Origin of the sequence: Acinetobacter sp. AM, from assembly GCF_003105055.1 — a bacterium.
Lineage (GTDB): Bacteria > Pseudomonadota > Gammaproteobacteria > Pseudomonadales > Moraxellaceae > Acinetobacter > Acinetobacter tibetensis.
Genome location: NZ_QETG01000003.1, coordinates 1 through 57,671 on the forward strand (window position 1 = coordinate 1; position 57,671 = coordinate 57,671).

51 protein-coding genes and 5 tRNA genes (1 of these 56 running past the window's edge) are annotated in these 57,671 nt (G+C 42.8%); 24 read left to right on the forward strand and 32 right to left on the reverse strand.

Going from position 1 to position 57,671, the window contains the following annotated elements:
- Positions 1–155: 155 nt before the first annotated feature.
- From DCO44_RS02355 to DCO44_RS02390, 8 genes are all read right to left on the reverse strand, one after another.
- Positions 156–959: a putative RNA methyltransferase gene (locus DCO44_RS02355; protein WP_116759019.1), complete on the reverse strand. Its 804-nt coding sequence runs from the start codon at positions 957–959 to the stop codon at positions 156–158.
- 73 nt (positions 960–1,032) lie between these two features.
- Complete coding sequence (mraY, locus tag DCO44_RS02360) at positions 1,033–2,151, reverse strand: phospho-N-acetylmuramoyl-pentapeptide-transferase (RefSeq protein WP_116759020.1); 1,119 nt, start codon at positions 2,149–2,151, stop codon at positions 1,033–1,035.
- Between the two features lies 1 nt (position 2,152).
- Positions 2,153–3,562 (reverse strand): UDP-N-acetylmuramoyl-tripeptide--D-alanyl-D-alanine ligase, encoded by a 1,410-nt coding sequence (locus DCO44_RS02365; RefSeq protein WP_116759021.1) that lies wholly within the window; start codon positions 3,560–3,562, stop codon positions 2,153–2,155.
- A 12-nt stretch (positions 3,563–3,574) separates the two neighbouring features.
- Positions 3,575–5,071, reverse strand: a complete 1,497-nt coding sequence (locus tag DCO44_RS02370; protein WP_116759022.1) for a UDP-N-acetylmuramoyl-L-alanyl-D-glutamate--2,6-diaminopimelate ligase — start codon at positions 5,069–5,071, stop codon at positions 3,575–3,577.
- A 10-nt stretch (positions 5,072–5,081) separates the two neighbouring features.
- On the reverse strand, positions 5,082–6,905 hold the full coding sequence (gene ftsI, locus DCO44_RS02375) for a penicillin-binding protein PBP3 (RefSeq protein ID WP_116759023.1): 1,824 nt from the start codon (positions 6,903–6,905) through the stop codon (positions 5,082–5,084).
- A 12-nt stretch (positions 6,906–6,917) separates the two neighbouring features.
- Positions 6,918–7,181: a cell division protein FtsL gene (locus tag DCO44_RS02380; protein WP_228157497.1), complete on the reverse strand. Its 264-nt coding sequence runs from the start codon at positions 7,179–7,181 to the stop codon at positions 6,918–6,920.
- A gap of 79 nt (positions 7,182–7,260) precedes the next feature.
- Positions 7,261–8,175 carry a 16S rRNA (cytosine(1402)-N(4))-methyltransferase RsmH gene (gene rsmH / locus DCO44_RS02385; RefSeq protein ID WP_116759025.1) on the reverse strand — a complete coding sequence of 305 codons (915 nt, stop codon included), beginning with the start codon at positions 8,173–8,175 and terminating at the stop codon, positions 7,261–7,263.
- Positions 8,176–8,350: 175 nt separating this feature from the next.
- Positions 8,351–9,352, reverse strand: coding sequence for a sulfate ABC transporter substrate-binding protein (locus DCO44_RS02390; protein WP_116759026.1), 1,002 nt, complete (start codon positions 9,350–9,352; stop codon positions 8,351–8,353).
- Positions 9,353–9,754: 402 nt separating this feature from the next.
- On the opposite strand from DCO44_RS02390, the gene DCO44_RS02395 reads away from it, so the two are divergent.
- The 5 genes from DCO44_RS02395 (at position 9,755) to DCO44_RS02415 (ending at position 12,393) form a co-directional block, all read left to right on the forward strand.
- Positions 9,755–10,051, forward strand: a complete 297-nt coding sequence (locus DCO44_RS02395) for a hypothetical protein (protein WP_116759027.1) — start codon at positions 9,755–9,757, stop codon at positions 10,049–10,051.
- Positions 10,052–10,176: 125 nt separating this feature from the next.
- Complete coding sequence (gltX, locus tag DCO44_RS02400) at positions 10,177–11,685, forward strand: glutamate--tRNA ligase (RefSeq protein WP_116759152.1); 1,509 nt, start codon at positions 10,177–10,179, stop codon at positions 11,683–11,685.
- Positions 11,686–11,742: 57 nt separating this feature from the next.
- Positions 11,743–11,818: transfer RNA gene (locus DCO44_RS02405), tRNA-Ala, on the forward strand.
- A 29-nt stretch (positions 11,819–11,847) separates the two neighbouring features.
- Positions 11,848–11,923: transfer RNA gene (locus DCO44_RS02410), tRNA-Glu, on the forward strand.
- 128 nt (positions 11,924–12,051) lie between these two features.
- A complete protein-coding gene (locus DCO44_RS02415) occupies positions 12,052–12,393 on the forward strand; it encodes a hypothetical protein (protein ID WP_016168721.1) in 342 nt (113 codons plus the stop codon).
- A gap of 41 nt (positions 12,394–12,434) precedes the next feature.
- Here the strand turns inward: DCO44_RS02415 and DCO44_RS02420 are convergent, their stop codons facing one another.
- Positions 12,435–13,397: a cation diffusion facilitator family transporter gene (locus DCO44_RS02420; protein WP_116759028.1), complete on the reverse strand. Its 963-nt coding sequence runs from the start codon at positions 13,395–13,397 to the stop codon at positions 12,435–12,437.
- A gap of 166 nt (positions 13,398–13,563) precedes the next feature.
- Between DCO44_RS02420 and DCO44_RS02425 the strand changes: the two genes are divergently transcribed.
- A complete protein-coding gene (locus DCO44_RS02425; RefSeq protein WP_116759029.1) occupies positions 13,564–14,367 on the forward strand; it encodes a DUF4198 domain-containing protein in 804 nt (267 codons plus the stop codon).
- Positions 14,368–14,412: 45 nt separating this feature from the next.
- On the opposite strand, the gene DCO44_RS02430 is transcribed toward DCO44_RS02425, so the two are convergent.
- From DCO44_RS02430 to DCO44_RS02445, 4 genes are all read right to left on the reverse strand, one after another.
- A complete protein-coding gene (locus DCO44_RS02430) occupies positions 14,413–17,595 on the reverse strand; it encodes an efflux RND transporter permease subunit (protein ID WP_116759030.1) in 3,183 nt (1,060 codons plus the stop codon).
- The gene (locus DCO44_RS02435) at positions 17,585–18,832 is read right to left on the reverse strand and encodes an efflux RND transporter periplasmic adaptor subunit (RefSeq protein WP_116759031.1); all 1,248 of its coding nucleotides are present in this window, start codon (positions 18,830–18,832) and stop codon (positions 17,585–17,587) included. Before DCO44_RS02435 ends, DCO44_RS02430 begins: the two co-directional genes overlap by 11 nt.
- A gap of 1 nt (position 18,833) precedes the next feature.
- Positions 18,834–20,147 (reverse strand): TolC family protein, encoded by a 1,314-nt coding sequence (locus tag DCO44_RS02440; protein ID WP_416224512.1) that lies wholly within the window; start codon positions 20,145–20,147, stop codon positions 18,834–18,836.
- A gap of 108 nt (positions 20,148–20,255) precedes the next feature.
- Entirely contained in the window at positions 20,256–20,684 is a 429-nt protein-coding gene (locus DCO44_RS02445; RefSeq protein ID WP_416224511.1) for a cation efflux protein, CzcI-like, read from the reverse strand.
- Positions 20,685–20,864: 180 nt separating this feature from the next.
- Here DCO44_RS02445 and DCO44_RS02450 point away from each other — a divergent pair, with 180 nt between their 5' ends.
- Positions 20,865–21,302: a tetratricopeptide repeat protein gene (locus tag DCO44_RS02450; protein WP_116759034.1), complete on the forward strand. Its 438-nt coding sequence runs from the start codon at positions 20,865–20,867 to the stop codon at positions 21,300–21,302.
- Between the two features lie 52 nt (positions 21,303–21,354).
- Here the strand turns inward: DCO44_RS02450 and ettA are convergent, their stop codons facing one another.
- Positions 21,355–23,016 (reverse strand): energy-dependent translational throttle protein EttA, encoded by a 1,662-nt coding sequence (gene ettA / locus DCO44_RS02455; RefSeq protein ID WP_116759035.1) that lies wholly within the window; start codon positions 23,014–23,016, stop codon positions 21,355–21,357.
- Positions 23,017–23,310: 294 nt separating this feature from the next.
- Between ettA and DCO44_RS02460 the strand changes: the two genes are divergently transcribed.
- Both DCO44_RS02460 and DCO44_RS02465 read left to right on the forward strand, forming a co-directional pair.
- Positions 23,311–24,588 carry an O-acetylhomoserine aminocarboxypropyltransferase/cysteine synthase family protein gene (locus tag DCO44_RS02460; protein WP_116759036.1) on the forward strand — a complete coding sequence of 426 codons (1,278 nt, stop codon included), beginning with the start codon at positions 23,311–23,313 and terminating at the stop codon, positions 24,586–24,588.
- A 284-nt stretch (positions 24,589–24,872) separates the two neighbouring features.
- Complete coding sequence (locus tag DCO44_RS02465; protein ID WP_116759037.1) at positions 24,873–25,760, forward strand: SDR family NAD(P)-dependent oxidoreductase; 888 nt, start codon at positions 24,873–24,875, stop codon at positions 25,758–25,760.
- A 119-nt stretch (positions 25,761–25,879) separates the two neighbouring features.
- Here DCO44_RS02465 and DCO44_RS02470 read toward each other — a convergent pair whose 3' ends face one another.
- Together DCO44_RS02470 and DCO44_RS02475 are read right to left on the reverse strand one after the other, a co-directional pair.
- The gene (locus DCO44_RS02470; RefSeq protein ID WP_116759038.1) at positions 25,880–28,069 is read right to left on the reverse strand and encodes a SulP family inorganic anion transporter; all 2,190 of its coding nucleotides are present in this window, start codon (positions 28,067–28,069) and stop codon (positions 25,880–25,882) included.
- Positions 28,070–28,351: 282 nt separating this feature from the next.
- Positions 28,352–30,709 (reverse strand): Tex family protein, encoded by a 2,358-nt coding sequence (locus DCO44_RS02475; RefSeq protein ID WP_116759039.1) that lies wholly within the window; start codon positions 30,707–30,709, stop codon positions 28,352–28,354.
- Between the two features lie 337 nt (positions 30,710–31,046).
- Here DCO44_RS02475 and ompR point away from each other — a divergent pair, with 337 nt between their 5' ends.
- The 3 genes from ompR to DCO44_RS02490 all read left to right on the forward strand — a co-directional run bounded on the left by ompR (position 31,047) and on the right by DCO44_RS02490 (position 35,489).
- Positions 31,047–31,811, forward strand: a complete 765-nt coding sequence (ompR, locus tag DCO44_RS02480; protein ID WP_116759040.1) for a two-component system response regulator OmpR — start codon at positions 31,047–31,049, stop codon at positions 31,809–31,811.
- Between the two features lie 267 nt (positions 31,812–32,078).
- Positions 32,079–33,539 carry an ATP-binding protein gene (locus DCO44_RS02485; RefSeq protein ID WP_116759041.1) on the forward strand — a complete coding sequence of 487 codons (1,461 nt, stop codon included), beginning with the start codon at positions 32,079–32,081 and terminating at the stop codon, positions 33,537–33,539.
- Between the two features lie 432 nt (positions 33,540–33,971).
- Entirely contained in the window at positions 33,972–35,489 is a 1,518-nt protein-coding gene (locus DCO44_RS02490) for an acetyl-CoA hydrolase/transferase family protein (RefSeq protein ID WP_116759042.1), read from the forward strand.
- 75 nt (positions 35,490–35,564) lie between these two features.
- Here DCO44_RS02490 and DCO44_RS02495 read toward each other — a convergent pair whose 3' ends face one another.
- The 5 genes from DCO44_RS02495 to DCO44_RS02515 form a co-directional block, all read right to left on the reverse strand.
- Positions 35,565–36,077 (reverse strand): hypothetical protein, encoded by a 513-nt coding sequence (locus DCO44_RS02495; protein WP_116759043.1) that lies wholly within the window; start codon positions 36,075–36,077, stop codon positions 35,565–35,567.
- Positions 36,078–36,162: 85 nt separating this feature from the next.
- Positions 36,163–36,915 (reverse strand): class I SAM-dependent methyltransferase, encoded by a 753-nt coding sequence (locus DCO44_RS02500; RefSeq protein WP_116759044.1) that lies wholly within the window; start codon positions 36,913–36,915, stop codon positions 36,163–36,165.
- 111 nt (positions 36,916–37,026) lie between these two features.
- A tRNA-Phe gene (locus DCO44_RS02505) sits at positions 37,027–37,102 on the reverse strand.
- Positions 37,103–37,240: 138 nt separating this feature from the next.
- A tRNA-Phe gene (locus DCO44_RS02510) sits at positions 37,241–37,316 on the reverse strand.
- A gap of 222 nt (positions 37,317–37,538) precedes the next feature.
- On the reverse strand, positions 37,539–37,922 hold the full coding sequence (locus DCO44_RS02515; RefSeq protein ID WP_116759045.1) for a GNAT family N-acetyltransferase: 384 nt from the start codon (positions 37,920–37,922) through the stop codon (positions 37,539–37,541).
- Positions 37,923–38,018: 96 nt separating this feature from the next.
- Here DCO44_RS02515 and hisB point away from each other — a divergent pair, with 96 nt between their 5' ends.
- The 5 genes from hisB (at position 38,019) to hisA (ending at position 41,343) form a co-directional block, all read left to right on the forward strand.
- Positions 38,019–38,612 (forward strand): imidazoleglycerol-phosphate dehydratase HisB, encoded by a 594-nt coding sequence (gene hisB / locus DCO44_RS02520; RefSeq protein WP_116759046.1) that lies wholly within the window; start codon positions 38,019–38,021, stop codon positions 38,610–38,612.
- Positions 38,612–39,229 (forward strand): imidazole glycerol phosphate synthase subunit HisH, encoded by a 618-nt coding sequence (gene hisH / locus DCO44_RS02525; protein WP_116759047.1) that lies wholly within the window; start codon positions 38,612–38,614, stop codon positions 39,227–39,229. The genes hisB and hisH overlap by 1 nt, the downstream gene beginning before the upstream one ends.
- 91 nt (positions 39,230–39,320) lie before the next feature.
- Complete coding sequence (locus DCO44_RS02530; protein ID WP_116759048.1) at positions 39,321–39,827, forward strand: hypothetical protein; 507 nt, start codon at positions 39,321–39,323, stop codon at positions 39,825–39,827.
- A gap of 66 nt (positions 39,828–39,893) precedes the next feature.
- A complete protein-coding gene (locus DCO44_RS02535) occupies positions 39,894–40,526 on the forward strand; it encodes a 3'-5' exonuclease (protein WP_116759049.1) in 633 nt (210 codons plus the stop codon).
- A gap of 85 nt (positions 40,527–40,611) precedes the next feature.
- Positions 40,612–41,343: a 1-(5-phosphoribosyl)-5-[(5-phosphoribosylamino)methylideneamino]imidazole-4-carboxamide isomerase gene (gene hisA / locus DCO44_RS02540; RefSeq protein ID WP_116759050.1), complete on the forward strand. Its 732-nt coding sequence runs from the start codon at positions 40,612–40,614 to the stop codon at positions 41,341–41,343.
- 74 nt (positions 41,344–41,417) lie between these two features.
- On the opposite strand, the gene DCO44_RS02545 is transcribed toward hisA, so the two are convergent.
- Positions 41,418–41,966 carry a helix-turn-helix domain-containing protein gene (locus DCO44_RS02545; protein ID WP_116759051.1) on the reverse strand — a complete coding sequence of 183 codons (549 nt, stop codon included), beginning with the start codon at positions 41,964–41,966 and terminating at the stop codon, positions 41,418–41,420.
- Between the two features lie 97 nt (positions 41,967–42,063).
- Between DCO44_RS02545 and DCO44_RS02550 the strand changes: the two genes are divergently transcribed.
- A complete protein-coding gene (locus tag DCO44_RS02550; RefSeq protein WP_116759052.1) occupies positions 42,064–42,963 on the forward strand; it encodes a DMT family transporter in 900 nt (299 codons plus the stop codon).
- A gap of 60 nt (positions 42,964–43,023) precedes the next feature.
- Here the strand turns inward: DCO44_RS02550 and DCO44_RS02555 are convergent, their stop codons facing one another.
- The gene (locus DCO44_RS02555; RefSeq protein ID WP_116759053.1) at positions 43,024–44,436 is read right to left on the reverse strand and encodes an NAD(P)/FAD-dependent oxidoreductase; all 1,413 of its coding nucleotides are present in this window, start codon (positions 44,434–44,436) and stop codon (positions 43,024–43,026) included.
- Positions 44,437–44,475: 39 nt separating this feature from the next.
- A complete protein-coding gene (locus DCO44_RS02560) occupies positions 44,476–45,807 on the reverse strand; it encodes an APC family permease (protein WP_116759054.1) in 1,332 nt (443 codons plus the stop codon).
- Between the two features lie 97 nt (positions 45,808–45,904).
- Between DCO44_RS02560 and DCO44_RS02565 the strand changes: the two genes are divergently transcribed.
- Positions 45,905–46,264: a helix-turn-helix domain-containing protein gene (locus DCO44_RS02565; protein ID WP_116759055.1), complete on the forward strand. Its 360-nt coding sequence runs from the start codon at positions 45,905–45,907 to the stop codon at positions 46,262–46,264.
- A 402-nt stretch (positions 46,265–46,666) separates the two neighbouring features.
- Here DCO44_RS02565 and DCO44_RS02570 read toward each other — a convergent pair whose 3' ends face one another.
- The 3 genes from DCO44_RS02570 to DCO44_RS02580 are packed head-to-tail and all read right to left on the reverse strand — an operon-like array spanning position 46,667 to position 48,663.
- Entirely contained in the window at positions 46,667–47,053 is a 387-nt protein-coding gene (locus DCO44_RS02570; RefSeq protein WP_116759056.1) for a DUF4870 family protein, read from the reverse strand.
- 30 nt (positions 47,054–47,083) lie between these two features.
- Entirely contained in the window at positions 47,084–47,698 is a 615-nt protein-coding gene (locus tag DCO44_RS02575) for a DUF1294 domain-containing protein (RefSeq protein ID WP_116759057.1), read from the reverse strand.
- Positions 47,699–47,712: 14 nt separating this feature from the next.
- Positions 47,713–48,663 (reverse strand): homoserine kinase, encoded by a 951-nt coding sequence (locus DCO44_RS02580; RefSeq protein WP_116759058.1) that lies wholly within the window; start codon positions 48,661–48,663, stop codon positions 47,713–47,715.
- 113 nt (positions 48,664–48,776) lie between these two features.
- Here DCO44_RS02580 and hisF point away from each other — a divergent pair, with 113 nt between their 5' ends.
- Positions 48,777–49,535: an imidazole glycerol phosphate synthase subunit HisF gene (hisF, locus tag DCO44_RS02585; protein ID WP_116759059.1), complete on the forward strand. Its 759-nt coding sequence runs from the start codon at positions 48,777–48,779 to the stop codon at positions 49,533–49,535.
- Between the two features lie 149 nt (positions 49,536–49,684).
- Here the strand turns inward: hisF and DCO44_RS02590 are convergent, their stop codons facing one another.
- Positions 49,685–50,353, reverse strand: coding sequence for a sterol desaturase family protein (locus DCO44_RS02590; RefSeq protein ID WP_116759060.1), 669 nt, complete (start codon positions 50,351–50,353; stop codon positions 49,685–49,687).
- Positions 50,354–50,456: 103 nt separating this feature from the next.
- Here DCO44_RS02590 and DCO44_RS02595 point away from each other — a divergent pair, with 103 nt between their 5' ends.
- Together DCO44_RS02595 and aqpZ are read left to right on the forward strand one after the other, a co-directional pair.
- Positions 50,457–51,464, forward strand: a complete 1,008-nt coding sequence (locus tag DCO44_RS02595; protein ID WP_116759153.1) for an AraC family transcriptional regulator — start codon at positions 50,457–50,459, stop codon at positions 51,462–51,464.
- A gap of 126 nt (positions 51,465–51,590) precedes the next feature.
- A complete protein-coding gene (aqpZ, locus tag DCO44_RS02600; protein ID WP_116759061.1) occupies positions 51,591–52,286 on the forward strand; it encodes an aquaporin Z in 696 nt (231 codons plus the stop codon).
- 51 nt (positions 52,287–52,337) lie between these two features.
- Here aqpZ and DCO44_RS02605 read toward each other — a convergent pair whose 3' ends face one another.
- Together DCO44_RS02605 and DCO44_RS02610 are read right to left on the reverse strand one after the other, a co-directional pair.
- Complete coding sequence (locus tag DCO44_RS02605) at positions 52,338–52,583, reverse strand: hypothetical protein (protein ID WP_116759062.1); 246 nt, start codon at positions 52,581–52,583, stop codon at positions 52,338–52,340.
- A gap of 41 nt (positions 52,584–52,624) precedes the next feature.
- A complete protein-coding gene (locus DCO44_RS02610; RefSeq protein WP_116759154.1) occupies positions 52,625–53,701 on the reverse strand; it encodes a DNA/RNA non-specific endonuclease in 1,077 nt (358 codons plus the stop codon).
- 211 nt (positions 53,702–53,912) lie between these two features.
- On the opposite strand from DCO44_RS02610, the gene DCO44_RS02615 reads away from it, so the two are divergent.
- Positions 53,913–54,407: a hypothetical protein gene (locus DCO44_RS02615; RefSeq protein ID WP_165815672.1), complete on the forward strand. Its 495-nt coding sequence runs from the start codon at positions 53,913–53,915 to the stop codon at positions 54,405–54,407.
- Between the two features lie 95 nt (positions 54,408–54,502).
- Here the strand turns inward: DCO44_RS02615 and DCO44_RS02620 are convergent, their stop codons facing one another.
- Positions 54,503–56,380: a potassium transporter Kup gene (locus tag DCO44_RS02620; RefSeq protein WP_116759064.1), complete on the reverse strand. Its 1,878-nt coding sequence runs from the start codon at positions 56,378–56,380 to the stop codon at positions 54,503–54,505.
- A gap of 121 nt (positions 56,381–56,501) precedes the next feature.
- On the opposite strand from DCO44_RS02620, the gene DCO44_RS02625 reads away from it, so the two are divergent.
- Positions 56,502–56,592 (forward strand) — tRNA-Ser (locus tag DCO44_RS02625).
- A 228-nt stretch (positions 56,593–56,820) separates the two neighbouring features.
- On the opposite strand, the gene DCO44_RS02630 is transcribed toward DCO44_RS02625, so the two are convergent.
- Positions 56,821–57,671 carry the 3' portion of a hypothetical protein gene (locus DCO44_RS02630; RefSeq protein WP_116759065.1) on the reverse strand. Its footprint extends 100 nt past the window's final position, so only the last 851 of its 951 coding nucleotides appear in the window; the start codon falls outside the window, past its right edge — the gene reads right to left on this strand; it ends in the stop codon at positions 56,821–56,823.

Here is a 57,671-nt window from a genome sequence, read left to right on the forward strand (position 1 = left end):
TATCATCTGTTAAAAGGGTACGTGCCATTGAAATATATAGAAATATAAGGAATTTGAAAGATTATATTAAGTCTTTAAAATCTATTTTTCAAATGAGGACACGCCCTAGTCACCTAATAAAAAGCCCCCATTATTTAAGAGGGCTTTTTATATATTTATTTCTTTTGAAATAAATAGAGCTGGAATTGCGCAGTCACTTTAAATTCAACTAAAGCCTCTAAAGCACTTCTTCGATCTACTTTCGCTTTGTAAGCATACGGTGTCATTGCAATCAGATTTTTGAGCTGTTGCTGTGGCAGCGTTAAATCTGCACTCACCACTTGCGACTCAATAAGTTCAAAATCCTGTGCCAACTGCTGCACAAACTTATTCGGCTCATGTGGCTTCACCTCTTCAAATAAAGCCTCTCGAATAGCAAATAGGTGTTCAGGCGCTGGTGTCACCACCAATAAATAACCTTTGTCCTTCAGTACACGTAATATTTCTTGCTGAGGAATTGGACTAAATAAACTGCTGCACAAATCGATGGATTGATCCAATACAGGCAAAGTCGCTCCTGTACCCACCACCCATGTCACTTCCGAATTCAATTTAGCCGCAACTTGCACTGCATTTTTCGCAATATCCACACCGACACATTGCAACACCTCTGCCTGCATCGCATCAGTGTAATAGCCTTCACCACAACCAATATCCAAAAGATTTTCAATGCGAAGCTGACGCAGTTTTTCAACCACGGCTTGCTGTAAAGGTGCATAAAATCCTGCGCTTAAAAATGCACGTCGTGCTTGTACCGACTCAGGTGTATCACCCGGAGTTTTGCTGTGTTTATGCTGCACCACGTGCAAATTCACATAACCCTGCTTGGCAATATCATAGCTATGACGATGCTCACATTGCCACGTCTTTTCGACTAAACTTAATTTCTCACGACATACAGGGCACATGAGCAGATTCATTATTTTCTCCAATAATCGATCAACGAAAATAAAAAAGGTCGGCATATGCCGACCTCATTCTCGCGGATTTTGCTTAACGCAATTTTAAGGTCATCAGACCCAAAACCACCAGCATAATTGTGATAATCCAGAAACGAATCACCACTTGGGTTTCTCGCCAACCCTTTTTCTCATAATGATGGTGTAACGGCGCCATCAAGAAGACACGTTTATTCCGCATTCTTAACGAGCCAATTTGTAGGAACACTGAAATGGCTTCCACCACAAAGACACCGCCCATAATCGCAAATACGATTTCTTGGCGAACCATGACCGCAATGGTTCCTAGCATGGCGCCCAGTGATAAAGCACCGACATCTCCCATAAAGACTTGGGCGGGATGCGCGTTATACCAAAGGAAGGCCAAGCCTGCGCCAATCATCGCAGCACAAATCACCACCAATTCAGAAGAATATTTAACATAAGGAATATGCAGATAATTGGCAAAACGAACATCACCCGCCAAGTAAGCAAATACACCTAAACCTGCGGCAACCAAGACAATTGGCATAATCGCCAAACCATCCAGACCATCCGTTAAGTTGACTGCGTTAGAAGCCCCGTTAATCACCAAATAGGTAAAGAGAATAAATCCTATTCCTAAAGGAATAATTGACAATGGAATGCTGAGATTTTTAAAGAATGGGATCAGCAAATCCAGCATATTTGCCGTATGAATTGGATTCTCTTGTTGCTTGGCAATCACATACAACGCAATTCCCGCACCTAAAGAGGCAACTGACGTCCAGAAAAATTTCTTCCGTGCTGGCAAACCTGCATTGTCTTTATAACGAATTTTAATCCAGTCATCCGCCCAACCCACAGCACCAAAAATGACCATAACAGCCAAAACAATCCACACATAAGGGTTGGATAAGTCTGCCCAGAGTAGGGTCGAAATTCCAATCGAAAGCAGGATCAGGACACCCCCCATGGTCGGGGTACCCATTTTTTTAGCGTGGCTTTCAGGAGCAAACGTACTGACGGCCTGACCATATTTTAGGGCTTGTAATTTACGAATCATTACTGGACCAAGCACCAATCCAATGGATAGTGCGGTCAAAACACTCAGCAGTGAGCGCAATGTTAAATAGCGTACGACTTGGAATGAGCTGTGATAGCCCGCAAGCTGTTCAAATAACCATAACAGCATTTTAGAGTTTCTCCATCAAGTCAGTCATCAAGGTTTCCATATGGGTATAACGAGAACCTTTAAACAGGAAACTCATCGACTGGGGTTGATGTGTTTCGACTAAACTAATTAAAAAAGGTAAGGCTTGTTCTTGACTCAAGAAGGCCTGTAATTTCTTACCATATTGGGTACTGCGCGCCCCTTCTTGCGTAGCTGGTGAAAACTCACCCACCGCTACGACAAAATTAATGCCTTTGATCGAGACCAAATCACGCCCCAACATATAGTGTTGTTGCGCAGCGCTTTGACCTAACTCACCAATATCTCCAATGACCATGACCCGCACACCGTCTTGTTGCGCAAGCACTTCGCCCGCTGCACGCATTGAAGTTGGATTGGCATTATAAGTATCATCAATGAATAGATAAGGGGCTTTCTGAATAAAATTCAGACGACCTTTGGCACCTTGCGCTTGCTCGAGACCCAATACAATATCATCCAAAGCAATACCAATGGCTAAGGCAAAAGCCACCGCAGCAGTTGCATTCTGGACATTATGCTCACCAGCAAACGGTAAATTCACAACTCGCTCACCCTGTGGTGTGTGCAAGTTGAAACGCGCTGATTGCGGTTTTAGCTGTATATCAGAGGCATACACATCACCCCCTTGCCCAAAACTCAATACTTGCTCAGTTTGCACGACTTGGCGAATTTGATCAGTAAAATCATCTGCCGCAGGCACAATCGCGGTACCAAATGAGGCAATATGTGCATAAATTTCAGATTTGGCACGGCAAATGCCTTCACGTCCGCCAAACTCACCCAAGTGCGCTGTGCCAATATTCAGAATACCGGCCACCTGTGGCTGAACCAATTGTGAGGTGTAATCAATCTCACCTTGATGGCTAGCACCCAGCTCCATGACCGCATAGCGATGCTCTGCACGCAACTCTAACAACATCATCGGTACACCCAAATCATTGTTTAAATTACCGCGCGTAATTAAAGTTGGCGCCAGACGCGATAAAATACTACCGAGCATTTCTTTGGTCGTGGTTTTGCCACTACTGCCTGTCAAGGCAATCACTTTTAAGTCTGGATACTGTGCACGACGATAAGCACCCAAATGCCCTAAAGCCAAACGTGTATCAGCAACAACCAACTGACAAATATCTGCGTCTACAGGATGGCTGACGATTGCCACTTCACAGCCCTGCTCTACGACTTTTGCGACAAAATCATGCGCATCAAAACGCTCACCTTTCAGCGCTAAAAAAGCATCACCCTGTTCCGCATGACGGGAATCAGTCAAAATTCTTTTAATTTCATCACTTGGCTGTCGGTCATGTAGCCAATAACCTTGTGTTGCTTCCAGTAATTCTGCTGCAGTCCACGGTTGTAAAGGAACTGTACTGGTCGTTGAAGTATGCATCTTAGTTTCCTACTATTGCGCGGGATATGCTGAGTCTGTAGCGAGATGTTGTGCATCAATCGCCGCCTGTACTTCAACCACATCATCAAACCAGTGACGAACACCCTCAATTTCTTGATAGTTCTCGTGCCCTTTGCCCGCAATCACTACAATGTCACCTGCTTGCGCAGTTTTTACCGCAAATTTAATTGCTTCACGGCGGTCATGAATCTCGTGTACCACATGGCCAGAGAAATCAATGCCCGCTTTCATATCTGTGAAAATCTGTTCAGGATTTTCTGTCCGTGGGTTATCTGAGGTTAACAGCACCACATCCGCACCATTTAAAGCGGCTTGAGTCATCAGTGGGCGTTTACCCCGATCTCGATCACCACCACAGCCAAACACCGCCCATAAATTCTGCTCTACATGACGCTTTAGAGTAGTTAAGACTTGTACCAAGGCATCTGGTGTATGTGCATAATCCACTACAAACAAGCGCGCATTATCACGAATCACCTGCATGCGTCCAGGTGCACCTTTGAGCTGAGGTACCGTTGTAATCAACTGTGCCAAATCAAAACCAGCGTGCTGTGCCACGATTAAACTCGCCACCAGATTCTCAATATTAAAATGTCCAAGCAGTGGACTTTGCACCTCAAACTGACCTTGTGCTGTTACTAAACTAAAGTTTGCGCCAGATAAACTGTACTGAATATTCTTAACTTGATAATCCGCAGTTTGGGTCATGGAGTAAGTCAATATTTTTGGCTGTGCTGGATTCTCACGTGCTGCCGCCAACATGATGGATGCATATTCATCATCAAGATTAATCACCGCGACCTTCAACGACTCAAATTTAAACAACAGCGATTTAGCTGCTGCATACGCCTCGAGCGTGCCGTGATAATCCAAATGATCACGGCTTAAATTACTATAAGCCGCAATTTCAATGGCACAGCCCGTTAAACGACCCTGTTCTAGGCCATGCGAACTTGCTTCAATCGAAGCAAATTTTGCCCCTTGTTGCGCATAACCATGCAAAGCATTTTGCAGTTGTAAGGCATCTAAAGTTGTATGCGAAGAGCTTTCTAAATGTGGAAGAATGCCATTACCTGTGGTGCCCATCACTGCACAGGATTGTCCTTGCAACATCAATAGCTCTGCGACCAGTCTAGAAATCGTGGTTTTACCATTGGTCCCTGTCACCGCCAAAATCTGCACAGCTTGCATTGGAGATACGGCTTGCAAATATTGTTTTTGCCATACACCCATTAAATGGCGAATTTCGGGCACCACTAAACTTGGCGAAACACCCAGCTCAGTTTCACTAATAATAGCCACAGCACCTTTATCCAAGGCTGCCTGCGCAAATTGCACGGTTTTTTCTGGTTGGCTCAAACTGTTCAGGGCAATAAAGATTTGTCCCGCTTGCACATAGCGACTATCCAAACAAAAACCTTGGAAAGGTTGACTCATCCATCCAGTGATTTGATCAGCAGGATGCAGTTCTTGAAATGTAATTGACATTCAGCACCTATTACTGGATTTGGGGGGTGTCTAAAGGCTTATCTAAAGGCACATTCATTAAACGGAGCGACTCTTGCATCACTCGAGCAAAGACAGGCGCAGCAACTAAGCCACCATAATATTGGCCTTGTGGATTTTCCACGACCACAAAAATCGCCAGTCGAGGATCACTCACAGGTGCAACCCCTGAAAATAGTGCACGATATTCTTTTTCCGAATAACCTTTACGGTCAGCACGTAATTTATGCGCAGTTCCTGTTTTACCCGCTACACGATAACCTGGAATATTGGCTTGACGTGCTGTACCACCCGGTAGTGTCACTGCTTCCATCATCAACAACACTTGATCGGCAATTTTCGGATCAATCATTTGCTGGCCTTTAGGCGGTTCTTCTAGCTTATATAGACTCAGAGGAACTTTTACCCCATGATTGGCTAACATGGCATAAGCATCGACCATTTGCAGTACCGTTGCGTTAATCCCATAACCATACGCCATGGTCGCAACCTCAGACACATTCCACTTACTTGGTGGCAGCACCATACCCGAACTTTCACCTGGAAATTTGACTGCTGAACGCTGCCCAAAACCCACACGCTTTAAAAAGGTCGGTAAAGTTGCATAAGGTAAAGATAAAGCAATTTTCGCCACACCCACGTTAGACGATTTCTGAATAATCCCTGCTAAGGTCAGTTGCCCGTAGTTGTGCGTATCACGAATGGTATGGTTACCGACACGCATAGACCCAGGAGAGGTATTCACCACCGTCGTTGGCATGTATTTCCCTGTTTCCAATGCCATAGCCACTGTTAATGGTTTCATGGTCGAACCAGGTTCAAACATGTCGGTTGCACCACGGTTACGCATGGCATCTTTATTGGCCAAACCATTTTTATCATTTGGGTTATACGACGGCCAACTGGTCATCGCCAAGATTTCACCCGTTTTTACATCTACCGCAATGGCCGATGCCGAACGTGCATTGTTCGCCACACCTGCGGCAGTCAGTTCACGGTATAAAATATATTGCAGACGTGAATCGATACTCAGGGTAATATTTTCCCCTGACTCCACCTCTTTCACGATCTCAGGGTCTTTTACACGGTTGCCTTTCTTATCACGTACCACTTGCTGCTCGCCATCAACACCTGCAAGACGCTTGTTGAGCTGCATTTCCAAACCTTCAATCCCGACCCCTTCACTATTGGTCAAACCGATAATTTGTGCATTGGGCTGTGGTTGCGGGTAATAACGCTTATAGTTTTTCTCGGTATACACCGCTTGAAACTCGCGCTTTTCAATTAGTTCTGCCTGCTGTGGCGGAATCTCTTTTTGCAGTACTAAATAGCGAGAACGAGGGCGCTCGTTCATTTTTTTCTTAAGTTCTGCCCGATCCATCCCGACAGCATCAGCCAACTCATCCAGATTGAGGTTCTTTTCTGGCAATTGACGCTTTAATTTTCGGTTATGCGGATCTTTCGCCAATTCAGCGGTAATTTCATCAAATAATTTTTTATTATCAAAATAGTCACGTGGGTCAATCACCACCTTCATGACAGGTGTACTGATTGCCAAAGGTACGCCATGGCGATCATAAATCACCCCGCGCATCGCTTTTAGTTTTTCGGTACGTAAAATATTGGCATTGGCTTTATTTTGTAAAAAGTCACGGTTAATCACTTGCACATAAAATGCACGACCAACCAATGCCAAAAAGCATAATAACACCACGGCCCACATCAGATAAAAACGCCACATTTCTACACTAATGGCATTTTTACCCGTAATCGACTGCTGCTTCTTACGTGGTTGCTTGGTCTGCTTGTCTACCATATACAGCTAGCCTTATTTATTGTCATCTGAAGTCATAGGTAAAGAAATTACAACCGTTTGCACGGCAGGCGGAGAATACATACGTAACTGAGTCACTGCACGAGTCCCGATTTGCGCAGTTGCACCAAAGGTTTGTTGCTCAATCAGCAACCGTCCCCACTCTGCATTCAAGTCATCGCGATCACGCATAAATGAACTCAGCTCACGATAATCATGTCGATATTCAAACACCTGAAAGACCACCATAATTGCGCTGATGAAAACCAAAATTAACATACAGGCATAAGTGATATATTTTTTCGTCCGCAATTTTTCTGCTTTCTTTTCAACTGCTTCAGTTTTCATAGTTCGCCTTTTAAACTAAGCGTTCCGCAACACGAAGCCAAGCACTGCGTGAACGTGGATTGGCCTTAACTTCTTCTTCACTTGCACGCACACGTGCAATTTTTTTCAAACGACGGGTATCTTGCTGTTGTTGTGGTGGTAGTCCCCATCCTGTGTCTTCCGCCAAAGTCGATTCTTTTTGAATAAATTGCTTAATCAGTCGATCTTCCAATGAATGGAAACTAATCACGGCCAAACGACCTTCTGGTTTTAACACCTCAACCGCTTGAGGTAAGAAAGCTTCAATATCTTCTAATTCTTTATTAATCGCAATACGTATTGCCTGAAATGTACGCGTTGCAGCATGTTTATTTTTTTCCCACTTCGGGTGCGCAACTTTCACAATTTCTGCCAACTGACGCGTAGTGTCAATCTGCCCTGCCGCTTTAATTGCTTTGGCAATGCGGCGGCTATAACGCTCTTCTCCATACTTGAAAATTACATTGGCCAAGGCTTCTTCTTCAATCTGCATCAACCACTCTGCTGCGGTCGGACCTTGTGAATTATCCATACGCATGTCCAAGGGACCATCCTGCATGAAGCTAAACCCACGTTCCGCCTGATCCAACTGCGGTGAAGAAACGCCTAAATCTGCCATGACACCATCGACTTGGCCTAAATCTAATGCAGCAAGCGCTTGCTGTAGATCTGCAAAACTGGCATGAATAATGTGAAAGCGAGAATCTTCAGCGGCTAACGCAGCAGCAACTGCAAGGGCTTGTGGATCTTTGTCGAAAGCATAAACTTTAGAATTTTCATCGAGTTTTGAAAGCAGCAAACGAGTATGTCCACCTCGACCAAAAGTGCCATCGACATAAATCCCTGTATTCCGACCTGCCAACAAGGCATCCACAGTTTCATGAAGTAATACAGAAATATGAGACATAACAGTGCAATCAAAGTACCAAAAATTTAACTGCACATTATTACCTTGTTTTAGTAAAGCTCCAAACGTCTTTTTGTAGGGAAATATTACTTTCTATAGAGAAAACCGTTTCTATTGTACGAGCTAAGCAAAAAAGCTCCCTTTGGAGACTTTTTTTGTACTATTTTAAGCCAGTTTAATTGGCTTGATTATAAATCTGATCAAAAATCGCACCATTTACAAAGTGCGTTTGTTGCGCTTTTGCCCAGCCGCCAAACACATCACCAATCGTGAACAATTTGATTTTTGGAAATTGGGCTGCATACTTGGCTACTGCCTGTGCATTACGTGGGCGGAAATAGTATTTTGCTGCTAAATCTTGCCCTTTCGGTGAATACAAATAATTTAAATACCCTTTGGCTAAGTTGCGATTACCATTTTTATCAACGGTTCTATCGACGATAGCTACAGAAGGTTCTGCCAAAATAGAAACTGAAGGATAAACAATTTCAAACTCACCTTTGCCCAAACCTTTGGTTGCCAGTAATGCCTCGTTTTCCCAAGACAACAACACATCACCTATGCCACGTTCAGCAAAGGTGGTTAAAGAACCTCGCGCACCCGAATCCAGCACTTTGACATTGTGATACAGGTTTTTGACCAACTCACGTGCTTTAGCATCATTGCCCCCAGGTTGTTTTAGGGCATACCCCCATGCCGCCAGATAAATCCAACGTGGTGCTCCACCTGTTTTTGGGTTAGGCGTAATAATTTCAACGCCCGGTTTAACCAAATCATTCCAGTCTTTAATGTGTTTTGGATTGCCCTTGCGCACCAAAAAAACCACAGTTGAAGTATAAGGTGCCGAATTATTTGGAAATTCTTTTTGCCAATTTTTATCGATATAACCAGCTTTGACAATTTCATCAATATCATTGGCCAAAGCTAAAGTCACCACATCGGCTTCTAACCCCGTTGCGACTGCGCGTGCCTGCTTACCAGAACCCCCATGGGATTGTTTGAATTCAATCTCCTGACCCGTGCGCTGCTTCCAGTACAGGCCAAATTCTTTATTATATTCTTGATAAAATTCGCGGGTTGGATCATAAGATACATTCAAGAAACTTTTTGCTGCAAAGACTTGCCCCGAAACCCCAGCTAAAAATGCAATTCCGAATGCAAAGAAAGATTTATTCATTGTTGGACTCTAATGACTATTTTCTGCACTATATTTTTAATCAATAGTTTTCACAATCATGTGGCTATAATCATTTATTCATAGTTTTTCTAATTTTAAGATATATAAAATGTTGCAATATAAGCCAAGAAATATGCTGAAATGATGTCATGAAATGGTCTAAAATTTGTCACAATATTACAATCTTCATGATGTCTCCATATTTATTTGCTACAACAACAATAGATCGATATTACTGTAATTATTAAACGTAAAATCACTTAGATTTTCTTATCTTTTTGTAAAAAGTGTGACGCAAGTCTACTTTTTTGTTTCTGAAGATGTTTAAATTGTAGCTATAGTATGTAGAACAGTATTTTATAAAAAAGTTCTCAACGTGTTGAGTTAAAGGGGGAATTCGCGATGAACGTACACTTTTTTCAAGCCATCTTTTTGAGTATAGGCTTGGGTTTAATGGCTCAATCGGGTCACACTGCTGCAATTAAAGCCACTCTGAACAAAAGTGCAGCACCAGAAAAAGTCTCTTTGATTGAAAAAGCACTCAATCAGCAAAAGCAAGGTGACAATTATTTGCAAGCAGATAACAATTTAAAGGTGCTGACCGCAATTAAAGTTGCACCAACCCAGAGTTTCTTTGCAACGCAAAATGAGCGCTTCTCACGTTTCTTACAATCAATTTTCCCGCAAAATAATTCTTGATTCAAACGCCCAATTTTTTCCCCTTAAAAATTGGTCATAAGCCCAGTCACAAATGTTGAATTAGGCATTAAGTGATTGGGCTTTTTCGTTATAATAGCCTCAGTTTATTTTCTGAAAATATTGTTATGACTGTTCGTACCCGTATTGCTCCCTCACCTACAGGGTTTCCTCATGTAGGAACTGCCTATATCGCGTTATTTAACATGTGTTTTGCAAAAAAACATGGCGGCGAATTTATCCTACGTATTGAAGATACTGACCAGCTACGCTCAACACCTGAATCTGAAAAAATGATTTTAGATTCTTTACGCTGGTTAGGTTTGAACTGGTCTGAGGGACCAGACGTGGGCGGACCACATGCCCCTTACCGCCAATCTGAGCGTATGCATATCTACAAACAATATGCTTTAGATTTAGTGGAAAAAGGGCATGCATTCTATTGCTTTGCAACGGCTGAAGAACTAGATCAAATGCGTGAAGAACAACAAGCACGCGGCGAAACACAAAAATACGATGGCCGCGGCTTAAAACTCACCCAAGAAGAAGTACAACGTCGCCTTGCAGCGGGTGAGCCACACGTGATTCGTATGAAAGTACCGGAAGAAGGTGTGTGTAAAGTTAATGATTTGTTACGTGGTGAGGTTGAAATTCCTTGGGCGCAAGTCGACATGCAAGTGTTATTAAAAACCGATGGTTTGCCAACTTATCACTTGGCAAACGTGGTTGATGACCACTTAATGGAAATCACCCATGTGCTTCGTGGTGAAGAATGGTTGCCATCTGCACCAAAACACCAGCTACTTTACCAATATTTTGGTTGGGAAATGCCAACTCTGTGCCACATGCCATTGTTGCGTAACCCAGACAAATCAAAACTATCTAAACGTAAAAATCCGACCTCAATCAACTACTACCGTGACATCGGTGTATTGCCTGAAGCGCTCTTGAACTACTTGGGTCGTATGGGCTGGTCAATGCCTGACGAACGTGAAGTCTTTACCTTAAATGACATGGTTGAACACTTTGATGTGCAACGTGTGTCTTTGGGTGGTCCAATTTTTGATGTGGAAAAACTTAATTGGCTCAATGGTCAATGGATTAAATCCCTCACTCCTGGTCAGTTGCTAGATCGCCTGTTGAGCTGGAAAAGTGACCGCAATACCTTAGAAGATATTGCTGCTGCGATTCAACCGCGTATTCACTTGCTCTCTGAAGCAGTGAATTGGGCAGGTTTCTATTTCAACCACATGCCACAAATTAGCAAAGAACAGTTTGAAAGCAAGAAATTAACCGAAGAGCAAGTGCGTCAAAGCTTGCAATTTGCCATTTGGCGTTTAGAAAGCCAGTTTGCTTGGAACAATGACACGGTGAGTCAAATCCTGATGGATTTAGCCAACCAGATGAACATTAAACTCCGTGACTTCATGCCCGCTTTCTTTATTGCGATTGCAGGTTCGACGTCTTCGACCCCAGTCATGCAATCAATGGTGACTTTAGGCCCAGACTTAACCTTCGCTCGTTTACGTCATGCACTGGAAATTGTGGGTGCACCGAGCAAAAAAGAAGCAAAAGTATGGGAAAAACTGAATGAAAGCCTGAAATTGCCGAAAAATGATGCAATTGAACAAGCCTAATTAAATTAGCTGTTGACGTGTGAGCAGAATATCCCTAATATTGCGCTCACACAGACTGGGGTCATAGCTCAGTTGGTAGAGCGCTACAATGGCATTGTAGAGGTCAGCGGTTCGATCCCGCTTGACTCCACCAAAAATCGTTTTACCTGTGTTGCCTCATAAGTCCCTATCGTCTAGAGGCCTAGGACATCGCCCTTTCACGGCGGTAACCGGGGTTCGAATCCCCGTAGGGACGCCAAATTCAAAAAAGCCACTGTTGAACAGTGGCTTTTTTATTGCCTCAACAAAACATAAATTTGCCTGAATTATTTTAGCTCTGTTCAACATTCCGCTAGAATAAACCCAGATAAAAATGATGGAGCTGAAATGCAATACCGTTGCCCAAAATGCCAAAGTCCGAAGATTATGCCTGTTGCTCAAGCCAATGCACCTGCAGCACGTCCAGTTGTGCCAAAAAGTTTGGTGTTCCTTGTGCCATCAATTTTTGTCTTGCTGCTTTTGGTGTTAATTAGCATCGCCATGTGGTTATTTGGTGATGGCGCAGGCTCAACCCTGCAAATTGCAACGGTTGTGGTGTTTGTGATCTGTGCTGTTGCAGGTTTCTTGTTCTACCGTGATTTACCTGATTTTAAAATTTCAATGCAAGCCTTTATGCAGTCCCAAAAGAAATGGAAATGCCGTGAATGCGAGCACGAGTGGGAAATTTAATCCAATCTAACTTCACATCAGCTTGATGCTGATGTGAATGGTCATAAGTCGGTGTCTTGCTCTGAGTGAACATGCGCAGGGGCTTCATGTTGATGAACACCTCGCTGACTATGCGTATGCGCCATACATTCATCATCTTCAATCTGTAAGGTCATTTCCGCAATACCATGTTGCTGATGTAGCATGGCTGCTGCCATCTGATACAACTTTTTTTGATCAGCATGTGGTGCATACAGATGTACCGTGAGATGAATGTTTTTAGAACTGATGGCCCAGACCTTGAGTTGATGGATACTTTCTACATCTTGTAACTGTAGTAGATCTTGACGTAATTGCTCTATATCAATTTCTTCAGGTACCCCTTCCAATAAAATATTAATACTCTGTTTGAGTAGAATCCACGTTCGTGGCAACACCCAAAAGCCAATCAAAACAGCAATTACCGTATCCACCCAATACCAGTGGGTAAAATAAATCACAATGGCGCCTAAAATTACCCCCACCGAGCCTAATGCATCACTTAAAACCTCCAAATATGCCCCTTTCACATTCAGACTTTCTTGTGCACTAGAAAACAGAATGCGCATGGAAATTAAGTTAATGATTAAGCCAATCACGGCAACACCCAACATCCCTAAACTTTGAATTTCTGGTGGATGACTAAAACGCTGATACGCTTCGTACAGAATGTATATGGCAACCAAAAACAACATCAGCGCATTAAACAATGCCGCTAAAATTTCGAAACGCTGATAACCAAAGGTTCGCTTATTATCTGCAGGCAATTTGCCAATATTAATGGCGACCAAAGCAATCGCGAGTGCTGCTGCATCGGTAAACATATGTGCCGCATCCGAAAGCAATGCCAGACTCTGCGTGATAAAACCCGCAATGACTTCAATAATTAAAAAAATACTGGTCAGCACTAAAGCAAAACTTAACTTCTTTGCATTTTTTTCAGTCACGGTTGCATGTGTATGCTCATGCCCCTTCGATCCACTCATGTTGTCGCCTCTATTCATTCTTATTACATTCAATTTGGCCAGATTCGACCTACACCCTATATTTTACTTTGCAAAATACATGAAAATAATTATCATTTGCATATTTGATTTATTGGCTCAGTCTTCACTCATCTTCTCGCATCATTTTTGAAATTGGAATTCTGTTATGAAAAAAATTGTTATTCTTTCTGGAGTACTGCTGAGCAGCTATGGCTTTGCACATGAACCTTATGTCGCGCCATTGGCCTTTACCACGGACAACACCCAAATTCCTGTTATTGCAGCTTATGCAGAGCAAGCCTTACAAGCAGAATATGCACTCCAAGATCCGCAATTTACAATTATTCAACCCGACCAAAAACAAGCCACCGTACAGCCCTCTACAACCTTAAAATCGGCCACCACCTTTGATTTACCCCTCCCAGAAAAAGGCACCTATACGGTTTTTGCTAAGACCAGTTACCCGATCCAATATGTTCAGCATAATAAACAATGGAAAATTTTAGCCGATGCTACAGCAGATCAAGTCCCGCCTTTAAGTGAACGCGATTATGTGATTGCCAGTGACTTTAACGGCAAACTACCCAAAAAAGTAGACACCGTTCGTGAATGGACCTTGCAGACTTATATCAGCAAACAATCGACTTCTACGATTGCTGCGAGTTCAGCACCGATTCAAGTCAATTTTTCTACCCATCCAAATGCACTGATCGCGCAGCAAGCAGTTCAGCTCCAAATTCATAAAGCCAACAAACCTTTAGCTCAGGCTGAGTTAGTGGTTCGTGCTCAAGGTGCAACTGAAGCTCAAGCACTCAGGATTCCTGTACAAAATAATGGCAGTGCCAATATTACTTTTCCACATGCAGGAAATTACTTGATTGAAGTGTCTGAAAAATTCGATAGCAAAGCAACTCCGAAAAATCAGTACGCCACGATTATCAGTGTGCATGTTGCTCAAGCAAATTCTTAAGATTCAACAATGCCTTGATTCAAAACGAATCAAGGCATCTTTCATTTAAGGTACTTTGGTTTCATGCATCCAACGATACAAAATTGGCAAGAGTACCAAGGTCAGCATCGTCGAAGATAAAATCCCGCCAATCACGACTGTTGCTAAAGGCCGTTGTACTTCCGCCCCTGTTCCTGTTGCCAAAGCCATGGGAATAAACCCCAATGAAGCAACACAAGCCGTCATCAACACGGGTCGTAAACGCAAAATTGCACCTTGCCATGTAGCATGGTAAATATCTAGATGCTGTCTTAGCTCTTTGATAAAGGTCAGCATGACCAGACCATTCAAGACCGCAACACCTGATAAAGCAATAAAACCAACACCTGCTGACATCGAAAGTGGAATATCACGCAACCATAAAGCAATCAAACCGCCACACAGCGCAAATGGCACCCCAGTAAACACCAGCAAGCTCTCTTTGACGTTATGAAACACGGCCATCAGTAGAATAAAAATTGCAATTAAGGCCAAAGGCACCACCCAGAGCATACGGTTTTTAGCCGAGATTAAATTTTCGAACTGTCCACCATAATCCAACCAATAACCTTCGGGTAAAGGCTGCTCTGCCAGCGTCGTTTGTAGCTCCTGTACAAATGAACCCAAATCACGCCCTTCGACATTGGCGGTCACCACCATACGGCGTTTACCATCTTCACGGCTCACTTGATTTATGCCTAAAATGGTTTCGACTTTAGCCACGTCTTGTAGTTGAATGAGGCCTCCATTTGCGGTTTGTAGCGGTAATACAGCTAAATGTTCAGGCGTTCGCTGTGGGTCGTCTAAACGAATGACAAAATCAAAGCGTCGATCACCTTGTAGAATTTGTCCAATATTTTGACCACCCACACTGGTCGCCACCAAATCTTGAATCGCTTTGACCGACAAACCATATTGCGCAGCTAAAGCAGGGTTTACCTCTACATTCAATAAAGGAAGACCACTGGTTTGCTCAATATTGACCGCCGTTGCGCCTGAAATCCGCTGAATTTTTTCTGCAATCTGCATCGCCTGCTGATTCAACACCTGCATATCATCGCCAAAAATCTTGACCCCAACATCGCTGCGCACACCTGAAATCAGCTCATTAAAACGTAGTTCAATCGGTTGAGAAAACTCACTGTTATTGCCCGGTAAAGTCGCCAGAAAAGCGATCATGCGTTGACGTAGCTCATCGAGGCTTTGTTTGGAGTCTGGCCATTGCTCACGTGGCATTAACAATACAATCGCATCGGAAATATTGGGGGGCATCACATCTGTTGCGACCTCTGCGGTTCCTGTGCGCGCAAAAATTGCCTTGATTTCAGGGAATTTTTTTAACAATAGCTTTTCAGTATTTTCCTGCATACGCAAAGACTGTTCTAAGCCTGTATTGGGTGAACGCATTTGTTGTACCGCAAAATCCCCTTCGCTCAATTGCGGTGCGAACTCACTCCCCACCTGTGTGGCAAGCACACCTGTAAAAAATAAAATACACAAGGCAAGGGTCAGTACCAAAGCTTTGAATTCATACGCCCAATTCAGTAATCGTGTGTACTGCTGCTTGAGCCAGAGCATCCAGCGACTTTCCTTTTCCTTGATCTCTCCTGTGACCCATAATGCTACTGCGGCGGGGACAAAACTGATCGAGAGAAGAATGGCACCAATCAGGGCTAACACAACCGTCATGGCCATGGGGTGAAACAGTTTGGCTTCTACCCCTGACAGGGCAAAAATCGGGAAATACACCACCAAAATAATCAGTTGCCCAAAAATTAATGGTCGTCGTGCCTGTTTCGCTGCTAAAAATACTTCTCGGAAACGTTCGGAGCGAGTAAGTAAGCGTCGATGTCGATGCTGGGCTTCTGCTAATCTGCGAATACAGTTTTCCACAATTACCACAGCACCATCCACGATGATGCCGAAATCCAGTGCCCCCAAACTCATCAAATTGGCACTGATGTTCTGTTGTGCCATTCCTGTTAAAGTAAATAGCATCGAAAGTGGAATCACACAGGCGGTGATCAGTGCAGCGCGGAAATTCCCCAGAAATAAAAACAGAATCACAATAACCAGAATTGCACCTTCGACCAGATTTTTCTGTACGGTTTGTATCGCACGATCGACCAGACTGGTACGGTCATATACGGTTTCAATGACCACACCATGAGGTAAAGACTGTTGTACTTGTTTCAATTTGGCATCTACGGCTTGGGCGACGGTGCGGCTGTTTTCGCCCATCATCATCATCGCGATGCCCAATACCGTTTCTTCTCCGTTATAGGTTGCCGCGCCTGTACGTAAATCATGACCTATGGACACTGTGGCAACATCAGCCACCCGAATCGGAAAACCATTTTTATTGGCAATGCTGACATTTTGAATCGCTTTGATATCCGTGAGTGTACCTGGCACCCGTACCGTCAGTTGCTGCCCATTCTGTTCAATAAAGCCCGCACCACGGTTTTCATTATTTTCCGTCAGCGCAGTTTGTAACTCGCTGAGTGGAATTTGCAATTGCTGTAAGCGCTGTAAATCTGGAGTAACCACATAGGTTTTGTTATACCCACCAATTGAGTTGACCTCCGCAACACCTGCGACACGTTGCAGTTGTGGGCGGACAATCCAGTCCTGAATTTCACGTAAATCCATGGCGCTATACGCCGTACCATCTGCCTTACGTGCATTTGGTTCTGCTTTAATCACCCATTGATAAATTTCACCCAGCCCCGTAGAAATAGGCGACATGGTCGGAATAATGGCTTCAGGAAGTTCCGCCTGTGCTTCTTGTAGACGCTGATTGATCAACTGCCTCGCCCAGTAAATATCGGTGCCATCCTGAAAAATAATGGTGACCTGAGACAGACCATAACGTGAAATAGAACGAGTTTGCTGTAACTCAGGTAACCCTGCCATGGCATTTTCTATGGGATAGGTAATTCGTTGTTCGACCTCTAATGCGGTAAAACCTGTGGCTTGGGTATTAATTTGCACCTGCGTATTGGTAATATCGGGCACAGCATCAATTGGCAATTGTTGATAGCTATAAATTCCTACCCCAATCCACGTCAGCACAAAGAGCATGACCCAAATGGCGTTGCGAATAGAAAACTGGATGATGTGATCAAACCATCCTTCTGGCGCTGGCAAACCATCTGGAGCAAGTTGAGTAGGATCAACCTCTGGCGGAAGCGGCTGTTTAGTGTGCATGGCTCGCCTCTCCTTTTTCTAATTCAGACTTAAGTAAGAAACTGCCTTGTGCTGCGTATTGTTGCCCCTTGTTTAAACCAGATTGCACCTCTATCCATTGACCATCACTAGAACGAGCACCCAAAGTCACAGCTTGAGGCATAAATTCCAACTTTTGTTGATGCTGCGTTGCCACAAACACCGCATCTTTCCCTTCCACTTGCTGTACCGCACTGGCAAGAATACGTAATCCCTGTTGGGCTTGTTGCTGTTGTAACTGCACATTCACCATTAAATTTGGACGTAATTCTGCTGCATTGGATAGGACTTTTGCACGGACTTGTAGACGTCCTGTTTGTACATCGGCCTGACTATTTAAGCTTTGAATTTGTGCCTTAAATACATGCCCTGTTTGTAAGGATTTAAACTCAATATTTTGATTTGGCACAATTGTGACAAATTCACTACTTGGCGCAATAAATTCCAGCCACAATTGATCCAACTGATCAATCACAAACAATTGATCTGCCAGTTGTACATTCTCTCCCACCACCAAATCTTTCTGACTGATCACACCTGCGATGGGTGCCTTTAACACATAACGCCCTTGGCTGCTCGCTTGAGCACCAAAGGCAGATAAACGTGAGCGTGTTGCTCTGACCTGAATCTGCGCTTGCTGATAGGCGTTATAGGCACGTTGATAATCCTGCTTGGCAGAAATACCTTCTGACCATAACTTTTTCTCGCGCTCGTAGTCTTGACGTGCCAATTCCAAATTGGCTTGTTCCACTTGTAAACTGGCTTGTTGATCAACCAGATCTGGCACCAATAAACTGGCAAGTGCTTGTCCTTTCGCGACCTGCTGCCCCAATTCGACATAGACGGTTTCGACATGCCCTGCAAATGCAGGCGCTACATGCGCTTGGCGGTCAGTATTCACCACCAGTTTGGCAGGATAAGCTGCCGATTTCACGACAGGACCCAACTCTGCAACAGCCAGTTGAATACCTTGTTCGGTCACCTGTTTAGCCGTTAAGGCAATTGCGGCTTCATGTTCCTCCGTATCCTGATGCCCTTCTTCATCGGCATGTTCTTCTGCTTCAGCGTGTCCGTGCTCATCTTCCTTCGTCGATGACTTTTGCGTCAAGAACAACACCGCTATAGACACCACTGCCGTAACCACGACCGCCAATATCATTAACAGTTTTTGGGAGATTTTTCCCTGTTGATTTAATCTCTTATTGCTCAAATTCAACATGTTAGTTTCCCCCACCAATATCTGATAATGCCTGTGTGTCTTGCCACAGGCTTTGATTTAATTGTGCAATCGCATCTTTGTTCATGACCTGACTAGGATCAATGCCTAAACTGAGGCTTTCCGCTTCAAGTGCGCGCTGCCAAGCATCTTTTAATAGTTGTACTTTACGCAGGCGTACCTCTTGCAATTGCAAGGTGGCTTGCTGTACATCCAAAAGTGCAAATTTACCGACCTTAAAGCCTTGTAGCGTCTTTTGCTGAACGGTTTGTGCTAAAGGCAGTTGCGTCCGTTGCAACACATTAAACTGCACTTCTAGACCTTGTAATTCCGTCAGTAAAGTCCCCACCTGCAAGGCATTTTGCTTCAGATAAAATTCCTGTTGCTGCTCTAGCTGAACTTGCTGTGCCTGCGCGATTTCCCTGCCATATTGCTGACGGTCAAACAGATTCAAAGGAATGGAAACGCCCACCACTAACGCATTGTCCGCATTCGTTTCTACCGATCGACTGCGATTCACACCCACATTCACAGTAGGACTGGGACGTGCTTGAGCTTTCAATTGCTCAATTTTGGCATGTGAATCAAGCAACAATAATTGTCGATTTTTTTCCATTAAATTGACGGCTAAATGCTGCTGGACTTGCTGAGCTGTCGTTGTAGGCCATAGGTGCTGTGGGCTAAGTGCAACAGCCACTGACTGATCTCGTTCTCCCCAAGCACTCGACAAATACTGTTTTGCCAGTTGGACTTGTAAATCAGCCTGTCGGAATAAACGCAAACTTTCGGCATGACTCAATCGAGCACGATCAACATCGACCTGTGCCATACTGCCTGCCTGATAACGCTTTTGAATGGCATCCAGATTTTCTTCACTGACCCGTAATTGCTCTTGTACCACCTGACGTTCCAATTCATAGATCGCCAATTGTGACCACAAGTATTTGACGGCCAATTCCAATTCGGCTTGATAGATCTGTTGTTTCAGTCCGATTTGCTGTTGGGCAATTTGCGCACGTTTTTGCTTGGTCTTGCGTTCACCAAAAATATCCAGACGCTGGGAAAGACCCAATGCCAGTTCCCGATCTTGATCAGAATTAAAGCCGGTTTGCTCTATGGACAACTCTGGATTTATCCACAGCTTTGCCTGTTTTATATGCGCAGTGGCAATTTGCTGTTGCGTTTTCCATACGCCTTGGGTCTGTTGATACTCTGCTGAACGTTGTATGGCTTGCGACAACGTGAGTGGCGACTGCTCACCTGCCCATACAGGCAAACTGCAAAGCGCTACGCTCAGTGCCAAGCCTATTGCACGCATAGACACGCGCACAGGATCGAAATCTGGAACTTTCGAAGTTTTAAAAGACATGTTGATGCCCCACTAAAGTTAGAAATTAGTGGTGGGCCATATTTTCGGCTACCCCACCTATAGCGGGGTTAAAACAGGAGGTGGATTGGTGAGGAATAAATGGGGCGATTGATACAGATTTTGCCAGTTAAACTGAACCTGAACCAATTGGGGAATAAAAACGGGAGATAAAGCCGACTGCTGAGCTTCGGTCAGAATCACATGTGCAAAAGAAGGTAAATGATCGCTATGATCGTCTTGTGCAAAGGCCGCCAAATTAAAGGAAGATGTGTCTTGAGTTGTACTTTTTTGTAGTACTCCATGCGCTATAGACTCGCAACTGGCTGTTGCATGATGTCCAAAATGCGGCATCGTACTCACGCGCTTGGGCTCTTCATGCACACAAAATGCCGCTGCCACGTTCCAAAGACTTTGAAACATGAACAAACTGAACAATACGGTGACAAAAAGACGAGAACGTTTCACTGCATAAAATACGGTCAACACAATTTGCGGACACTATAACAGCTTCGTGGATGTAATAAAATTACACGCCAAAATTGACTGGAAGTTTTAACAGAACATACAGAGAAAACCTATTTTGTTACAATAATTTAATACATCTAAGTGCCAAAACGTTTAAATTAAATAATGACTACAGATGTTGTCAGCAACAAGGAGGCGAAGATGAATATGGAATACCTCAAAACAGTATGGACACTGTTATTTCACACTCCCTATCACGACTTGGTAACACCTATATTTGATCATGCAGGTGAACACGAATATCAACGTGGATTGCATTTCGAGCAACTGGCATTATGTGAACATTACCATGTGTTCATGCAAAAGAATGTCTTGCAAACGGCAGCCCCGATACAGATCGACCACAGCCCAATATCGTCCAGTAACAGCCGTAATGCAATGTGGTATTTTCTCCGCTCTGCTTTACGCGGTCACCCCGAAGCTGAATTTAAAATGGGCATTGGCTACTTAAATGGGCAATTAGGTTTAGATCGTAATTATGATAAAGCCGAGAAGTGGTTAAAAAAAGCCGCACGAGATGGTCATCCAGATGCGAAGCGCTGTCTATATGATGCCTATAGTGAATTGGCTTTTTCTTAAAACACATGCATAAAAAAACCAGCCCGAAGGCTGGTTTTTTTATGCAGTGAGATTAACCACCGATTTTTTTGTATTTGGTACGCTTTTGTACCGCATCGTCGCCTAAACGTGCCAAGCGGTATGCTTCATACTCAGCATAGTTGCCTTCGTAGAATTCAGGCTGCTCGTTTTCAAATGACAAAATGTGCGTTGCAATACGGTCAAGGAACCAACGGTCATGCGATACCACCATCACTGTACCTGGGAATACCAAAATGGCATCTTCAAGCGCACGTAAGGTTTCGATATCCAAGTCGTTCGATGGCTCATCCAGTAAAATCACGTTTGCGCCCATTTGCAGGATTTTCGCCAGTTGTAAACGGTTACGCTCACCCCCTGACAACTCACCTACACGCTTCTGCTGATCTTGGCCTTTAAAGTTAAAACGACCGATATAGGCACGTGATGCAATTTCATAATCGCCAATTCTTAAGATATCCAAACCGCCAGAAACTTCTTCCCAAACCGTTTTGTTGTTATCTAAAGTGTCACGAATCTGACCAACATACGCCACTTTAACCGACTCACCCAAAGTCACCGTACCGGTGTCTGGCTGTTGTTCACCCGTCATCATACGGAATAAAGTGGTTTTACCTGCACCGTTTGGACCCACAATACCCACAATTGCGGTAGGCGGTACGGTAAAGCTAAGGTTTTCGTACAGTAGGCGACCATCAAATGATTTGCTGATGCCTTCCACTTCTACCACTTTATTGCCTAGACGTGGACCAGGTGGAATATAGATTTCAGATGTTTCGTTACGCTGTTGGAATTCGCGTGAGTTAAGCTCTTCAAAACGCTCCATACGCGCTTTGTTTTTCTTTTGTTGACCTTTGGCATTTGAACGAACCCATTCAAGTTCTTTCTTCAATGCTTTAGCAAAAGACTCTTCTTGCTTATTCTCTTGTTCTAGACGCGCATTCTTTTGCTCTAACCAAGAAGAATAGTTACCTTGATACGGAATACCCATACCACGGTCAAGCTCAAGAATCCATTCCGCCACGTTATCCAAGAAATAACGGTCATGCGTAATCGCCACAATGGTGCCCGCAAAGTCTTTCAAGAAACGCTCTAACCAAGACACAGACTCTGCATCCAAATGGTTCGTCGGTTCGTCTAGAAGCAACATGTCTGGCTTAGATAAAAGCAAACGACACAGCGCAACACGACGACGCTCACCACCTGACAGTAAATTCACGTCAGCATCCCAAGCTGGAAGGTTCAACGCAGCTGCGGCTTGATCCATTTGGTTACTGAGGTTATGCGCATCCCATGAATGGATAATCGCTTCTAATTTTTCTTGTTCTTTCGCTAACTTATCAAAGTCTGCATCTTCAGCCGCATATTCTGCAAACACTTCGTCCAAACGCGCCAAAGCATCTAATGGTTCACGTAAACCATCTTCTACGTTGCCACGAACGTCTTTATTTGGATCAAGCGGTGGTTCTTGCTCTAGGTAACCAATTTTGATACCTGGTTGCGCACGCGCTTCACCAGAGAAATCTTTGTCTACGCCCGCCATAATACGAAGCAAGGTCGATTTACCTGCACCGTTTAAACCAAGTACACCAATTTTTGCACCCGGGAAAAATGACAAAGAGATGTCTTTTAAGATTTCGCGCTTAGGCGGAACCATCTTAGACACTCGGTTCATCGTATAAATATATTGGGCCACGTAGGACTCCTCAATAGAAAAACCAAAAAATCGCAAGAAGCGAAAAAATATTTGCGGGCATTATACGATGAATACGTTGAAAAAATAAGGCATCAAACCGATCTTCAATGCAATGTTACAACTTTCATCTCGGTCATTTTTTAAACACACCCTTTATCACCCTCTTCTGCGGACAAAGTACTCCCCACAGCTCATCTTTATGAATTTTTTAGATAAATATTCATTATTTTCACAGTTTGCATCATATTCATTAATGATAGACTGTGCAAAATTTAACTCACGCAGATGAAGTTCATGACCTATAAAGACGAAACTTTAGCCATTCATGCAGGTTACAGCCCTGAAGCCACCACCAAAGCGGTGGCTGTACCGATTTATCAAACCACCTCTTATGCCTTTGATAATACGCAACATGGTGCCGATTTATTTGACCTTAAAGTCCAAGGCAACATTTATACCCGAATTATGAATCCGACCACTGCGGTGCTAGAGCAACGTTTGGCCGCACTCGAAGGGGGCATTGGTGCGTTAGCCTTAGCGTCTGGCATGGCAGCCATTACTTACGCCATTCAAACCATTACCGAAGCAGGTGACAACATTGCTTCAGTGTCGACCTTGTACGGTGGTACGTATAACCTGTTTGCGCATACCTTGCCGAAACAAGGTATTGAAGTTCGTTTCTTTGATTATCAAGATCCAGAAGCCTTACGTGGTTTAATCGATGAAAAAACTAAATTGGTTTTTGTTGAATCGATTGGTAATCCACTGGGCAATATTATTGACCTAGAAGCCATTGCCAAAATTGCGCATGAATATGGTGTGCCTGTGGTGGTTGATAATACCGTTGCGACTCCTGCACTGCTCAAACCATTTGAATATGGTGCAGATATTGTGATTCATTCACTCACCAAATATATTGGCGGGCATGGTAACTCGATTGGCGGTGCAATTGTCGATAGCGGCAAGTTCCCTTGGGGCAAATATCCTGAACGCTTTAAAGTGTTGAATACGCCAGACCCAAGTTATCACGGCGTGAACTATGTCGAAGCTTTAGGTGAAGCCGCTTATATCGCACGTGCCCGCGTGGTGCCATTACGTAATACGGGTGCTGCGATTAGCCCTTTAAGCGTGTTCTTGATTCTACAAGGCTTAGAAACTTTAAACTTGCGTATGGAACGTCATACCTATAATGCGCAGAAAGTGGCGGAATATTTGCAAGCCCATCCTAAAGTAAAATGGGTCAACTATGCAGGACTGAAAGACCATCCTCAACATGGTTTGGCACAAAAATATGTCAAAGGTCAGCCCTCTGCAATTTTATCCTTTGGGGTACAAGATGGTCGTGAAGGTGGGACGCGCTTTATTGATGCGCTACAACTGTTTACACGCTTAGTCAATATCGGTGATGCAAAAAGTCTGGCGTGCCACCCTGCCACCACCACTCATCGCCAATTGAATGAAGTGGAATTAAAATCTGCTGGAGTGAGTATTGATATGGTTCGTCTTTCTGTCGGCATTGAACATATTGATGATCTGCTTGCTGATTTAGAACAAGCTTTAGCCAAGGTCTAAGCAACCGATCAAGACCTCAAAAGAGGTCTTGATTTTTCAGTATTATCTCTTGGAATTTAAATGAAAACGTGTTAGAAATTAACAAAATATATATCAAAAATAGAGCAATTACTCTATTTTTATTTATAAATTCAAAGACTTATTTATAGCTTTTTTCATTATATCCGCTATCATTATCCGTGTGAGTTTTAGTCAACTCATGGAATAATGTGAACTAAGTTCTCCAATAAAATAAAGACAATTTAGAATTTAAGTGAACTAAATTCTAATCAGGGAAACACAGCGTGAAAGCAAAATTAGAGAAACTCTTTCAGGACCGTATCCACGGCAAAACCGTACTTATTACAGGTGCATCCAGCGGAATTGGATTGACCACAGCACATCGCCTAGCTAATGCAGGTGCACATGTGCTGCTCGTCTCGCGCACCAAAGAAACTTTAGATGAAGTCAAGGCGGAAATTGAAGCTAAAGGCGGTAAGGCCTCTGTATTTCCATGTGACCTTAATGATATGGAAGCCATTGATGCGGTCTCTAAAGACATCTTAGCGTCTGTAGAACATATTGATATTTTAATTAACAATGCAGGTCGTTCAATTCGTCGTGCCGTCCATGAATCACTTGATCGCTTTCACGATTTTGAACGCACCATGCAACTGAATTATTTTGGGGCTGTACGTTTAGTCCTGAACCTATTGCCACACATGATGGATCGTAAAGGCGGTCAAATCATTAATATCAGCTCGATTGGTGTTTTGGCCAATGCGACTCGCTTCTCTGCTTATGTCGCCTCTAAAGCAGCCCTAGATGCATTTAGCCGCTGTCTGTCTGCAGAAGCACATGCGCATAAAATTGCCATCACCTCAATTTATATGCCGCTGGTGCGCACGCCAATGATCGCGCCAACCAAAATGTATAAATACGTCCCTACGCTGTCTCCTGAACAAGCAGCCGACTTAATTGCTTATGCTATTGTGAAGCGTCCAAAGAAAATTGCCACCAATCTTGGTCGTTTAGCATCCATTACCTATGCCATTGCTCCAGACATTAACAATATGCTGATGTCGATTGGCTATAACCTGTTTCCAAGTTCTTCTGCATCAATTGGAAAACAAGAACGCCTCAATTGGGTACAAAAGGCGTATGTCCGTCTGTTCCCAGGTGAACATTGGTAAGATCCAAATATTCAAAAAGCCTGTCAAAAGACAGGCTTTTTTATATCTTTATTTTTTATTTCAGTCTCAACATATTTCTGCATAAGGCTCAGGATCACTATTTAAGATGCTATCAACCTTTAGGTTTCCAGAAAATTGACTCGACCTGTTTGCACATCGTAAATCGCACCCACAATTGCAATTTGTCCTTGCTGTAGCATCTCTGCTAATACCGCACTGTGTTGCTGAATATATTGAATGTTATACAACACATTCAGCGCTGTAACTTGATCCAAGAAAGCTTTACTCAGCTCACGCGGCTGCATAATCTGATACACGCTGTTTACCGATTGCATTAATGGCCCCAACACATATTGAATATGCGGCATCTCCTTCACCTCCGCAATCTGTTTCTGCTGTAAGCGTAATTGGCATGCACTACTGACTGCACCACAGTCGGTATGTCCTAGCACCACAATCACTTTAGAGCCTTTGGCCTGACAGGCGAACTCAAGCGAACCTAACACCTTTTGTCCTGCAATATTCCCTGCAATCCTTAAACTAAACAGATCTCCAATCCCGACATCAAACAACATTTCTGTTGGCGCACGCGAATCCATACAACCCAATACTGCTGCAATCGGGTGCTGACCTTGATCAGCCGTGACGCGAATCTGACGGTAGATATCCCGTTGCAAACGATCATTTTGAACGAAACGCTCATTACCTGCTTTAAGTAAATCAATCACTTGTGATGGACTCAATTGACGCTGTAATTCGGCTGTGCTGATATCAATATCTAGGACTGCATCATCCAGTTCTTGATAATGTTGTTTAAAGCCCATCAATTTCACATCAACCTGACGTTTCAGTGCAGTTTCAGCTTGATAATCCTGAATGACCTGATAAATATCCGCATCAATCGTTTCCGATTGTGTGGCGTCAATAATTAACTGTTCACCTGCATGAATATGCTCCAGTGCTGAAATGAGGGCGGAACGATTCAAAAAAGTGACTTGTGACGGTAGTTCAATACGGGTGACGATACCATGCAAATGATTCTCTTTATAAATTCTGACACCTTTATAAAAGTTGCCGTACAGAATAAAAGCCGCACTGCAAAATAACCCCACCAAAATACCCATTAGCAAATCGGTCAGTAAAATTGCTATCAGGGTAATAATAAATGGCACAAACTGTTTCCAGCCCTTTTGATACAATTGCTGAAACAACTTAGGATGCGTGAGTTTAAAGCCCGTCACCAATAAAATGGCAGCCAATGCAGATAAGGGAATCATATTCATCAACGGCACAAAACACAGCACAGCCAACAACAGCAATAGCCCATGAATCACACTGGAATACTTACTCCGTGCTCCTGAATTGGCATTGACTGAACTACGGACAATCACCGAAGTGAGTGGCATCCCCCCGACAGCGCCCGAAACCACATTGCCAATGCCTTGTGCCCACAATTCACGATTTGGAGGTGACGAGCGTTTATATGGGTCTAACTTGTCCGCCGCCTCCAGATTCAGCAAAGTTTCCAAAGAAGCGACCACGGCTAAGGTCAGTGCTCCTGTATAAATTAAGGGTTCGGTTAAATAACGCCAGTCAGGTCCCATTAATACTTGCTCAGGTGCCTGCCAAATGTTGGGTAATTGGATTAAATTTGACGTACTCACTGCCCAAGGAGATTGAGTGGCGACTAGCAGATAATTGATTCCTGCTGCTAAAACGACGGCCACCAAAGCTGAGGGAATATTGTATTTTTTGAGAGGGCTACAATCCCACATCAAGATCAGCAATAAGCTGAATAGGCCAATCAGTGCAGCACCAGTATCGACTGTGGCAAACACAGTGTGAATTTGACCGCCCCAGAGCTGTTCCCATGAGAAATCGGAAAAACCCAACAGATAGGGCAATTGGCTGAGAATTAGAATAATCCCAATAGCTGCCAAAAGCCCCAAAATGACATTGTTAGGGATAAAATTGGCAAAGAACCCTAGCTTGAGTAAACCAAAGCCAATTTGCAGTAGACCTGCAAAAATAATACACAATAAAAAAGCGGCATAATTGCCGCCTAATTGATCCAATTGTACCAGAATTACAGCCGTTAGCCCTGCTGCTGGACCCGCAACGCTAATATGTGAACCACTCAATAGTCCAACCAATATACCGCCAATAATTCCAGAGATAATCCCTGAAATAATTGGAGCGCCTGATGCAAGAGCAATACCTAAACACAGCGGTAATGCCACCAAAAACACCACTAAACCTGACAAAGCATCCCTGATATGGAATCGGTTTTTTCTTTCTAAAGTCAACATAGTTAAACCGTTTATAATGATCAAATAGCAAAAAATTTACATCTGTATATTAATATCCAGACGCCCTCAATCTTGTCGGACAATCTGCTGTGTTAAAAGTGAAGTTCTGCTGTGCAGTTGTGACGGTTTATCAGCTTTTAATATTATTTTTGTTGATCTTCAGATTCGGCTCATCTTGAAATTTAAAATGCGACCACACATCAGTTAAAAATATATAGTGATATATTTTTAAGCATAAAAAAACCTCCCATTACAGGAGGTTTTTCTTCATTGAACTAAGGCTTATTTTGAACCTTTAATCCCTGCTTGTAATAACAATGCACCTAAACCACCGATCTTATTCTCTTGGGGTTTATTGGCTTGCGGTTTTTGACCACCTTGACGCTGTGGACGCTCACCTTGTGGACGCGCTTGCTGTGGGCGTTTACCTTGTGGCTTACGTTCAGCACGCTGTTCCTGATTTTGCTCACGACGCGGTGCTTTAGCTGGAGCTTCAGAACCTTCTGGACGCATTGACAAGTTCACACGGTTACGCTCTGCATCAACTTGTAGTACGCGCACCTGAACAATTTGACCAGGTTTCACTACTTTGTGTGGATCAGAAACAAACTCATTGGCCAATTCAGAAATGTGTACCAAACCGTCTTGATGTACACCCACATCAACGAAAGCGCCGAAGTTGGTCACATTGGTCACGACACCTTCAAGCTGCATTCCTTCAGTGAGTTGCGCAACTTCTGTAATGTCTTCACGGAATTTAGCGGTACGGAATTCTGGACGTGGGTCACGGCCTGGTTTTTCTAATTCGCTTAAAACGTCTTGAATGGTTGGCAAACCAAACTGTTCATCAGCAAAATCTTCTGCCTTAATTTGACGAATAATTTCGCTGTTGCCAATTAAGTCTTTCACAGTGGTCGCTTTGGCAGTCACCATTTTTTCGACCAAGCCATAGCTTTCAGGGTGCACCGCAGAGGCATCTAGTGGTTCGCTACCATTTTGAATACGTAAGAAACCTGCCGCTTGTTCAAAAGTACGATCGCCTAAACGAGGCACTTTTTTCAGGTCTTGACGGTTGTCGAAACGACCATTTTCTTTACGGAATTCCACGATTTGCTGTGCAATCGCTTTATTCAAACCTGCGATATAACCCAAAATTGCAGCAGAAGCGGTGTTTACATCAACACCAACGGCGTTTACACAGTCTTCAACCACAGCATCTAGGGTTTTGGCTAAACCAGTTTGATTCACATCATGTTGGTATTGACCGACACCAATTGATTTTGGATCAATTTTGACTAATTCAGCCAATGGGTCTTGTAAGCGACGCGCAATTGAAACCGCACCACGAATCGACACATCTAACTCTGGCAATTCAGCCGAAGCCAATTCAGATGCGGAATAAACCGATGCGCCCGCTTCACTCACCGTCACACGGGTAACCTTAAGTTCAGGGTGTTGCGCCATCATTTCTGCAACGACAGCTTCTGTTTCACGGCTTGCTGTACCATTGCCAATCGCGATTAAATCGACATTGAACTCGTGGCACAACCGCGCTAATTCAGCGATTGAACCCGCTTTATCTTCTTTCGGTGCAAATGGATAAATGGTGCTATGTGCAACCACATCACCAGATTCATTCACCACAGCCAATTTCACCCCTGTACGAATACCAGGATCTACCCCAAGGGTACAACGGCTGCCTGCTGGTGCAGAAAGCAATAAGTGACGTAGGTTTTCAGCAAATACTTGCATCGCTTCAGCTTCGGCATTCAAACGCTTTTCAGTCAATAATGAATGTTCGATGCTTGGACGCACTTTACCTAACCAAAACAGTTTCGCAGTTTGCTTTAAAAAGTCTTGACGTGCTTGTGGCTGAACCTGATCTAAATTGTATTCAACTTCAATACGAGCCAAAGGTGCAGCATCTTCGCCATCGATCTTTAAGCCCAAAACATTTTCTTGGCGACCACGTAACATCGCCAATAAACGATGTGAAGGGACTTTGTTTAGGTTTTCAGAGAAATCAAAATAATCGCGGAATTTCTTACCGACTTCTTTTTTCTCTTCACTTGCCACCAAGCTTTTCAGTACTGCTGTTTTAGCAAAAGTGGTTTTTAACTCTGTAGTTAAAGCAATATTTTGTGCCCAGTCATCAATCAGAATGTGCTGGATCGCGTCAAGTTGGCTTTCCAAATCTGGGTATTCTTCATGACTAAAACCAGCCAAGGCTTCACTTGGTTCAACTGCATCTTGAAAGATTTTTTCTGCAATTGGACCCAAGCCCGCTTCTTTCGCTTTAAATGATTTACTGGTGCGCTTTGGACGGTAGGGCGCGTAAATTTCTTCTAAAGCATTTTTGGTTTCAGCAGCTTTTACACGTGCCAATAAATCATCTGACAGTTTATTTTGTTCTTTCAATGATTCAATGACTTTTTCGCGACGCTCGTATAAATCTCTTAAATAAGCTAAACGTGTATCAAGCTGACGTAATTGAATGTCGTCTAAACCTTGCGTCACTTCTTTACGGTAACGTGCGATAAATGGAACGCTTGCGCCTTCATCGATTAGTTTAATCGCAGCTTCAACCTGATTTGAACGTACGGCAAGCTCTGTTGCCAACTGCTGAACTAAGTCAGTCATCGTGTTTGATCCCACAAGGATAAGTTCTAAAAGCCATGATTATAAAGACCAAGACCATAAAATCCACAACTGTTTTATTAAATTTCATTCTGATTGAATTTGCCAATTTTCGATTTTTTCACCATTCGCACACTTTTTTTGCATATTCAGGCAAAGAACTACAGTAAATCAGGCGTTAATCCGCTATTTTAGATGTATATATTTGGTATCTATGTCTTGATTTTATCTGCGATATTTGTTGCTTTAGAACATAGCAAATCGATATAAATGAATCGTATACTCCTAATGATCTCTCGACCCCGTATACGATGACAATAAAGAATAAGGAGCACACATCATGAGTTTAGTTGTACCTGCAGAACATGGCGATGTTGTACATGCAGAAACTGATCGCGTTGAACGCATTCTCGTCGTAGATGATGATGTGCGTTTACGGACACTGTTACAGCGCTTCTTGGAAGATAAAGGTTTCGTGGTGAAAACAGCGCACGATGCCACCCAAATGGATCGCTTACTCCAACGCGAACTATTTTCCCTCATCGTGCTCGATTTTATGCTTCCTGTGGAAGATGGCTTAAGTATTTGTCGTCGTTTGCGCCACTCAAATATTGATACGCCAATTATTATGCTGACCGCTCGAGGTAGTGATTCAGACCGTATTGCGGGTTTAGAAGCGGGTGCCGATGATTATTTACCTAAGCCATTTAATCCGAATGAATTGTTAGCCCGTATTCGTGCGGTATTACGTCGTCAAGTGCGTGAAGTGCCTGGCGCACCAAGTCAGCAAATGGAAGTGGTGAGTTTTGGTCCATGGTCTTTAGACCTCTCCACACGCACCCTCACTCGTGAAGGTCAAGTGGTCACACTGACTACGGGTGAATTTGCTGTACTTAAGGCCCTCGTACAACATCCGCGCGAACCTCTCACTCGTGACAAATTAATGAATTTAGCGCGTGGACGTGAATGGGGTGCCATGGAACGTTCAATTGACGTACAAGTCTCACGTTTACGTCGTCTAATTGAAGAAAACCCAGCCCGTGCCCGTTATATCCAAACGGTTTGGGGCGTCGGTTATGTTTTTGTTCCAGATGGTGCTGAATAATTAAAACTCAACGAAATTCTTAAACCATGTTTAAGAATTTCGTGACATCACCATTCGCAAGTTCGAGGCAGGAGATTTTAAATAAAAATGTTTCTGCGAGAATTCAGGTGAATGCTTGTATCTGTCGAGTTTTGCGAATGGAAATGGTTTTGCCTACTTTTGCCAAAACAAAAGTAGGTCGAACCAAAGGTTAAAACTGGAATTTAAATTAATCACAGTAAGACCCTGCAAAAACTTCACCCTGTTCTTAAATTATGGGGAATTACCGTGAAATTAGATCCGATCAACCCACAAGAATTTACCGATTTTGTTAGCTACTCAGAAAAGAAGCGCACTTCTTCGGAACGTTTTTTCGATAAAATTAAGCCACGTTCGGCCGCCATGCGCACCACAGTACTGGTGTTGTTTATAGTGTTCTTTAGCTTATTCATGTCGTTATGGTTCTTCTGGAAAACCCTGTATTTACCTGAAATTCAACAACATGCAAGATTTCTTGCCGTTGAACTGGAAATGATCAATAACCCGCGCTTAAAGATTTATCATGACGATGTGCAACTGGATATTGATGAATGGCTCAAACAGCGCGTTGGTGTGGAATATGTCACCGATCCTAATGAATATCCAAGTGTCAAAGATAAGCTAATAGCCGATTTCTTTACCAATCGTATTGAACATCAGCTCGCCAAAGAGTTGAAAATTAAAGACGTCACCGTTTATTTCCAGTTTAAGCCCAGCCCCAGAATTTGGGTGCAAACCCCAGAAATGAATGGACACTGGGTTCGTGAACCGCTGAAAACCTATGCCAACTATAGCCCTGAATTAATTCTTGGTTGGTTACTGGGCATCCCGCTCATTTCCGCTGTCATTATTTTAACGCTGGTTCGTCAGTTGAACCGTCCATTGCGTCGTTTGCAAAATGCTGCCAACAGCTACAGTAAAACAGGCACTGCACCGTACTTAGAAACCAATCATGGTCCACAAGAAATTCGTGAGGTGAATCAGGCATTTAATCATATGATTTACACGCTAGATCAGACAGAACGAGATCGTCGTATTATGCTGGCGGGTATTTCACATGACTTACGCACACCTCTCACACGTATTCGCCTCAGTGCAGAAATGATGCCAGATGATGACTTCCTGAAAGAAGGTCTGATTTATGATGTGGAAGATATGGATGCCATTTTGAATCAGTTTATTTCCTTTATGCGCGATGGCTCAGATGAAGTCCTACAAGCCACGGATATCAATAATTTATTGCAGGAATTGGTCATTCAATTTAAACCTCTTGATGTTCGCTTTAGCCCGCAAGAGCTGCCCTTAATTCAAGCGCGTAGTCTGTCACTGAAACGCTTAATTGGTAATTTAATTAATAACTCCAAACGGTACGGCGCCGAGCCTGTCGAGTTATCTGCACGGGTGGAAGGCGAGCATATTTTAATTAGTGTTGCCGATCATGGTGAAGGCATTCCAGAAGATCAAATTGAAGACCTCATGCAACCATTCGTGCGAGGCAATGCCGCACGCACAGTTCAAGGCAGTGGCTTAGGACTGGCGATTGTGAAACGTATTGTAGATATTCATCAAGGCAAACTCCTGATTCACAATCGAGAGCAAGGTGGACTCGAAGCCATTATCTTACTGCCGTTACCGAAAGAAGAACCTGAAGAGCAGGTCATCATCAATCCCATTGAAAAATTAAAACAAAGCATTAGCGAACACTTCTAATTTCTTCGCTTATCCTGCAATGGTGAAAGCCGTATTTCTAAACTATGGACTTTCACCTTTCAGCAATTGATAGCTTTACTCATGCCCTTCTGATCAATCCTTCAACAAGAATTAAGTGAAATTTCTAGCTTATTTAAAACGATTTGCTCCGTTTTTTAATCTAAATTTTTCTGTATCGTGATGTTGTGCTCCTTAAAACATGCCATTTGTAACAAATTTTGCGCTAATTTTGATCAATAACCGTACAGTCAGTATTAAAAACAACCGAATAGTTATGACATATCCCTCATAAAATCAATTGATTAAAAATTATCAAAATTTGTTATACCTGCATTTTTCTAAAAAATTAGACCTTAGCCTAACAGGTATGCAAAATGCGTTTTCTGATGGGTACAATCCCTATCAGTTTCAAAATTCCAACGAGAGTAAACCATGTCATTAGATCGCATTCGTTTAGCTTCACTACACGACAAAGTCATCAGCGCAGAACAAGCTGCGGAATTCATCCAAGACGGTATGACCGTAGGTATGAGTGGCTTTACCCGTGCTGGCGAAGCAAAAGCTGTTCCATTGGCTTTAGTAAAACGTGCTCACACGAACCCATTAAAAATCACGTTAATTACGGGTGCGAGTCTAGGGAATGACCTTGACAAACAATTGACAGAAGCGGGTGTTTTAGCACGTCGCCTTCCATTCCAAGTAGACAACACTTTACGTAAAGCCATCAACAATGGCGAAGTGATGTTCATTGACCAACACTTGTCTGAAACTGTTGAGCAAATGCGTAACCTTCAGTTGAAAAAGCCAGATGTAGCGATCATTGAAGCAGTGGCGATCACTGAAGATGGTGGCATTATTCCAACAACGTCTGTGGGTAACTCTGCAAGCTTTGCAATTTTTGCTGAAAAAGTAATTATTGAAATTAACACCAATTTAAGCCCAGCATTTGAAGGCTTACACGACATTTATATTCCAACTTACCGTCCTACACGCCAACCAATTCCATTGACTCAAGTGGATGAGCGTATTGGTACAACTGCGATCAACATCGATCCATCTAAAATTGTCGGTATCGTATTTAACAGCGAACTACACGACTCTCCGTCAACGGTAACTGCTCCAGACGATGAGACACAATCAATCGCGAACCACTTAATCGCATTCTTCGAAAAAGAAGTGGCTGAAGAACGTTTACCGAAGAACTTAGGCCCGCTTCAAGCAGGTATCGGTTCAATCGCAAACGCCGTATTGACAGGTTTGAAAGATTCAAACTTCGAAGACTTAATCATGTATTCAGAAGTACTTCAAGACTGTACGTTTGAATTGATCGATGCAGGTAAAATGATTTTTGCATCAGGTTCTTCAATTACCCTTTCTGCAAAATATGGCGAGAAAGTATTTAACAACCTTGAAGCGTATAAAGACAAATTGGTGCTTCGTCCGCAAGAAATTTCGAATCATCCAGAACTTGTACGTCGTTTAGGTATTATCGGCATCAACACTGCACTTGAATTTGACATTTACGGTAACGTGAACTCAACGCATGTTTGCGGTACGAAAATGATGAACGGTATCGGTGGTTCAGGTGACTTCGCACGTAATGCACACTTGGCAATCTTCGTGACCAAATCAATTGCAAAAGGTGGCGACATTTCTTCAATTGTTCCATTTGCATCACACGTTGACCATGCAGAACACGACGTAGACATCCTTGTAACTGAACAAGGTCTGGCAGATCTTCGTGGTTTAGCTCCACGTGAGCGTGCTCGTGCGATTATCGACAACTGCGCACACCCACTTTACCGCGATGCACTAAACGATTACTTTGATCGTTCATGTGCAAAAGGTGGTCATACTCCACACTTACTTCGTGAAGCATTGTCTTGGCACTCTAACTTCGAAGAAACAGGTCACATGCTTGCACCTCAAGCACAAGCAAAATCTGCTTAATTTGATCCGTCATTAAAAACGCCCCAATCGGGGCGTTTTTTTATTGGCTGAGTTTAGAATTTAAACCATAACAACTTAATGTGGCGTCAATAAAAACATCTTCATTAACCCATCAACATTCATCTGTTGCTCGATTGTCCCAATTGAAACCACGCCCAAATTCAACTGAATTTGAGGGGCTTGCTGTAAATACTGAATAGGACTATTCGAACTCACGACAGGATCAATCATGCGATATAAGCCCAGTCTAGGATCCTCCGACTGTAATCCATCGGCAATTGAATAGACCTGCAATAAAATCGGTAAAGGTAAATCAAAAGTTGGAATGCGTTCAGGAGGTAAAATTTCTTGTGAAACTCGTGCCGTGTCCATCAATGCCCATTGCTGCGGTGCAGCTTCAAGTTTCATCAGATAATGTTCAAAGATTTGTTGTCTCACGTCATCAGGTTGGGATTGAATATCCCCAGTTTGAAGACGTAAATCTTGCTCTGTCAGTACGGAAAGATCAGATAGGCCATTGGCATAGCCATGACTCATCAACAATACACTCAAAGCCAGTGCATTGAATATTTTGGGAGAGAAATACATGGCAAAATATCCATTAAAATTTCTACTTCTCTTATTTTAAAACTCGGCGAATAATTAAACAGTTGTTTCCACGTAAAACGCTCATTCAGGCAAGTTCAGCAGCAGATTGACGCCCTACCCGTAACAAGACAGGAAAACTCAACTTCACACGTGGATTTCCCTGTGCTGCCAAGCACTGACGTATATTCTGCAATGGATCTTGCTGGTGCTGTCGCTGATAGTGCTGTACGCCTGACCATGTCGCTAAATACTGTAACAGTTGCGTACTGCTCCATGTGTAGCCTAAGGCTAAGGCAGGAACAGCCAACTCCTGAAAAGGAAAGGGAATGGTTTGGTAATGTTCATCAATATAGTGCCGCTCTGGATCCCAATAACCTTGTAGCGTTTTGAAATAGAGCTGCTGTAACGCATGCTGTAATTCGACATCCTGCAATTGAATCAGACCATAGCCAATCACGGCAAGCACGCCTTTTGGTTTCAGTACACGCTTTACCTCGGCATAGAAGGTCGTAAAATCGAACCAGTGAATGGCTTGTGCAACACAAACCAAATCAACTGATGCAGATGCACAAGGGCTGTGTTCCGCTGTGGCTTGTAAATAACGCACATTCGCAAATACAGGAGCCTGCTGGAGTTGCTGCTCGCTCAAGTCTGTCGCGAGCACCTGCGCAAAATGAGGCGCAAGTAACTGGGTGAATTGCCCCGAACCTGCCCCACAATCCCAAGCCAATGCTCGTTCGGGCACATAAGCCAAAATAGCATCAAGAATTTCTGTCGAATATTGAGGACGTGCTTGTTGATACAATTCACTATTTGCAGAAAATAAATCCTTGACCATGCCCCCTCACTCCCTGCCATTTTTATTTGAAATTTAGTCATGATTGTACAGAGCACAACTTTTCTTTGCGCATAAAAAAACCCTCAAACATTGTTTGAGGGTTTTTGAATATGGTGGCGAGACCCAGGATCGAACTGGGGACACACGGATTTTCAATCCGTTGCTCTACCTACTGAGCTATCACGCCGATGCCGTGTATTAAGCCTCATCTCAGTTGATTAGTCAATCCTAATCCATAAATTTTTGATCAATCGGATATTTTTCAGCCAAAAAAAATCCCTGATGGGATCAGGGATTGAAAACACAAATTCGGTTTTAAAATATATGGTGGCGAGACCCAGGATCGAACTGGGGACACACGGATTTTCAATCCGTTGCTCTACCTACTGAGCTATCACGCCGATGGGGCGTATTAAAGCGTTTTAAGATAACAGCGTCAAGCACATTTTTACAAATTTTGTGTCAAATGATGGGTTTTTCAGCAAATTTTGAGTTGTTGCCATAAAACTTCCCCCCATTCTCATGCATAATTTAGGCTTGCATATAAAAAGGCAGCACCAATGCTGCCTTTTTATTCAATTCATACAGGTGCAATGCCATTACTGCTCCATGATTAATTCTGTTTAGCCAGGTAATTTATTTAAATGGGCCAAACAGCGATGGATCGCACCACAACCGGGTTCAAATATTTTCACCCCTTTGGCTTCTTCCATTCGGCATACTTCCGCCACCAAGCGTTCTGCAACGCCACGACCACGATTCGCAGGATGCACCACAATATACTCCAGCGTCTTACTTTCACCCTGCCCTGTACACCAAATCGCACCTATCACTTTAGTATTAAATTCTGCGGTGTAAACTAGGGTATACTGAGCTAAGTTTTGTTCAAGTTGTTCAATGGCATCTTGCCCATCGCCAAATTCTGGGCTGGTGTCATACAGTCGCTCAAGCTGGCTGCGCATTTCTTCATTTTCTAGTGAAGTATAAGCATGTACGGTAATAGGCATTGATAAACCCTCCTGAGCAATCTAATATGCGGTGATTTCGTCACGGCGAAAAACATTTTACATCAATCATTTTTGACGTTTTTGAGGAACGTGTCTATGACAGAACGTATCAGTGAAGTGGTAAGAAATACCAACGAAACCAAAATTCGAGTACGCTTAAATCTCGATGGTACAGGTCAAGGCACTTTAAACACTGGAGTTCCTTTTTTAGACCATATGATTGATCAAATCAAGCGCCATGGACTATTTGATATTGATATTCATTGTGATGGCGACTTAGAAATTGATGATCACCACACGGTAGAAGACTGTGGTATCACGCTTGGACAAGCATTTGCCCAAGCATTGGGCGATAAAAAAGGCTTGCGTCGTTATGGACATTTTTATGCGCCACTGGATGAATCTTTAAGCCGTGCTGTAGTCGATCTGTCTGGTCGTCCGGGTTTATTTATGGATATTCCATTTACTCGTGCCATGATTGGTCGTTTTGATGTCGATTTATTTTCTGAATTCTTCCAAGGTTTCGTCAATCATGCCCTTGTAACTGTGCACATTGACAACCTCAAAGGCAAAAATAGCCACCATCAAATTGAAAGTGTGTTCAAAGCCTTTGCTCGTGCATTACGTATGGCGTGTGAGGTTGATCCTCGCGCTGCCAATACTATTGCCTCAACCAAAGGTAGTTTGTAATGACCCGTATTGCACTTCTTGATTATGGCATGGGCAATTTGCACTCGGCGGCAAAAGCACTGGAACATGTCGGAGCGACTGTTGATGTCACCAATGATCCGAAACTGATTGCTCAAGCAGATAAAATTGTATTCCCGGGTGTCGGTGCGATGCGTGACTGTATACAAGGCATGCATGAAGCCGGGATTGATGAAGTGGTGCGTAAAGCCGCATTTAACAAACCTGTTTTAGCCATTTGCGTAGGTATGCAGGCACTGATGCAGCACTCTGAAGAAAATGGCGGCACGGATGCGCTGGGTATTTTTGAAGGTGCCGTCAAACACTTCCCAGACATGGATGGCTTAAAAGTGCCACACATGGGCTGGAATCAAGTGCATCAGGCCGATCCAAACCATCCAATGTGGAACAACATTGAACAAGATGCGCGTTTCTACTTCGTGCATAGCTTCTATGTCGAACCCAAAGACAGCAATATTGTGGCTGCGACCTGTGATTATGGCATTCAATTCTGCTCGGCCATTCATCAAGAAAATCTATTCGCGACACAGTTCCATCCAGAAAAGAGTCATACGGCTGGACTACAATTACTGAAAAACTTTGTGGAATGGGATATTTAATTCATTTCTGCATCTCTTGTATTAAAAAGCTCAACTTCGGTTGGGCTTTTCTTTTAATATCGGGCTATCACAGCATAGAAATATATAAAAAATGATTCAATTTCAATTTTTTCCTCGCTCTCATCCAACAACACCAAAACTCTTAGAAGTTACTCAGGTTTTCGAATGTTACCTTAGTAATATCAACTCACAAATACATCAGCTCTCAAGCAATGAAGTACTTCTTATTATTGCAAATGGTCTTGAGCAAATCGGATTCAAAGTTGAAAAAAGTAAATCTGCCGAAGATAAAATCCCTGTTCCAGTCCTATACGGTTACAACAACAAAACTTCTAAAAGTTTCTTAGCCGATGCAATTCACTTTGAGCAAAAAATCGTTGTTGAAGTTGAGGCTGGTCGTGCTGTTGTTAATAATCAATTCTTAAAAGATATATTTCAAGCCAGTATGATGGTTGATATTGATTATCTGGTTTTGGCTGTACGAAATACTTATCGCCAATCGGATGATTTTCAAAAAGTCTATCAATTCTTAGACACACTATATACATCCCAAAGAATCCAGCTACCCTTAAAAGGAATATTAATCATTGGTTATTAACTTCAAATCTTTTGCCAATCAACATGAAAGGCTATAGGCTAAAGCATCATCTTAGGCACTTATTCTATGGATAAGCTAGATTTATCATTAATCCCCAGCAAAGAACAAATTCAACAATTGCCTGTTTTTCAAAATTTGGCACCCGAGCAGATTCAACTGATTTCCAAGCTAGAACAATGTCACGCCCTGCAAGATGAACTCTTTTCCGCCCCTTTATTTGGCTTTGATTCCGAATCTAAACCCACCTTTCGTAAAGGTGAAGTTGCAACAGGACCGCATGTAATTCAATTGGCAACCGCCGATCAGGCGTATGTTTTCCAAATTAGCCCCGCCATTTTGGACTTTTTAACCCCAATTTTTGAAAATCCTGAACAACTTAAAGTTGGCTTTGGTTTAAAAAATGATGCGCATCTGTTTCGTAAAAAAGGCATTCATTTCAATCAGGTGCTTGATCTTGCCAAAGCTTTTACTGCATTTGGCATCACCACTCCCGTAGGCGTTAAAAATGCGATGGCATTACTGTTTCAGGTCAATTTTCCAAAAAGTAAAAGTGTCAGCACCTCGAACTGGAGTAAATTTCCTTTAAGCGCGGCACAAATCCAATATGCGGCTGCCGATGCCTATGCCCCTGTGCTGATTTATCAAGAATTACAACGTTTAGGTATAACTTTGCCTGCTGCACAACATAGAACGAAATAAAAGCAACATCTTGCTTAGATATTTGCCAATACTTTGCTAAGATTGCGGCGAATAAATTCTATAAGATCGGGTAAGGAGCGAAAGCATGCTGATCATCCCTGCAATTGACCTGAAAGATGGCAAATGTGTCCGTTTAAAACAAGGCCGTATGGAAGACGATACCGTATTTTCTGATGACCCTGTGGCAACTGCACAGCATTGGGTTAATGAAGGCGCACGTCGCTTACATTTGGTCGATTTAAACGGTGCTTTTGCGGGTACCCCGATTCATAAACCTGTGGTTGAGGCGATTGCCAAAGCACAACCGGAGCTGCCAATTCAAATTGGTGGCGGCATTCGTTCACTGGAAACCATTGAGCATTATTTAGATGCTGGTGTGTCTTTTGTGATTATTGGCACCAAAGCGGTGCAAGAGCCTGAATTTGTCGAAGAAGCCTGTAAGAAATTTGCGGGTCATATTATTGTTGGTATTGATGCCATGAATGGCATGGTCGCAACCGATGGTTGGGCTAATGTCACTGATGTGAAAGCCACTGATCTGGCAAAACGTTTTGCAGATGCTGGCGTATCGAGCATTGTGTATACCGATATTGCCCGTGATGGCATGATGCAAGGTGTAAACGTGGAGCAAACCGTTCATTTGGCACAATACTCAGGCTTGCCTGTGATTGCGTCTGGTGGTGTGACCAATTTAGATGACGTACGTAACTTAAAAGGTCAACCAGGTATTCTGGGTGCCATTACAGGTCGTGCCATTTACGAAGGTTCATTGAACTTACGTGAAGCACAGCTATTATTGGATCAGCAAGCGCTTTAAATCCAAGCACTAAAAAAGAGGTCAAATGACCTCTTTTTTTTCGCTGAAGATTAAATTCAGCCTATGTGCTTACTTTAGTAAATCGCATTACGAATAAATTTAAGCGGAGCTGAAGCATGATTGATATAACGGTAATCAATAGTACTGGCATACACGATTGATTCACCTGCATGCAACACTTTCACCTCACCTGCCAAATCTAAGGTGAGCTCTCCTTCAATCACATACAACATCTCACGATAGCCTTCTGGGTCGGGTTCGGCACAATATTGTTCATTGGGTGCCAAAGTCCACGTCCAGAGCTCTACCTTTTTGCTGGCAGATGCGGAAGCCAAAAGTATTGCTTCACTTTGGGCTTGTGTTCCTTGCCATGCTAACGCATTCACAACCGCTTGGCCGTGTTGTTCAGGCGCAGCAATCATCTGGGCAAAATCCACCTCAAGTACATCAGCAATTAAGCTCAGTTTTGCCAGACTAATATTGTCTTGTCCAGTTTCCACCCCTGCCACCATGCGCCGACTTAAACCTGCCAAATCTGCCAATTGCTGTTGACTTAAGCCTTTTAGATTACGGTAATGGCGAACATTTTGACTCACATATTGTAAAACCGCAGGATGCTTCATATTGGCATTTCAAGAAAAATTTGAGCAATATATTGCACAAAAAATAAAAGCATGACAAGCTATGTGCAATATACTGCACACAACTCCAATGATCGCTATGTTCAATGCACGTTTTGGCTCCAATGCTCCTGTGATTGCCCTGATACTTATTACTTTTATTTGGGGCGGTACATTTTTGACCGTGAAATATGCCCTTAATTTTAGTTCACCAATGTTTTTTGTGGGTTGCCGTTTTGCCTGCGCAGCAACCATTATTGGTTTGCTCTCTTTTAGGCAACTCAAACACATTACCGCGCAAGACTTATTCGCAGGTTGTATTATCGGCTGTATGCTCACTATCGGTTATGGCACGCAAACTGTGGGTTTACAAACCATTAGTAGCAGTGAATCGGCATTTTTAACCGCATTGTATGTGCCCTTAGTCCCTGTATTGTTGTGGTTAATTTTCCGTAAAGTCCCACATTTTATGATCTGGATTGGCGCGTTCTGTGCGTTTATAGGCTTGGTTTTATTGACGGGTAATGGTTTCCATGCAATCACTTTAAATTTTGGTCAGGTGGTGACCTTACTCGGTGCAATTGGGATCGCATTGGAAATTATTCTGATTGGTTATTTTGCCCCAAAAGTAAATTTAGGTCGGGTAACAGTCATTCAACTGGCGGTGGCTTCTTTACTGGCCTTTGCCTCAATGCCGTTGGTAGGTGAACATAGCATTCCCAGCTTTTCATGGCCTTTGCTCAGTATCGCGATGGGTTTGGGTCTCGCCAGTGCCTTGATTCAGTACGTCATGAATTGGGCACAACGTTCGGTAGATCCATCGCAAGCGGCCATTATTTATGCAGGCGAACCCGTTTGGGCAGCACTTTTTGGACGCCTTGCAGGTGAACGCTTGGCACCATTGGCTTTATTGGGCGGTGTATTGGTGGTTTTTGGTATCCTCATCAGTGAATGGAAACCCAAACGCTTGAAATCCAAAACAGAAATTGAACAACTCTAATGACGTAAAAGAATGAAGTCGATTGCTGCCCTCAATCGACTTCATCATCACGTGATCTATTTAGAATGACACCATTTTTCCTGGATTCATCATGGCACCAATGCCATACATACTTTTCGCAATCGGAATTACAATCGGTGCCAATGCACGACCCATGGGAATATTCATGTGTTGAATTTTGGTCAGCATTTCAAAATCATCTGACAGCCCCAAGAAATCATCGGCAATGGCTTTCCCAATCCGCACCGTTTGCGCGACGCCATGCCCACTCCAACCCTGTACCGCGTAAATCGGAAATTGATTGCCAAATTTACGACTGTCAGTAGCCCCATTCACGGTTAAATCGGTGGTTCCGCTCCAAACAAAATCGAGCTCGACCTGTTTAAGTTGCGGAAATACATGTTGAATACGCCCTAACAAATAATCATGTGTTTGCTGTGCATTCCAACATGAGCCTGTGCCTTCTCCCCCAAACAATAAGCGGTTTTTTGATACACCACGGTAATAGTCAATCTGAAACTGTGTGTCATAGACGGGGAGATCCGTCGGGAGCAAGGCTTTTAAATCAAGTTCTAACGGCGCTGTGGTACACACATAGGTATAAAACGGGATGGTGGTTTGTTTACGTTCTTCCAATAGTGTAAACGACGCATGATGCACGGCCATCACCACACTTTTACGCGCTTTAATTACGCCGTTTTCCGTGGTGACATAAATACCATCGGCACGTTCTTGTATGGATTGCACTTCAGTTTGCTCATAAATTTTGCCACCATTTTGACAAAAGCCATACGCCAAACCACGAGTCAAGGCTAAGGAATGAATATGCCCCCCGAGGTGATCCAATAAACCACCGAAATAATGTTCGGAAGCGACATGTTCACGCAATTCATCCTGATTTAAAAGCGACGTATGGGTTTCTTGCAAATACTCACGTGCTTGCATTCCTGCGCGCAAAGCATCTAAATGCCCCGGATGTACCGCAGCCGTAATGTGACCGCGTTTGCGTTGCAATTCCAACTCATATTTGTCACAAATGCCGTCAATTAAAGACATGGCTTCGGTGGACGTGAAATGCCATAACTTTTTAGCATCTTCAAAACTAAAGTGTTCCACCATAGTCTCGGCTTCCCAACGTGCCAAGCCGGGAGTCAGTTGTCCGCCATTACGCCCAGATGCAGCACTGCCAATACGGTTTTTTTCGACCAGTACAGTGTCTACACCTTGCTCTGCCAAATGCAAAGCCGTCGATGTCCCCAATAATCCTCCACCAATAACTAAAACATCACAGACCATATCGGCATTTAAAGACGCAAATTCATGCCATGTTTTTAATGAACTTTCATAATAGTTTGCAGGATGACTAAACTCACCACGCTTCGGATTAAGCCAATTCCACTCTTTACCACTATGTAAAGCATGACTGGCCTTATACTCCACGTCATTTTCAAATATTGGTTTATTTATCTTCATGTCATTCACACTCTCATTTACTTTATTTTCATGTCAAGCCTAATAGGCATTTTCAATCACAATGTTTTGTCTTTTCAGTCTTTTATAGATAAATAATGCAATACCGACAGCCAACCAAGAACATCCAAACATCAAGGCATTACGCTCTAAATTCAGCCAAAGCCCAATCATGACCGTCACCGATAAAAGCGGCAGAATCAGGTTGAAAAATTTGTTCTTCAACCCTTGTGTTTGTTTGTCACGCAAATAGAATTTTGCAAAGACCGAGAAATTCACTGCGGTAAAGGCAATTAAAGCACCAAAACTAATCATGCTCACCACTGTCGCCAACTCTAGGAAAATGGCCGCCAGTGAAATCAATCCAATGGTCAATACGGCATACAACGGTGTGCCTAATTTAGTATGTAGCTGTCCAAACGTTGCTTTGGGGAAAATGCCATCCTTCGCCATGATATGAATTAAGCGTGAAGCACTGGCATGCGTCGCCAAACCTGAAGCAAAAGTATTCATAATTTGGGCGCACAAGAAAACGGCTTGAAATAAGGCTCCGCCGACATACAGTACGATTTCAGGCAAAGCTTCATCTGGTTTGTTAAAGCGGACATTGCTTGGGAAATACAATTGAATAAACCATGAAGCTGTGAAGAAGATGGCACCGCCCACCAATGTGGTGAGCAACACCGCACGTGGAATATTCTTTTTCGGATCTTTGGTTTCATGTGCCAATGTAGTCACGGCGTCGAAACCCAAAAATGAAAAACATAGAATAGATGCACCTGCAATCAAAGGTAGAACCGTGGTATCTCCGTTAAATAAAGGAGCCAAGGTCAATACATGGGCATAACCTTGTTCTGAACCCACGCCCTGAATAACCAAATAAATAAACACCACCATGAGCAGCAACGGCATCAATACAAAAAGCAGACTTAAATTTGCCAAGAAATTAATGCGGAAGCAGTTAATCAGCGTCACGATGCCAGTGAACAAAGCGACCCAAACCCAATACGGCACACTTGGAATCACAGCTTCTAAATAAATGCCTGCCAGTAAAGCATTCACCAAAGGCAGCAAAATATAATCCAGCAATGAACACCAACCCACAAAGAAACCCGCTTTTGCTCCGCATGACTGGGCAGTGTAATTATAAGCTGAACCCGAATCTTCACTGATTCGACTGAAACGTGCGTAACTAAACGCAGTTAAGAGCATCGCAAATAGCGCCAAAATATAGGCGAGTGGCACGCGACCTTCGGTCACCCCCGAGACGATACCAAAAGTATCGAATACTACCATAGGGGTCATGTACGCTACACCAATCATAATGACTTGCCACAAGGACAACGATTTTAAAGAAACTTCTGTTCTTTTCATTTAAATGCCATTTACATATTTTATTTAACTTAATTATTTTTTTGCAACAACTATGCCATATAATATAAAAAATCTTATTTTAAAATGAGACAAGTTAATGCCTAGATACTCTGTTGAACTACGTAAAGCTGCAATTCAAGCCTACAAGATAACCGACTACAAAGTAGCGGTATGCAAACAATTCAACATTTCCCGTGTCACCCTTGATGCTTGGATCAAACTTGAAGAAGAAACTGGAGATCTTGTACCCAAGCCGAGTGAAAAGCGTGGCGCACCAAGTCATATTAAGGATTGGGATAGCTTTCAAGTGTTTGTTAAGAAAACGAAATTTCAGAATATTAGTGGCCTAGTTCCGCTTTTTGAACAAGAGTTTGGCTATGCAGTTTCATATGCGGTTTTGGTTCGCGCGATTCATGTTTTGGGCTTACGTCGACGTCGTGGTCGGTTTTATTCTTAATCATTTTTTAAATAAATTAAACTTACTTATTAATTAAATAAATGTACATATATGTAAAGTTAATTTATTAAAAATGTAAATTAAAATTATTAAAAATTTAAATCTTAAAATAAAAAAAGTAACTCTTAATTATTAAAAACGTAAATTTATTAATAGAAATATGTAAGGTTTAATTATTAAAAATGTAAATTATTTACTAAAAATTTTAAACTTTAAAACCATCATGTAAAATTTACGCCCCAAAAAATCCCAGCTTGGGGCATAATACTGCCAAGCAGTGGTGCACTGGGTCTCAGGATCGGGCAAAAAAAAGAGTGGCAAAAGCCACTCTTTTCATTTGAGATTTCATCTCACTTCAAACCAAATCTAAAGCTCTCGACTTATCATTTGCTAGAAGTTTTTTTAAATAGGTTGATTATCATTTAAAGTGATAATGCCGCGAATAGCACGATAGACAATCCAAATCCATGACAGTGCAATCACGCTAATACAAAAGATGGTACTGCCCAAAGCAACACCAGCAAACAAATCTGGGTTATTTCCAGTAAAGAATAAGAAAAAGAACGGCACAAATGCAATCACGTTCCAGAACAAATACCACCAGAAACTTCGGATTTGCCAGATAAAATGGCTTTCGAAGATTGAGCCACGAACATCATTGAGTTTGACATAATTAATAATCAAGGCGATGAGTGCCAATAAGCCACCTGTAAAAATCGCAATGATGTAAAGGACGTATAACACCAGCGTTAAGCTACGATTAGGATCCTGATCAATGGGTTTATTCATTTTTCTCCCCGTATTGTTAAAACTCCCTCTCTAGATTGGCAAGCTATTTAGAGGAGAGATCAGCCATAAAATAAGTAATAGATTTAAGGCTATAGTACAGAAATACACCTTCCTGAAAGGTTGTTTTTGTGTTTTATGTCGCAGCTTTTGCTGGGCTAACCATGCCGCTGGCCACCCACCCAAGAAGGCCAAAACATGCAGTGTTTGTTCAGGCACACGACGCCCACCCAATTGTGCGGCTTCTTTATCTTGTGCATAGAACCAATAACTTGCTGCATTCATCAAGCAAATCAATAACAACACTAAACCACTCAGCAGTCCCGCAATCACTAAAACGGCCAAAGCCACAAAGTAAGCCATACCTGCCAATTGCATGACGGAATGCTTTTGTGGCGGAGTCGGCTTGGCTTTGGGCTTCTGACCTGTTTGTGAGGCTTTTAAATACGTGACCTGTTGTGCGCGAAAGCGCCCCTGACCATCCAACAAGACCATATATTCCAAGGCACAGCCAACAATTGGACGCGGACCAGGTCGCGCGAAGTCCTTAATATGTAAGAACACCCGCTCTTTATTGGTCTCATTGGGTTGAATAAAGCCGTAGCCTTTATCATCAAACCATTCTACCAAGCGTCCCTGATCTCGCATGTGATCTTCCTTGTTTAACCATTTACAAATTTTAAGCGTTCAATCAGCATATTACGCATTTCTAAAGGGTTTTTCTGCAAAATGTCATCGCCTGTACGCCCTTCAGCCGCATTTTTCTGTGCCACTTGCAAACGCATCATCCAGAAACGACCTGCTGCCATCGCCAAATACAACTCTAAACAGGCTTTTTCATCTTCAGTGAGAGGACGAACGGTTTGATAGGCGGTAAGGAAGGCCAAGGCTTTTTCTTCATCTAAATGCACCTCTGGATATTCAGTACAGAAATCATTCAGGGTAATTGCGATGTCAAACAACAACTCATCTTTGTTCAATTCATAAAAATCGAGAATACCTTTGAGTTGCTCCCCTTCAAATAAGGTGTTGTCACGGAACAGATCCGAATGAATAAAACCTTTTGGTCGATCTGGATAAATCGCGGTCATGGCATCATACAAACCGAGCAATTCATTCAACAACACTGTATCTGCCGCGTTTAGCGTGGGTTTAATTTCGCGTGACACCTGACGCCAGTATTGATGGTTACGGTACTGGGCACGTTCAAGTGGAAAATCCTGCAAGGCCACATGCATTTTGGCTTGTGCTACAGCAATCGCTTCCACCTGTGCCACAGAAGCTGGCATCGGATGTTTACCCATTAAACGCGGTGCAATTTGGGCAGGCTTTTGTTTAATAAAGTGAATGGCTTGTCCTGAATGTTTTAACGGTACAGGCACAGCTAGACCTTGCTGTCCTAAATGTTCCAATACAGGCACAATTTCACCCGCACCATGTTCATCCATCTCTTCAAATACGGTTAATACATATTGGCTTTGGTCTTCACAGACCAGAAAATAGTTTGTATTTTGAATACCTCCTTGAATGGGAATCAGGTCAATCACCTCTAATCCATAAGGTGCTGCGAAGTCCTGAACTTCCTTTAAAGTCAAAGTGGTATAAACCGACATAGAAAACCTGCGAAAAATCTTACATAAGTTTGATAGAATACCTTTTCAATCTACCAAGGTGTAGCGCTTGTGTAGGTGAGTTTCATAATCGGCTGTAATTATTGGAAAAAATTATGCTAGCTAAACGTATTATTCCTTGTCTCGACGTCGACAACGGTCGTGTGGTGAAAGGTGTACAGTTCCTTGATATTCGTGATGCAGGTGACCCTGTTGAAGTTGCCCGTCGCTATAACGAACAAGGTGCCGATGAAATTACCTTCCTTGATATTACTGCTACACATCATGGACGCGACACCACTTACCGTACAGTAGAACGTATGGCAGAAAGCGTGTTTGTTCCGCTTACAGTCGGTGGTGGTGTCCGTAAAGTCGAAGATATTCGCTTATTATTAAATGCGGGCGCAGATAAAGTGAGCATTAACTCCGCAGCCATTTATAACCCTGAGTTTGTCCAAGAAGCATCTCAACGCTTTGGGGCACAATGTATTGTAGTTGCCATTGATGCGAAAAAAACCGCAGAAAACAAATGGGAAATTTTCACCCACGGCGGTCGTAAAGAAACAGGCATTGATGCGATTGAATGGGCAGTGAAAATGGCCAACTTCGGTGCGGGTGAGCTTTTAATCACTTCGATGGATGCCGATGGAACCAAAGCAGGTTATGACCTTGGGCTGATGCGTGCCATTAATGACCGCGTCACTATTCCAACCATTGCTTCTGGTGGTGTAGGAACATTGCAACATTTGGCGGACGGTATTTTAAAAGGCGGTGCTGATGCCGTACTGGCAGCATCCATTTTCCACTTTGGGCAACATACCATTCCTGAAGCGAAGCAATATTTGGCAGCACAAGGCATTGAAATGCGTCTTTAAGCAGGTATTTAATGATCTAAAAGAGCGCCTAGAGCGCTCTTTTTTATATACCGATCCTGCAATAAAAACGCTTATTAATGGCTCCTAACGAATCAAGCAACCAATAAAACGATTTTAAATATCATCAAGCAGGATTATTGCTGCCAGAATCATTGAGCCATTGCGACAGCGTCTTGCTGCTGCACAGCTTCATTTGCCTCAGTTTTTAACGCTAACCCAGTCACCATATTGTTTTTCTCTACCCATTTGGCAGGGAAATAACGTAGCGCCACTTGATTCAATCGCTTGGCGAGCACTTGTGGCAAGGCAATACCCAATGGATTCTGCTCTTGCAAATTCGCAGCCGAAATCACCCGTGTTCCCAATAAATAATCAAACCATGGCTTGGTCACACACCAGTTGGCATCCTGATTGGCATTCATATGATGATCATAATGCCACGGTATTTTCTTCATGGCCCATTCAGGTTCTAAATGTGCTCGACGATGGATGTAAAAATAATTACAGGCACTATATACCGCTGCGGCGGCCATCCCTTTTGAGATGGGATAAAACAAGGCACTACTCACCCCTGCGGCGACCAGTAATGACATCACTTCATTTTTGGTGCGCCAATGTGGCAAACCTTCCACATAGCTATCATCATAAAATTGCTGTTTGCGCACCTCTCGATGATGCTCCCAATGTGATTTCATGCTTAAAGGCACTGGGCTATAACGAGGTTGACCTGCACGATGAGTACCATGTAACAGATATTTATGCGCCACCCATTCAAAACCATTTGCAACGACCAATCCTGCTAAAAATCCTTTCCACATAATTTATTTCTCCATTCATAACTTGAATATAGAAAACTGAATGTGATAAATATTGACCATCTACACCCTTAATATTGACAAATCACGACAACAAAAACACATGATGCTTACTCTGAATGATTATACAGGCTCCGTCTATGGTGGACTGGGACACCTGCTGTATGCCTATAGTCAAGCTCAAGGTCTTGTCATTCAGCCGCAATTGCTGAAAGTGCAAAACCTCGAACGCTTTGATTATCGTATTTGGCATGAATTATTGAATGAATTACAGCAACAAGTGCCTCATCCTGCTCTCGGTTTAGAAATTTCAACCTATGTACAAACGAAACATTTGGGCATTCTGGCTTATCTCGCCCTCGCCTGTGACACTTTAGGCGAAGCCCTCAGCCGTTATCATGATTTTCATCGTCTGATTTATGATGGTAGTCCACTGCAAATTGATCTATCTACCGATTACCTTGCCATTCGCTGGGGCGAATTACCACAGCATCTGACCACGCAACTCACCGACGAAATTGCGATTGCCTTGATGGTACAGTTTTTAAATCAGAATATGACGACACATCCTATTCAACTGCATGAAGTGCATTTCCGTCATGCTGCTCCGAAAAATAGTCGACTATATGAACAGTTTTTCCATTGTAAAGTGCGCTTTTCTCAACCTGTTACGCAGGTCTTGCTCCCCGTTGCCGAATTAAATACACCCTTGCAACAAGGCGACCACACCTTACAGCAGTTATTAATGCAGCAAGCACAGGCACTATTAAAGCAATTGCCACATTCAACCCAGTTAGATCAACGTCTCCAACAAGCCATCCTCACGGGTCTACAGAAAAACCAATACCAAATTGAGCTGATTGCTCAACAGCTCAATATTTCAGTTCGACAACTGCAACGTTATTTACAGGCTCAAGGCAGTAATTATCAACAACGTACTCAACAAGTCCGCCAAATGCTCGCAGAGCAATACTTACAAGACCCTCATCTCAGCTTACAAGAGATTGCCCTACTTTTGAGTTATTCCGAGCAAAGTGCTTTTCAACGTGCGTTTAAACTCTGGACTGGAAAAACGCCTCAACAATTCCGTAAACAATATCTACAATCCATATAAGAATTGACAAAAATAAGTATGCTTTTTAATCATTTTTACATTGAGTCATCTTATATTTTTCGTTAAAGATAGACTGTCGTGCTTTAGAACAAAAAATCATCATAACGAATAATACTGGAGATGAAGATGAATAAATATCTCGCCGAACTGCTCGGCACATTTTGGTTGGTCTTTGGTGGCTGTGGTAGTGCCATCTTTGCCGCAGCGTTTCCTGAACTTGGTATCGGTTTTGCGGGGGTTGCCCTCGCCTTTGGTTTAACCGTCTTAACTGGTGCTTATGCCTTTGGGCATATCTCTGGCGGACATTTCAATCCCGCCGTCAGTATTGGTTTATGGGTGGGTCAACGTTTCGATGGCAAAGACCTGTTGCCCTATCTTGCCGCTCAAGTGATTGGCGCGATTTTGGCGGCTTTTGTGCTGTTCCTGATTGCACAAGGACAAGCTGGTTTTATGGGGACAGGTGCTTTCGCCAGCAATGGTTATGCCGAACTTTCCCCTGGAAAATATGGCTTACTTTCAGCACTGATTATTGAAGTGGTACTGACGGCATTTTTCCTGATCGTGATTATGGGGGCTACTGATAAACGTGCACCAGCAGGTTTCGCACCCATTGCCATCGGTCTCGCGCTAACGCTCATCCACTTAATCAGTATCCCTGTCACCAATACCTCGGTGAATCCGGCCCGCAGCACAGGCGTCGCCCTGTTCGCAGAAACGGAAGCATTGCGACAATTGTGGTTATTCTGGCTTGCTCCAATTGCAGGCGCGGTCATCGGCAGTTTAATTTATAAATTTGTTGCACAAAGTAAAACGACTTCTTAAAAAAAAGCCAGTCGATCTAACGCTCGACTGGCTTCCCTCAGGTTTGAGTATTTATAAGAATGGGTTTTCAATGTCCTGAGTCGCAGCATGAATGATTTGTTCTGGTAAGTCTGGTTCTGCTTCCAGTGTTGCCACAATCGCATTTAAATAGGCCTGCAAGGCTTTTGCTGCGGCTAACCCTGCCTGATCTTTGCCTATTTGCAAATTGCCATAAATATTGACCCGATCTAATTGATTTTCTAAGGTTAAATCATGAATTGCATGTGATTCTGTGTCATTTTCAAAAGGTTTAAACATAATCACCTCGGAGCCAATACTTCAAATGGATGGGTATTTTTCTACTTCACCAATTGCAACATATACTGCAATAACGCTTCAATCAACTGTTTCACAATCGCATCTTGCGTGTCTGCATCCAGACTAGGGGTCGAACTTGAGGTGGATTTACTGCTGCCAGAACTAAAGCTTTTTTGGGCTGCACTAATCTTTTCCGCAGAAATATCTTCTGCACACTGGCTTTCTGCATCCCAATGCGAATAGGCAATCTCTTGTTTGGCTTTCACCGCAGTCGCGGTCAGCGGCAACTGATAGGTATTACGCTTTTGCTCTTCAGTCAATTGTGGGAATAAATTGACCCCAATTTGTTCTTCCAAATAACATACACTGACAATTTTCACTTCTTGCGAATTATTGTTTGGTGCGTAATACACCCCAATGGCTCCCGTTTTTGGAATATAAACTGCCTTATACACGGCAGTTGGTACCATAACACCTTGTCCAATCACTTTTAATTTTTTGCTGGTAAACGTTGGGCCCGATACCACATACACAGCAGTCTGATGTTTGGTCACAATGGCACGTGTCGCTTCTTCCAGTTTACGCCACACTTCCTGATTGTTTTTAGGTGCTTGCGGCACCATATTCGCCAAAGAGAAACTGTCAAACTGCGAAGTTTTATTCGGCATGTCGGCATTCGGTGCCATATGACCTCGGTCATAGCCAGAACCACGATAATCTGACAAAGTCGCACGATATTGCGCTGGAATCCGCTCCTCTTCATGGAAGCTGTCTTCACGTGGAATTTTTTGACTTAACCGCTGTGGTGTTAAGGCTTCTGCCACCCAGAGTGGCGTTTTGGACACTCCAGAATACATTACATTAAAGCCGTTAAAACACAAAGCATAGCTCTGTTTTTGTAAGCTTTCTTTGTTTAAATAAGGAGGAACATCTCGATAAAACTGATCGAGACAGGCCGAGTTTGATGCACTCGGTAAAGACAAAAACTGGCTAATTCGCTCTTGTCCAAAGGCAATGGCAAAACTCCCTACGGCAACCACTCCCAACACCACTTTTGAACTGTGCTGATTAAAAAACCAAGGAAAGGATTGCTTTGAACTACGTTTTTTACTGGCCATTACTTTATCAAACGACTGATTTTGCAGGAGCTTAACAAAGCCCTTCTGTAGAAGTATATCTAGATGTGACTGATCGTTTAACAATTCAACAAAATCGTGACAAGCAAGTGAAGGTTGTAACAAATTGTCTGATTTCATCAGGTGTTTAAGTAGCTTATCGATGCAATTGGGTAGATTCCATTGTCAGCCCAATTTTGAATGTGCCAAGGTAATGGCACAACGAACAGTCACAATAAATCACGGAGCCATGATGTCGTCACATAATTTAATTTCAGCAACAGTTTTAGCCTCTGGATTATTACTCGGCTTCAGCAGCGTCAGTGCGTTTGCAGAACCCACAGTACAGGCAGGTGAAACGCTAGAAAGTTTGTCACAAGCCAAAGTGAGCACCAGTATTAATGGACAACCAGGATCCATTCAGGAATTGATTCAATCTGGACAAGTACGTTTGGTCAATACCGAAAATCATCCTACAGCATCCAGTATGAGCGCAGTTCCGAATAGTATCGAGGATGCATCCGCAGTTGTACCCAATGAGGCCATTCCCCCTGCACCACAATTAAGCTCTTCCGCGAGTCAGCCAATCAATAGTCCAGATACAGAAATCACAAGTCTGCCAGAATCAGAACAAAACCTTGAAGCACAGCCAATACAAGCCCATCCAGAACAGATGCCTGCCGATGCTCAATCCGAAGTCGCACAATAACTAACGCTACTGCAAAAACATTCCAATCTGCATAAAAAAACCAAGGACGATGCCTTGGTTTTTTTAGCGCTTATGTTTAAGCAAGAGCGAAATGATCAGATTTCAATTTGACTACCCAATTCCACCACACGATTCGGTGGAATTTGGTAAAAGTCGCTGACGGGACTGGTGTTTCGCTGCATCGAAATAAACAGCTTTTCACGCCACGGCGCCAAGCCATCACCCACAGTACTAATAATACGTTCACGCGAAACAAAGAAGCTGATTTGCATTAAGTTATATTCGAGTTCTATCGCTTGATAGACCGCTTCCAATGCCATTGGAATATTCATTTCATCTTTAAAGCCGTAGAACAATTCAACGCGATAAAAATGCTGATTCATGGTTTCCACGTGGAATCGATCTTGATCGGGAACATAAGGTACATCCTGAATTTTTACCGTCAAAATGATGTTCTTTTGATGCAAGACCTTATTGTGCTTCATGTTGTGTAACATGGCATGTGGCACAACTGTTGGTGTCCCAGTGAGGAAGACCGCTTCCCCTTCGACCCAGTTTGCCTGTTCACCAATACTCTGCACAAATAAATCGAGCGGAAGCGTATCTTGTTGCAGCTTGGAAAAAGTCAGTTCACGACCATCTTTCCAAGTCATTAACAACATAAATGCAATTCCGCCAATCAATAACGGCACCCAACCACCTGACAGAACTTTTAGTGACGTGGCGCTGACCAAGACCAAATCCAGCAATAGAAATGGTGTAATCAGTAATGCGAGTTTTGGCTTACTCCATTTCCATGCGTAACGTATGAAAACGGCAATCAATAAGGTATCGCAGAGCATGGTCATGGTCACAGCCAAACCGTAAGCATGGGATAAACGCGAACTGGTTTGGAAGATTAGAATTAAAACAATAATCGCTGCGAGCAAAATCCAGTTCAGTAAAGGTACATAAATCTGCCCTTGTTCCGAATCCGACGTGTGCTTAATGCTTAAACGTGGCAAATACCCCAATTGAATGGCTTGGCGTGCCAAGGAGAACACCCCTGAAATGACCGCTTGAGAGGCAATAACTGCAGCCATAGTTGCCAAGAAAATCATTGGGTACAATGCCCATTCTGGTACCAATAAATAGAATGGGTTTTCAATGGCATTTGGGTCACGTAGTAATAATGCGCCTTGCCCTGCATAGTTGAGCAATAAACAAGGTAAAACCACAACAAACCATGCCAAACGGATGGGAACAGGACCAAAATGTCCCATATCGGCATATAAAGCTTCACCACCCGTTACGGTTAACACCACCGCGCCCATGATAAAGAATGCCATCATCGGGTTAGTAATAATAAACTGGATGGCCCAATGCGGACTGAACATCCCCAAAACCAAAGGCGTTTGAATAATGCTGGAGATGCCTAATAGTCCAAGGGCAAAAAACCATAATAAGGTTAAAGGGCCAAAAAACTTACCGACAAAAGCTGTGCCATATTTTTGCATCACAAACAAAGCGGTCACGATACTAATGGCAATGGGCACAATATAAGGATCAAGTGCATCAGTCGCGATGGACAAGCCCTCTACTGCTGACAACACAGAAATGGCAGGGGTAATAATCCCATCACCAAAAAACAGCGAGGCTCCAATAAAGCCAATGGCAATCAACAATAATTTTTTGCGATCACTAAAATTGGTATTGCGTAGATTAAGGGCAAGCAAGGCCATAATGCCACCCTCACCATTGTTGTCTGCACGCATGACGATTGCGACATATTTGATGGTAATGACCAATGTCATTGTCCAAAAGATAATCGACAAAATACCCAAGACATTCTCAGGGTTAATCACTAATCCATGTGCAGCATGGAAAGATTCTTTTAATGCGTAGAGTGGACTGGTTCCGATATCCCCAAACACAACCCCTAATGCTGCCAAGGTAATCGCAGGCAATGCGGCTTTTTTTGCAGAACTTTGCATAAGCTTGTCTTCAATTATCGACACTATTTTTGCAAATCATATCATTGAGCTAAAACTTTTGCTTGAATTCAATTGTTTCACCTTGTCGATGGCTATATTTTTCGATATTATCCTCCGCCATGGTGAAGTGTCCGAGTGGCTGAAGGAGCACGCCTGGAAAGTGTGTAAACGTTTATAGCGTTTCGAGGGTTCGAATCCCTCTTTCACCGCCAAATTGAAAAGAACTGCAATCCAAGCAGAGATGAAAGGCTTGAATCTACAAGGGTTTAAGCCTTTTTTATTGCCTACGCAATTACAGGCAATCTGTTGCAATCTTGCTATAGCTGGGGGTATAACTGGGGGTATAATATTTTACCCCTAAAATTATACCCCTCAACCATAGACGATATATTTTAGAACGACGATATATTTCTATATTAGAGCTACTTTAAAATTTGAACTTAATCATCCACTTTCCGAGTTTTTTCTACAATAATGTACTCATTTGGAATAACAATCTGTTTTTCAATATTTCCCACTTTGTAAGACACCAAAGTATTTTTACCAATGCCCTGAAATAACACTTTTACATCCTTAAATATAAAGGTTTGGTCTTGGCTAAGCGCTGAAGTCGTCGTTTTAGGTCGATCAATTAAATTGGCATACGGTGCTTTAATATACAGTGTCGTTTTTTCTATACTGACACCTGTTTTTTGCATCGTATAATTTAAAAATACTTGACCAATATCCCCAATAAAAAACATAGGGGCCAGTGGAATCAGAATAAGAAAACAGGCAATTTGTATACTGTCTTTAATATGTGTTTCTAATCTCTTTAATTTAGTTCTTGCAAATGTTTTAAGATTTTCACTCGCTTCAGGATCGTCAATAATATCTTTTAAGTTTTCGAACTTGTTGTTAAATTCTTTGATCTTAAGTCGATTAATATAAAAAGCATAAGAAAACAAGGCGATAAAGCTGGCCGTAATCACTACATAAAGACTGATTTCCCAATGCAACACCAATAAACCACGAATAAGATATAAAACATAAATGGAGATTGCTAAAGTGCTTATGCTGATCTTTGGGAAAGGCAACTTTTTTCCAATTCTTATATGAGCAGTTAAATACTGATCTACTGTATTAAAAATGAGGTACACCACAGGCATTAAAGAAACGCCAAAGATAAATAGCACCATGCTTAATCCAGCATAGACAATTGAACAAGCAACAAAGATCAATAAAAAAATGAGCGTATCACCAAAGCTGATGTCGGAAGGGATATAACCAATGGTGAGAAGATAAGCGACTA

Excerpts from the sequence above, each read along its gene's own strand:
- DCO44_RS02355 (WP_116759019.1), bottom strand. The coding sequence starts at position 959 with ATGAATCTGCTCATGTGCCCTGTATGTCGTGAGAAATTAAGTTTAGTC.
- mraY (WP_116759020.1), bottom strand. The coding sequence starts at position 2,151 with ATGCTGTTATGGTTATTTGAACAGCTTGCGGGCTATCACAGCTCATTC.
- DCO44_RS02365 (WP_116759021.1), bottom strand. The coding sequence starts at position 3,562 with ATGCATACTTCAACGACCAGTACAGTTCCTTTACAACCGTGGACTGCA.
- DCO44_RS02370 (WP_116759022.1), bottom strand. The coding sequence starts at position 5,071 with ATGTCAATTACATTTCAAGAACTGCATCCTGCTGATCAAATCACTGGA.
- ftsI (WP_116759023.1), bottom strand. The coding sequence starts at position 6,905 with ATGGTAGACAAGCAGACCAAGCAACCACGTAAGAAGCAGCAGTCGATT.
- DCO44_RS02380 (WP_228157497.1), bottom strand. The coding sequence starts at position 7,181 with ATGTTAATTTTGGTTTTCATCAGCGCAATTATGGTGGTCTTTCAGGTG.
- rsmH (WP_116759025.1), bottom strand. The coding sequence starts at position 8,175 with ATGTCTCATATTTCTGTATTACTTCATGAAACTGTGGATGCCTTGTTG.
- DCO44_RS02390 (WP_116759026.1), bottom strand. The coding sequence starts at position 9,352 with ATGAATAAATCTTTCTTTGCATTCGGAATTGCATTTTTAGCTGGGGTT.
- DCO44_RS02395 (WP_116759027.1), top strand. The coding sequence starts at position 9,755 with ATGAACGTACACTTTTTTCAAGCCATCTTTTTGAGTATAGGCTTGGGT.
- gltX (WP_116759152.1), top strand. The coding sequence starts at position 10,177 with ATGACTGTTCGTACCCGTATTGCTCCCTCACCTACAGGGTTTCCTCAT.
- DCO44_RS02415 (WP_016168721.1), top strand. The coding sequence starts at position 12,052 with ATGCAATACCGTTGCCCAAAATGCCAAAGTCCGAAGATTATGCCTGTT.
- DCO44_RS02420 (WP_116759028.1), bottom strand. The coding sequence starts at position 13,397 with ATGAGTGGATCGAAGGGGCATGAGCATACACATGCAACCGTGACTGAA.
- DCO44_RS02425 (WP_116759029.1), top strand. The coding sequence starts at position 13,564 with ATGAAAAAAATTGTTATTCTTTCTGGAGTACTGCTGAGCAGCTATGGC.
- DCO44_RS02430 (WP_116759030.1), bottom strand. The coding sequence starts at position 17,595 with ATGCACACTAAACAGCCGCTTCCGCCAGAGGTTGATCCTACTCAACTT.
- DCO44_RS02435 (WP_116759031.1), bottom strand. The coding sequence starts at position 18,832 with ATGTTGAATTTGAGCAATAAGAGATTAAATCAACAGGGAAAAATCTCC.
- DCO44_RS02440 (WP_416224512.1), bottom strand. The coding sequence starts at position 20,147 with ATGCGTGCAATAGGCTTGGCACTGAGCGTAGCGCTTTGCAGTTTGCCT.
- DCO44_RS02450 (WP_116759034.1), top strand. The coding sequence starts at position 20,865 with ATGAATATGGAATACCTCAAAACAGTATGGACACTGTTATTTCACACT.
- DCO44_RS02460 (WP_116759036.1), top strand. The coding sequence starts at position 23,311 with ATGACCTATAAAGACGAAACTTTAGCCATTCATGCAGGTTACAGCCCT.
- DCO44_RS02470 (WP_116759038.1), bottom strand. The coding sequence starts at position 28,069 with ATGTTGACTTTAGAAAGAAAAAACCGATTCCATATCAGGGATGCTTTG.
- DCO44_RS02475 (WP_116759039.1), bottom strand. The coding sequence starts at position 30,709 with ATGACTGACTTAGTTCAGCAGTTGGCAACAGAGCTTGCCGTACGTTCA.
- ompR (WP_116759040.1), top strand. The coding sequence starts at position 31,047 with ATGAGTTTAGTTGTACCTGCAGAACATGGCGATGTTGTACATGCAGAA.
- DCO44_RS02490 (WP_116759042.1), top strand. The coding sequence starts at position 33,972 with ATGTCATTAGATCGCATTCGTTTAGCTTCACTACACGACAAAGTCATC.
- DCO44_RS02495 (WP_116759043.1), bottom strand. The coding sequence starts at position 36,077 with ATGTATTTCTCTCCCAAAATATTCAATGCACTGGCTTTGAGTGTATTG.
- DCO44_RS02500 (WP_116759044.1), bottom strand. The coding sequence starts at position 36,915 with ATGGTCAAGGATTTATTTTCTGCAAATAGTGAATTGTATCAACAAGCA.
- DCO44_RS02515 (WP_116759045.1), bottom strand. The coding sequence starts at position 37,922 with ATGCCTATTACCGTACATGCTTATACTTCACTAGAAAATGAAGAAATG.
- hisB (WP_116759046.1), top strand. The coding sequence starts at position 38,019 with ATGACAGAACGTATCAGTGAAGTGGTAAGAAATACCAACGAAACCAAA.
- hisH (WP_116759047.1), top strand. The coding sequence starts at position 38,612 with ATGACCCGTATTGCACTTCTTGATTATGGCATGGGCAATTTGCACTCG.
- DCO44_RS02530 (WP_116759048.1), top strand. The coding sequence starts at position 39,321 with ATGATTCAATTTCAATTTTTTCCTCGCTCTCATCCAACAACACCAAAA.
- DCO44_RS02535 (WP_116759049.1), top strand. The coding sequence starts at position 39,894 with ATGGATAAGCTAGATTTATCATTAATCCCCAGCAAAGAACAAATTCAA.
- hisA (WP_116759050.1), top strand. The coding sequence starts at position 40,612 with ATGCTGATCATCCCTGCAATTGACCTGAAAGATGGCAAATGTGTCCGT.
- DCO44_RS02545 (WP_116759051.1), bottom strand. The coding sequence starts at position 41,966 with ATGAAGCATCCTGCGGTTTTACAATATGTGAGTCAAAATGTTCGCCAT.
- DCO44_RS02550 (WP_116759052.1), top strand. The coding sequence starts at position 42,064 with ATGTTCAATGCACGTTTTGGCTCCAATGCTCCTGTGATTGCCCTGATA.
- DCO44_RS02555 (WP_116759053.1), bottom strand. The coding sequence starts at position 44,436 with ATGAAGATAAATAAACCAATATTTGAAAATGACGTGGAGTATAAGGCC.
- DCO44_RS02560 (WP_116759054.1), bottom strand. The coding sequence starts at position 45,807 with ATGAAAAGAACAGAAGTTTCTTTAAAATCGTTGTCCTTGTGGCAAGTC.
- DCO44_RS02565 (WP_116759055.1), top strand. The coding sequence starts at position 45,905 with ATGCCTAGATACTCTGTTGAACTACGTAAAGCTGCAATTCAAGCCTAC.
- DCO44_RS02570 (WP_116759056.1), bottom strand. The coding sequence starts at position 47,053 with ATGAATAAACCCATTGATCAGGATCCTAATCGTAGCTTAACGCTGGTG.
- DCO44_RS02575 (WP_116759057.1), bottom strand. The coding sequence starts at position 47,698 with ATGCGAGATCAGGGACGCTTGGTAGAATGGTTTGATGATAAAGGCTAC.
- DCO44_RS02580 (WP_116759058.1), bottom strand. The coding sequence starts at position 48,663 with ATGTCGGTTTATACCACTTTGACTTTAAAGGAAGTTCAGGACTTCGCA.
- hisF (WP_116759059.1), top strand. The coding sequence starts at position 48,777 with ATGCTAGCTAAACGTATTATTCCTTGTCTCGACGTCGACAACGGTCGT.
- DCO44_RS02590 (WP_116759060.1), bottom strand. The coding sequence starts at position 50,353 with ATGTGGAAAGGATTTTTAGCAGGATTGGTCGTTGCAAATGGTTTTGAA.
- DCO44_RS02595 (WP_116759153.1), top strand. The coding sequence starts at position 50,457 with ATGCTTACTCTGAATGATTATACAGGCTCCGTCTATGGTGGACTGGGA.
- aqpZ (WP_116759061.1), top strand. The coding sequence starts at position 51,591 with ATGAATAAATATCTCGCCGAACTGCTCGGCACATTTTGGTTGGTCTTT.
- DCO44_RS02605 (WP_116759062.1), bottom strand. The coding sequence starts at position 52,583 with ATGTTTAAACCTTTTGAAAATGACACAGAATCACATGCAATTCATGAT.
- DCO44_RS02610 (WP_116759154.1), bottom strand. The coding sequence starts at position 53,701 with ATGGCCAGTAAAAAACGTAGTTCAAAGCAATCCTTTCCTTGGTTTTTT.
- DCO44_RS02615 (WP_165815672.1), top strand. The coding sequence starts at position 53,913 with ATGGCACAACGAACAGTCACAATAAATCACGGAGCCATGATGTCGTCA.
- DCO44_RS02620 (WP_116759064.1), bottom strand. The coding sequence starts at position 56,380 with ATGCAAAGTTCTGCAAAAAAAGCCGCATTGCCTGCGATTACCTTGGCA.